Source organism: Aquabacterium sp. (assembly GCF_016234775.1).
Lineage (GTDB): Bacteria > Pseudomonadota > Gammaproteobacteria > Burkholderiales > Burkholderiaceae_C > Aquabacterium.
Window position 1 is genome coordinate 1 of record NZ_JACRAH010000036.1, and the last position, 57,454, is coordinate 57,454.

Consider the following 57,454-nt stretch of genomic DNA (forward strand, 5'->3'; position numbering starts at 1 on the left):
AAGTTGAAGCCTCCAAGGGCGTGTCCGGCATGGTCGGCGCTGAACTGATGGGCTTCGTCAAGGAAGGCTTCCAGGCTGCAGCCATGGCCAAGGTGGCAACTTCTGCCATCGAAGCGCGCAAGTTCGGCTACCTGCTGGACAGCGACATCGTTGTGCCCAACAAGGACGAAGTCCTGTACGTGGCCATCGCTCAAGCCAAGGCCATGTTCGAGTCCGGCTACCGCGCCCCTGCCAAGAAGCAGTTCGCTGTGGCTGGCCGCAACGTGAAGGCCACGCTGCAGTCGTCGCTGATCAACATGCGTGACGGTGGTTTCATCTCCGCCCACGACTACTACATCAGCTCGGCCATCGCCGATGTGCTGACCGGCGGCGACGTCGATGGCGGCACCCTGGTGAGCGAGGAATACCTGCACGCCCTGGAGCGCAAGCACTTCTGCGCGCTGTTGGACAACCCCAAGACGCAAGAGCGCATCATGGGCATGCTGTCGACTGGCAAGCCTGTCCGCAACTGATCGATCGGAGACAAACACATGTCTAAGCAACTCCGCGACGTTTACGTCGTTGCCGCCACCCGTACCCCGATCGGCAAGTCTGGCCGTGGCGTGTTCAAGAACACCCGCCCTGACGATCTGCTGGTCGCCACCATCAAGAACGCCCTGAGCCAGGTTCCTACGCTGGATCCGGCTGCCATCGAAGACGCCATCGTTGGCTGCGCGATGCCTGAAGGCGAACAAGGCATGAACGTGGCCAAGATCGCCGCGCTGCTGTCTGGCCTGCCCAAGACTGTGGCCGGTGCCACCGTGAACCGCTTCTGCGCGGCCGGTATCACTGCCGTGTCGATCGCAGCTGACCGCATCCGTGTGGGCGAAGCCGAAGTCATGATCGCCGGTGGCGTGGAATCGATGTCCATGGTCCCCATGGGCGGTTCCAAGCCTTCGTTCAACCCCGCTGTGGTGAACCTCGACGAAAACGTCGGTATCGCCTACGGCATGGGCATGACCGCCGAGAAGGTGGCCGAGCAGTGGAAGGTGACCCGCGAAGAGCAGGACGCTTTCGCCACCGAATCGCACCGCCGCGCCATCGCCGCTCAGCAAGCTGGCTTCTTCGACGCTGAAACCACGCCGATCGAAATCGAAGTGCGTACGCCCAACCTGGAAACAGGCGAAGTGACGATCACCAAGAAGACCATCAGCCGTGACGAAGGCGCTCGTCCTGACACGTCGGTGGAAGGTTTGGCCAAGCTGCGTCCCGTGTTCGCTGCCAAGGGTTCGGTCACGGCCGGTAACTCGTCGCAGACGTCCGACGGCGCTGGCTGCCTGATCCTGGCTTCGAAGGAAGCTTGCGAGAAGTATGGTCTGAAGCCTCTGGCCAAGTTCGTGGCTTTCGCCGTCAAGGGCGTGCCACCCGAAATCATGGGTATCGGCCCGATCGAAGCCATCCCCAAGGCTCTGGAATACGCCGGCCTGAAGGCTTCGGACATGGACTGGGTTGAGCTGAACGAAGCGTTCGCTGCGCAGTCGCTGGCTGTGCTGAAGGACCTGGACAGCAAGGGCCACGTGCTGGACCGCGCCAAGGTGAACCCGATGGGCGGCGCGATCGCCCTGGGCCACCCTCTGGGTGCAACCGGTGCCATCCGCGCTGCGACCGTGGTGCACGGTCTGCGTCGCACTGGCGGCAAGTACGGCATGGTGACGATGTGTATCGGTACCGGCCAAGGTGCTGCTGGCATCTTCGAGCGCGTTGACAGCCTGTGATGAGCTGCTTCAAATTGGCTGTTGATCAGGTGCTTGTACGGGCCTGATTGATGGTTGATTGAACTGCAAGAGCCCGCAATGGAGTGATCCTTGCGGGCTTTTTTACAGGCGATATTTCTGCCTTGCTTCTGTTGGACGTTTCATGGAAGCCCTGCATATCCTTACCGAAGATGGCCACATGCTGGCAGGCCGTTGTTTCAGGCCTCAAGGTGGCATCAACGTTCGCCGTGCGGTGATCGTGGCGTGCGCCTTGGGCGTGCCTCAAACCTTTTACGAACGCTACGCGAGCTGGCTGGTGCAGCAAGGTTGCGTCGTCTACACCTTTGACTGGCGCGGCATGGCTCAGTCAGCCCCGCCGAGCCTGGTCGGCTACAAGGCCCGGTTGGTGGACTGGGCACGTCACGATGCGCCAGCCGTGATGGAACTGGTGGCGCTGCGTCACCCCGGCTTGCCCATCACCTGGTTCGGCCACAGCATGGGTGGCATCCTGTTCGGCATGATGCCGCAGCACCCCCGCATCGACCGCGTGGCCACCTTGGGCAGTGGCAGTGGTTATCACGAGCATCTGGCGCGGCCGCTGCGTTATGTGATCGGTGCCTTCTGGCATGTCATCGTGCCTTTGAGCGTGGCGCGGCACGGCTACTTCGCCGGCCGCCGCATCCGTACGGTGGACGACCTGCCGCGTGGCGTGGTGGCGCAATGGAAGCGCTGGTGCGCCCATCCCGACTTCGTCGTCAGCGAGGGTGAAGAGGTCCGTCGGGCCTATGCCAACGTGAGGCTGCCCATCACGGCGGTCGTGTTCACGGATGACACCATGGCCAGCCCGCGTGGCGTCAAGGCGATGCATGCGCACTACACCGGCACGCAGGTTGATCTTCAGGTCCTGCGGCCCGAAAAGCATGGTCTTCGCACCGTGGGGCATTTCAACTTCTTCCATGCCCGGACCGGCCCGCGTGGCTGGGCCATGAGTCTGCCCTGGTTGGGCTTGGCCACGGCGATGTGACAGACGACGACCAACCCATCCGAAAGCCCGGAGCCACCAATGCCTGCAGAAACCGTTCAGATCAGCACGCGCGATGGCCATGCACTGGTGGCACGCGTGTATGCGCCTGCCGGCGTCGTTCAGCGCGCCGTGCTGATTGGCGCTGCCATGGGCGTGCCGCAACGGTTCTATGAAGCCTTTGCCACGTGGTTGTCCCACCAGGGCGTGGGGGTGATGACCTTTGACTGGCGCGGCACGGGCGAGTCTGCCCCTCGGCGCTTGCGTGGCTTCAAGGCCAGCATCACCGATTGGGCCTCGAAGGACCTGCCTGCCGTGGTCGACGCTTTTTGTGCGCGCTGGCCCGATGCGCCGAAGACCTATCTCGGGCACAGCCTGGGTGGCCAGTTGTTCGGCTGGCTGGATCAGCCCGAGCGTTTCGAGCGCGTGCTGACCGTGGCCAGTGGCAATGGCTACTGGCGGCTCAATGCGCCGCAGGTGCGCATGCAGGCGCCCTTGCTGTGGTGGGTGCTGGCCCCCGTGGGTATCGGCCTGGCTGGCTACTTCCCGGGCAAGAAGCTGGGGGCCGTGGGCGACCTGCCTGCCGCCGCCATGTGGCAGTGGCGCAAGTGGTGCCTGCATCCTGATTACCTCGGCTCCGAAGGGGCCGCTGTGCGGGCGCGTTACGCCAGCGTGCAAGTGCCCATCACCGCGGTGGTGCTCGAAGACGATGAGCTCGTGAGCCCTGCCGGTATCCGCAAGCTGTATCAGCTATATGCGAAGGCCCCGGTGCATTTCGAACACTTGCATCCGCATCAGATGGGCATGAAGCGCATCGGGCACTTCGGCCTGTTCAAGGCCAGCTCTGCCGAACGCCTGTGGCCCGTGGCCCTGGACTGGTTGCAGGGGGAGCCAGGCAAGGGATAACGCGAACCATCCCCCTGAACGGGCTATGACGTTAGCACCGATGCGGGGCGTTAATCGAATCGACAGAATGCAGAGCAATTCAATCTGACGCGACGCCCTGCCCAGACCTGTGTGTATGACGCTGGCGTGTCCACCACGGAGCCACTCATGCCACGCCTTGTCGTGCACCTGGGCCTGAGCGCCCTTGCCACCGTTATCGCTTCTTCCGCCTGGGCCGCCCCAGCCCCTTGGGTGCCCAACACCACAGGCAACGTTGGCCCTGCACCCACGACCTTCAACAAGTGGGAGGCCATCGAGGCCCCGGCGGCATCCGGCGCTAGCTGCGGCAATGGCTCCCCCTATCGCTTCTTCGTCAACCGCACCACCAAGGCGGCCAATGCGAAGAAGACGGTGATCATGTTCGAGGGCGGCGGCGCCTGCTGGGAGCAGAACGCCTGCCAGATGAAGGGCGGCCTGCTGGGCGCCACCAACTACAACGGCATCCCCACCAACTACATGAGCTCGGGCCTGGCGCTGGGCGGCCTGATCACGCCGTTTACCTCGCGCACCCACCCCTTGCAGAAGGTGCAGACGCAAAGCTGGAACATCGTCTACGTGCCCTACTGCACGGGTGACGTGCACACCGGCAACAAGGTGGCCACTTATGGCGATGCCGATCCGGCCAGCCCCATCACCTATTACCACCGCGGTTTCAAGAACGGCGAGGCCGTGGCCAACTGGGTGGGGCGCCATCTGCCCAAGCAGGACCAGTTGCTGGTCACGGGCTTCTCGGCTGGCGGCGTGGGGGCCACGGCCATGTACGGCTTGATCCGTCTGGCGGCGCAACCCAAGCAGTCGGCCATGCTGGCGGATTCCGGCCCGCTGTTCCAGGTGGACCGCAATGCATCGCCTGAAGACGCGCCTTCCGTGCTGTTGCACAACAAGATCCGTGTGGCCTGGGGCCTCGATGGCGACAACGGCCTGGCGTCGCGCATGATCGCGACCTTCCCGACGGCGGGCACGGTGGACAACCTCGGCAGCCTGACAACGGGCCTGGCCAAGGTCTTCCCGCAGGATCGCCTGGGTTATGCGGTGTTCCAGGCGGACGCCGTGTTCTCGTCCTTCTCGTACACCAAGTTCTATCCCGAGATCGCGGCCGTGCCGGCAGGCGCCAAGCGCGATGCCTTGCTCAAGGCCAAATGGGTCAAGGAGATCGGCACCTGGGTGGACGCCATGAAGCCTTACGCCAACACGGGCTACTACATCCCTTACGGTCGTGACTTCATCAAGTCCCACACGCTGACCACAGCCTCGTTTACCGGCACCGGCATCAAGGAGGCCAACCTGGCGGATGTGGGCGTGTTCGTGGACAACATCCTGGATCCGAGCCAGCCGCTGATCCGCGCTTACGAAACGCAGCGCACCACGCCCAACTCCAGTGGCATCGCCCTGATCAGCTGGATCAACACCGCGTTCTACGCACTTTTCGGCATCTGAAGTCACGATGCTTCGAGCGGGCCCGGCGATGCCGGGCCTTTGCACTTTTGTCGCCAAAGCTTGCATGCGGCTGTCGTGCAAACCACCCGAAAGTGGCGTCTAATTCAGGGTTCCCGAGAACTTGGAAGAACCTGGAGACATTGGGCCATGAGCGAGATCCTGCAGCATCGTGAAGCTGGTGTACTGACACTGACCTTCAACCGTCTGGACAAGAAAAACGCCATCACCACGGCGATGTACACCCGCCTGGCTGAAGAGCTGGAAGCTGCTACGGCGGATGACAGCGTTCGCGTGGCCGTCATTCAAGGCGCGGTCGAAATCTTCACCGCCGGCAACGACCTGGCTGACTTCCTCAACAACCCGCCCATCAGCAAGCCCGGTGGCGAGGTGCCACCCGTGGTGCGCTTTCTCAACGCCATCCGCGACTTCCCCAAGCCCATCGTGGCGGCTGTGGCCGGCCCGGCTGTGGGCATCGGCACCACGCTGCTGCTGCACTGCGACCTGGTCTACGCCGGTGACAACGCCGCGTTCAGCCTGCCCTTCGTGAACCTGGGCCTGTGCCCTGAAGCCGGCGCCAGCCTGCTGCTGCCGCAGATCATCGGCTACCCGAAGGCTGCTGAAAAGCTGATGCTGGGCGAGGCTTTCTACGCCGAAGAGGCGCTGGAGATGGGCCTGATCAACCGCATCGTGCCGCCGCATGAAGTCAACAGCTATGCGCAATCACAAGCCGCCAAGCTGGCCGCCAAGCCGGCCGCATCGCTGCGGGTGACCAAGTCGCTGATGAAGATGGCCCAGACGCAACTGGCGCCGGTGATGACCGAAGAGCTCAAGCACTTCGGCCAGTTGCTGCAAGGCCCGGCCGCCAAGGAAGCCATCAGCGCCGTGATGGAAAAGCGCAAGCCCGACTTTTCCAAGTGTTGATCTGATCCGGCGTGAGCGGGGGCGACAGACGGTCTTGCTCACGCGATAATGCTTTTCATACAGCTTTCAGGACACCAGCGTGCCTGAGAAGCAAAAAATGGGAAGCATTCGGATGTCAGTCTGTGAATCTGGGGTGTGGCGCGTGCTTGCTCGCGCATTGGCGTGCTTGCTGTGTCTGGGTCTGTCGGCCCATGCGCAGCAGGCCGCGCCTCAACGCATCACGGTTGTCGTGGATGACAACTACCCACCCTATGTGTTCCGTGATCACGCCGGGCGCCTGCAAGGCATACGCAAGGATGTCTGGGACCTGTGGGCGGCGCGCACGGGCGTCCAGGTTAATCTGGTTGGCCTGGATTGGGCCAAGGCCCAGGCGCAGATCCAGTCCGGGCAGGCCGATGTCATCGACATCATCTTCGAGACCGGGCCTCGCAAGAGCCTCTACGACTTCGGCCCCGCCTACAGCGACATTGAAGTCCCCATCTTCTTCCACGAGAGTGTGGCAGGCATTGCCAATGCCGATTCGCTCAAGGGCTTCACCATTGGCGTGAAGGACGGCGATGCCTGCGTGGACTACCTGCAAAGCCAGGGGCTGGATTCCTTCCGTCGTTACCCCAGTTATGAAGCCGTGATTGACGCGGCCGCCGTGGGGGAGGTGAGGGTGTTTTGCGAAGACAAGCCGCCTGCAAGCTACTTCCTGGTTCGCAAGCAGCTCGAGCACCAGTACCGTAGCTCGCCGCCGCTGTTCATCGGGCAGTTCCACTGGGCTGTGCGCAAGGGGGATGCCGCCACCTACAAACTGGTGCAAGACGGCTTCAGCCGCATTACCAACTCGGAGATGATGGCGGTGCGTGATCGATGGATGGGCTCAGCCGTGGAGGTGTCGGGCGTGCCGGCTTACCTCCGTTATGGAGGCTATACCTTGCTGGCTGTCGGTGCCCTCGTGTTGTTGCTGGGGGCCTGGAACATCGCCTTGCGGCGACGGGTGGTCTTGCGCACGCGTGAACTGTCGACCTCATTGAAACAGTTGACCGAGTCCAAGCAGGACGCTGAGCAGACACTCGCGCAACTCAACGCCACGTTGGAGGCCATACCTGACCTGATGTTCGAGGTGGATCTGGATGGCCGTTATGTGGATGTGAGGGCCAGTCGGGCAGACCTGCTGCTGCAGCCCCCTGAAAGCTTGTTGGGGCGCCGTGTCCAGGAGGTCATGTCTGTACAAGCGGCAGACGCTGTAATGCATGCCTTGCATGAAGCGGCGGCACATGGTTCGTCCTTCGGCACACAGGTCAGCCTGGACTTGCCCGTAGGGCTGCGCTGGTTCGAGCTGTCCGTGGCGCGCAAACGCACAGGCAGTGGTCAGCGCGATCATTTCATCGTGCTGTCGCGCGATGTGACTGACCGCAAACTGGTTGAACAGGCACTGGCGCGCCATGGCGACGAGCTGGAGAAGATCGTTCAGGAGCGCTCACGGCAATTGGTCGAAGCGCGCGATGCATCCGAAAGCGCCAGTCAGGCCAAGAGCGAGTTTCTCTCCCGCATGAGCCATGAGTTGCGCACGCCCATGAATGCGATCCTGGGCTTTGCACAGCTCATCGACATGGATGTGGGCAGCGCCAGTCGATCAAAGGCACATGTACAGGAGATCCTGCGTGCTGGCAAACATCTGCTGCATCTGATCAACGATGTCCTGGATCTGGAGCAGGTCGAAGCAGGGCGTTTGACCTTGCATCCAGAACGGGTCGAACTGAGTGCTTTGGGGCGCGAGGTGCTTGCTCTGATGCAGCCCTTGGCGGATCAGCAGCATGTCGCGTTGAGCATGGGCGGCATGAATGATCTGGCCGTGATGGCGGATGCGACGCGCGTTCGGCAAGTGGTGCTCAATCTGCTGTCCAACGCGGTCAAATACAACCGCCCTGGCGGCCAGGTGTGGCTGGAGGCTTGCGTGCATGGCGACGAGGTCATCCGCATCAGCGTGCGAGACACGGGGCCAGGCATCGCGGCGAAGTACCTCGATCAGCTGTTTCAACCGTTCAGCCGGCTGGGCGCGGAGTCAGGCCAGATCGAGGGTTCTGGCATCGGGCTGAGTCTGTGTCGACGCCTGGCCGAGTTGATGCAAGGCGCCATGGGCGTGCACAGTCAGGAAGGCGAGGGCAGCACCTTCTGGGTGGATTTGCCTCGGGCCATGCCGCAGCGAGCTTTGCAGGAAAACGTCATGAGGCCTGATGCGCAGTCAGCCATCGGGCCGACGGTGGCCGGCGGGCGCCCCTCGCCCCGGCTGGCTACTTTGTTGTATGTCGAGGACAATCCCGCTAACCTGCAACTCATGGAGCAGATTGTGGCGCGACACCAGGGCGTGGAACTTGTGACCGCCCCATTGGGGCAAGCTGGCCTGGCGCTGGCCAGAAGCAGTCGACCGGATCTCATCTTGTTGGACATCCATTTGCCCGATATCGATGGTTATGCAGTCCTGGGCCAGTTGCGCAGTGATCCGCAGACCCGTGCCACGCCCGTGATTGCGGTGACAGCCAATGCCATGCCCATGGACGTGCACCGCATTCGCGATGCCGGTTTTGACGACTATGTGTCCAAGCCCATCAAGGTCACGCACATCGACATGTTGATCCACGAGCGCCTTGGGAGCACCCTTGCCTGAGAGCGGCAGCTCCATCCACTCGGGCCTGAGCGAGACCGAAGCGCAGGCGAGGTGGCTGCAACATGGGCCCAATGAGTTGCCGCAGGCCAGCAAGCGCACGGCTTGGCGCATTGCGCTGGAGCTCGTGCGTGAGCCCATGCTGCAGTTGCTGCTGGTGGCGGGCGGCATTTACCTGGCCCTGGGGGATGTGGGGGAAGCCTGCATGCTGCTGGCCTTTGTGGCGCTGACCCTGGTGATTTCCTTTGTGCAGGAGGCCCGCACCGAGCGCGTGTTGGAGGCCTTGCGCGATCTCAGCAGCCCTCGTGCATTGGTGATCCGCAATGGCGAACGCAAGCGTATTCCCGGTCGGGAGGTGGTGCCGGGGGATCTCCTGTTGCTGGAGGAGGGTGACAGGGTGCCGGCCGATGCGCGCTTGTTGTCCGCCAATGACTTTCTGGCGGACGAATCCCTGTTGACGGGTGAGTCTGTGCCCGTGTGCAAGGTGCCCTGGCTGACGACGCATGGTGATGTTCGCAGGCCGGGTGGCGATGACCAGCCCTGGGTGTACTCGGGTTCGATGGTGGTGCGCGGGTTGGGCATGGCTGAAGTCACGGCCACCGGCCCGCACAGCGAGCTGGGTCGCATTGGTGTGGCCCTGCATCAGATCGAGCAGGCACCGCCCGCCTTGCAGCAGCAGACACGCGCCCTGGTGCGCACCTTTGCACTGGTCGGTATCAGCCTGAGTGTGCTGGTGGCGCTGCTTTATGTGTGGATGCGCGGCGATACCCTGGCGGCCGTGCTGGCAGGCATCACCTTGGCCATGTCGCTGTTGCCCCAGGAGTTCCCGCTGATCCTGACCGTGTTCATGGCCATGGGGGCCTGGCGGATCTCTCAACAGCGCGTGTTGGTGCGGCGCGCCAGTGCCATCGAAGCCCTGGGCACGGCCACCGTGCTGTGTACCGACAAGACCGGCACGCTCACGCTCAATCGAATGAGCATCGCCGCCATGCACGTGAGCGGGCAGACCTGGCGTGCACAAGAAACGTCGGCGCCCTTGCCGGAGTCCTTCCATGCCTTGCTCTTGCACGGCATCCTGGCCAGCGAACGCGATCCCTTCGACCCCATGGAAAAGGCCTTCTGGGTGCTGGGGCAGGCCCAGTTGCCTCAGCAGATCGCACGACATGCCCCATGGCAACTGGTGCATGAATACGGGCTGAGCCCCGAGATGCTGGCCATGTCCCATGTGTGGCGCGCGCCTCAGCAGGACGGGCACCTCATCGCCACCAAAGGCGCACCCGAGGCCATCGCCGATCTGTGCCATCTGAGTGATACGGCGCTGGCTGAAGTACGGCGTGCGGCTGACATGTTTGCCAGCCAGGGCATGCGCGTGCTGGGCGTGGCGAGGGCCCGGCACGATGGGCCTCAGCAAGGTGGTCAATGGCCCGCCATTCAGCATGACTTCGATTTCGAATTCATGGGGTTGGTCGCCCTGCAGGACCCTTTGCGCCCTGACGTGCCGCAAGCCGTGCAGGCCTGTCGAGGGGCCGGCATCAAAGTGGTCATGATCACGGGCGATCATCCCGTTACCGCGAAGGCCATGGCTGAGCAGGCTGGCCTGGATGTCAGCGCCGATGTGGTGCGCGGTGAAGATCTGCAAGGCCTGTCGGACGAGGCGTTCAAGGCCTGTGTGGCGAAGGTCTCGGTCTTTGCGCGCGTGATGCCGGAGCAGAAGTTGCGCATCGTGCAGGCGCTGCAGGCGGGCGGTCATGTGGTGGCCATGACGGGCGATGGTGTCAACGATGCGCCGTCGCTCAAGGCGGCCGACATCGGCGTGGCCATGGGCTCGCGTGGCACGGATGTGGCGCGTGAAGCCTCCGCCATGGTGCTGCTGGACGATGACTTCGGCGCCATCGTCAAAGCCGTTCAGTTGGGGCGCCGCATCGACGACAACCTGCGCAAGGCCATGGCCTTCGTGCTGGCCGTGCATGTGCCCATTGCAGGCCTGACCCTGCTGCCCTTGTTGATGGGCTGGCCGTTGCTGTTCATGCCCGTGCACATCGCCTTTCTGGAGTTGATCATTGACCCGGTCTGCTCCATCGTGTTCGAAGCCGAGCCTGATGAGCGCGACATCATGCGCAGGCCTCCACGCGAGATCGGCCGGCCCTTGCTGACCAGGTCGATGATGTTATATAGCCTGACGCAAGGCTTGCTGGCCCTGGGGGCGGTCGGTCTGGCGTATGCCTGGTTGTTGCAGCAAGGCCTGAGCGAGCCGCAGGCGCGGGCGGGTGGATTCATCGCACTTGTTGCCGTGAACATCCTGCTCATCGTCAACAACCGATCCTTGCATGGGCACGTGATGTCGGGCTTGTTGCGCCCCAATCCAGCCTTGTGGCGCATGCTGGCCTTGACCCTCTGCTTGTTGGGGGTGGTGTTTTTCGTGCCTGCCTTGAGTGGCCTGTTCAAGATGACCTTGCCGGGCGAATCGGGTGCCATCGCAGTGGGCGCCGCCATGTTCTGTACCCTGATTTCGCTTCAGATTCTGCGGTGGATTCGCGCGGGCAAAGCGTGAATACTGCATATGACATTTCGTATGTGACATTGATAATGTCGAACTCATTTTGACCATATCAGGACTGGTGAAGTGCTGTTTTCTCACTTGTTGCCGGACCTTGTCCAGTCTGTTCTGGATGCCCTTCCCACACCCGTGTTCTTCAAGGACAGAGCGGGCGTCTATCAAGGTTGCAACCGAGCTTTTGCTCGGTTGATCGGGCGGCGTCGGCGCGAGATCATCGGCATGACCGTGTTCGACATTTCGCCGCAGGAGTACGCCCAATCGCACTTCGACGCTGATGCAGTGTTGATGCAGTCAGGTGGAGAGCAACGCTACGAAGCCCAGATCAAGCGCTGCGATGGCGAGCGTCGCCATGTGGTCTTTCACAAGGCGGCACTGTATGGTGCGGACGGTGAGGTTGCCGGTATCGTGGGCACCATCCTTGACATCACCGAACGCAAGGCCCTGGAGGTCAAGCTGGCCGCCATGGCAGAGCGCGATGCCCTCACTGGTCTTTTCAACCGCCGGGCCATCTTGGCCCATCTTGAGGCCCTGCACAGGGATCGAAGGCAGGCTAGCCAGCCCTTGTGCCTGATGATGTGTGATGTTGATTACTTCAAGAGCATCAACGACCGCTACGGCCATGGCGTGGGTGACGAGGTTCTGCGCAAGGTGGCGCACACCCTGTGTCAGAACCTGCGAGATGGCGATCGCGTGGGGCGCATCGGTGGCGAGGAGTTCCTGATCGTGCTGGCAACAGCCGATGTGGACGATGCCCGGCAGGTGGCCGAACGCCTGCGGCATCTCATTGCCAGCATGGACGTGCATGGCGGCGAGGGTACCAGCCTGAGCGTGACCATCAGCATCGGCGTGGCCCAGAGCCTGCAGCACGATGAGGACTGGTCAGGCGCCGTCGCGCGCGCCGACGAAGGCCTGTATGCGGCCAAGCGAGCGGGCCGGGACAAGGTGGTGGTCACCGATGCGCAGACGCGCCTGGCACACCGCAAGGACTGGCATCAGCCCTGACGGCAGCGCCTTCAAGGTTGGAGTGATCACGGCAGACTGATACCCAACTTGATCCACCAGCGCCGACCTGCTTCGGGTACCTGCGCGGGCAGCTTGCTGCCCAGGTTGGCCCATGAGCCGTCACTGCTGTGGTTGAGGTGCTCCACATAGTAGCGATCGAACACATTGTCCACGCCTGCCGCTACCTGCACCTGCTTGTTGAACTTGTACTCGCCCTGGATGTCCCACACGCTGAAGCCTGGTGTGGCGGCCACATCCAGACCGTTGGTGCTGCCATGGTTGCGGTCAATGCGCTGCTGGCCATCGGCCATGCGCGTGATGAGCTTGAGGCCGATTGCATCCTGCTTCCATGCGGCATACAACCGGGCTTGTGTCGGAGGGGTCTGTGCGAGTGCCACATGATCGGTTTTGTTGGCGGCCCAGACCAGGCTCAGGTTGCCGCCCAGCGCAATGGTTGGGCTGGCTGCCCAGTTGAGCTCACCTTCAAAACCTCGGCGTATGGCATCCACACTTTTTGCGCTGGTGCCACTGGTGACCAGCATGAAATTGTCGATCAGGTTGATGAAACCGTTGACGCTGGCGCTGAGTTGGCCGGCGTTGTAGCGCAAGCCAGCATTGAGCTCCTTGTGTTGTTCCAGGGCCAGGTCATAGCCCTGCAAGCTGCCGATTTCGACATAGTCGGGCCCTCTCTCTGACTGGCCGATGGCCGCATGAGCCTGCCATTGCGCGTCCAGTCTGTGTTCTGCGCGGACGAAGGCACTGTGCAGGGTCATCTGGCGGCGGCTGCCCTGACCCTTGACGGGGGTGGCGTTGGCCGCGATGCCGCGCACATCCCCTGCGCGGGATTGCCTTGAGTCAATGCGCAGGCCCGAACTCACGGATGTCGAACCCAGCGTGGCCAGCCATTCGGCGTAGGCGCCGGTCTGCTGGATGCGGATGTCGTAGTAGGGGGCGATGCCAAGATCATCCGGGGGGAGGCAGGTGACCTCGCTGCCCAGGTCAAAACATACCGTGTTGATAAAGTGATTCTGTGCGTGGTAGCTGTCTAACCGGCCATCCAGGCCCAGCCGAATCACGTGGTCGTCTGCAATATCCAAGTCCACTCTCAGGCTGGCGGCACGGGAGCGATTGCGTTGCAGCATGATCTCGCGTGTGCGGTTGATGCCATCGGCCTGATAAGTGCCTTCCTCACCCCGCAGGGTGAAGTTGTCCATGGCGTGGTCCACACTTTGCCAGCGCACCTGGGCCTCGGCCTGCTTTACCCATGGCGACAGTCGTTGCGCACGCCACTGCAGCCCCAGGCTGTCCGACAGAAAGCGCGTGCCATCCATGTGATACGCGGGGTAGACGGCCCAGCCATCGCTGCGTGTCAGTTTGGCTGACAGCGTTTGCTCCTCGCTCAAACGCCAGCCCAGTTCCAGATCGTGGTTGTCGCGCAAGTAGCTTGACGGGATGCGTTGGCCGTGCCCGTCTCTTTCGTCGCCACTTTGCAGGTGTCGGTTGGTGACCCTCGCCCACATGGTTTCGCTGTTGACAAGGCCTTCTGCATGAGTCTGCTGTTTGCCGAAGGCGGCCAGCGTCTGGCTGAGTGTCAACGCCGAGGGCGCATCGGCAGACGGGGGCTTGCGTTCAAATACCAGGGCACCGGCCAGCACCCCCGCATAGCGCACGGTACTGGGCCCTTTGATCACCGTGCCCTGGTCAACCGCTTCCGGGTCGATGTAGGAGGTGGCCGGGTCCATGCCATGGTTGCAGGCGCCTTCCATGGCGATGCCATCGTTGAGCACGGGCAGGCGAGAGCCACCGAGGCCTCGCACCAGCACCGTGCCTGCGGTACCTGACTGTCGGTTGACCTGCACGCCGCCCACTTGCCTGAGCAACTGCGCCACATCGTCTTGCTCGTCGGTCTGCCCTTTGAGCTTCACCTTGCTTTGCGAGGCCTGCTGCCTGGGCCTGGCCTTGATCGACACCGTGGGCAACTGGTCCTTGTCTGCCGTGGTGTCGCTGGTTTGTGCCGTCGCGTCCAGCGTCAGCAGCAGGCTCAGGCAGGCCCATCCGATCGTCCGGTATCGCATCATCATCACTGTTGCTCGCGCTGTGGTGAACGACGAGCCTGGCGGCGACGTGCCACGGCACCCATGGCCAGCAAGCCCAGGCCCATCTTCGCCCAGGTCGAGGCCTCTGGGACGGCCGGGGTCTCGTGCAGGCTCAGGTGCAGGCCGATGGTGTCACGCACGGGGTCACCCATGCCGGGCATGGCATGGTGGTGGTACATCGACGCGTTCAGGTTGACATACACGTGGTCGGCATCAAAGGTCAGGGCCGTAGCCGGATCGAAGCCTTCCAGCAGATTGCCCTGCACATTGGGCACATACCTTGTGTTGCTCACCACCGCGCCTTCGATGGCGGCGATGCTGTTGCCGCTGTCGACAAGGCGAAAGCCCAGCTTGTCAGGCGAGCCGAAGTTCATGAAGTCGCCGCTGCCAACGTAGCTGAGCACCACGTCGGTGCCGCTGACGTCGATGTTCCACTGGATGGTGTTCTTGCTGTCGATCGACCAGTTGCTGACCTCCTGGCCTGCGCCCACGGTGAAGGTCCGGGACTTGATGGTCTGCCAACCTGCGCCGGCATCCAGACCGTATTCGATGGTCAGGGTGCTGCCATCGAGCGAGCCGTGGGCTTGTGCCTGGCCACTCAGGGTCAGCAGGGAAACAGCCAGCAGCGAAGCGCGGCGGACGAAGTGAGAGATGGTTTGCATGTGCGTTCCTCTTGTGTTGGTGGTGATCGATCAGCGCAGCTTGCGACGGCGTGCGCCCATCAGCAGGCCGGCCAGCCCCAGTGCGTACAAGCTCACGGTGGCGGGTTCCGGCACGCTGCTGACCTGGATGCCTACGCTCATGCCGTAGGCGGTGGCCAAGTTGGGGTTGCTGCCGAGTTGGGCTTCGTAGTCGGCTCCGCCGACGATGAGGGAGTAGGTGCCAGCGCCCAGCGCAAACGTTTTGCTGGTGATGCCGTCCAGCAGACCATCGCCTGTGCCGCCTTGAACTGCACCCACGCCATCAACCGAGTAGCCTTTGAAGCTCAGTGTGTTGATGGCGCCAAAGTCGTTGCCGATCTGAAAGTCACCCACGGCATGCCAGACGCCTTCAACGGGGAAGGGCAGGGAGGCCTTGTAGGCGGTGGATGCGGTGGATGTGTCATACGACAGATAGCTCACGGCGGCGTTGCTCGGATCCACGCTGGTGGGCGCAATGCCCTGGTAGATCGAGAAGCCGGGCAGCAATCCGCCAACCGATGTGCTGGTGGCGCCGGCATGGGCGCTGACGGTCAAGGCGACCAGCGCATCGCCCGTGAGCGTGAACTTGAACCACTTGCCTTTGTGGCTGTCGCCCCAGTCCGCATCGGCGGCATCGGCCCAGCCGTAGTTGCCGCTCACGGCCTGGTTGCTGATGGTGTTGCTGGTCGAACTGAGGCCATCGTAGGTGCCCAGATCGCGGCCAGTGTAAGAGACGTGTGCAAGGGCGGGCAGAGACAAGCTGGCCGCACTCAGGGCCAGGACGAAATGACGGGTCAACATGTGTGAAAAATCCTGATGCGCAGATCCTTGCTGTCGGCGATCGGCGTGATCTGGCTCGACAGGTCTGCGTGTGTGATGAACGTGTGTGTGGCAGCGCGGTCTGGCACGCCATGGCTGGCGCACAGAGATGGCCCGGGCATGGCGCCCGAGCCAGCTGATCACGTAAGGATCAGCGCGTTGTCAACAAAGGAGTGGGGGCAGGCCGATCAGGCCTGCGCAACAGGAGGGGCTCGGGCCTGGGCCGGCGCCCAGATGGGCATCGGCCCAGGCGCGTCCAGGAACAGGCGGGGGACTTCGTGCTGCAGCCCGGTGAGGGGCAGCGCCGCCATCTGCGCAGGCGGCATGCCTGCATGGTCACCTTGCATGACGCACAGTGGGCAGTGATCCAGCCAGGCGTGATGAGCTGGTTGCTCCTGCATGGGCTTGATCACGATGATGGAAGGCAAGCCTTCACGGCTCACGCACACCTCGGCAGACGGTACTGCAGATCCTTGAGTCAGGTGGTGGGTGGCCAGCCAGCGGGAAACCGCAGGGGCGATCGCACTCAGCAGGATGACCATGGCAGTCATCCAGACCATCCAGCGAAGATGGGGGCTGGTGCGTGAAATCATGTGTGGCAGTGTAAAGCACACTTTTGAGTGTCTCGCAAAGCCTGTTTTGTGCGGGGTCAATGCGTGGCGAGATGCATGACTGATTTAAAATGGGAACATCACACATTTCATTGGGTGGAATGCCCTGGTCCCCTTGATGCCTTCTTCTGCCGGTTCCCCGCAGCCCTCCGATCACGACGCGCTGGCTGATGCCATCCAGTCCGTTCTGGCGCCTTTGGCCGATCTGGCTGTGGCCAGAGGCCTGACGTACGCGGTTGTCGAAGAGTCTCTGAAACAGGCCTTCGTGCGCGCCGCGCAGGAGGCGCAGTTGGCGCAAGGGTTGCCCGCACATCGCCTGGTCAGCCGCATCAGCGCCGCCACGGGCATCAATCGCCGGGAGGTCACGCGTTTGACACAATCCGATCCGGGTGCCCCAAGTCCTGCCGGTGCGTCACTGGTGTCCCAGTTGTTCACGCGCTGGATCTCGGATCGCAAGTTGCGCGTCAAAGGCAAACCACGCGCCTTGCCACGTCAAGGTGACGCGCCCAGCTTTGAAGCACTCGCTCGCTCGATCACGCAAGATGTACACCCCCGAACCATGCTGGACGAACTCTGCCGCCTGGATCTGGCCCGTTGGGATGCCGAGACCGATACCGTCAGCCTGATTCAGGATGGCTTCACACCACGCGGGGATCTGCAGCGCATGGTCGAGTTCCTTGGCGACAACGTGGGTGACCACCTGCACGCTGCGGTCGAGAACGTGATCGGCGATGAGCCAACTCATTTCGAGCAGGCCGTTTTCGCGCAAGGCCTGTCAGCGGATTCGGTCGAACAGGTGCGTCATCTGGCGCGCAAGCACTGGAAGGCCCTGGTCACCGAGGCGGTGCCGCTGTTGGAGCAGCGTATAGACCTGGACGCGCAAACGCCTGATACCGCGACACAACGAGTGCGTCTGGGGCTGTTCACCTATCACCATGACTCGGCACGGACCGAGCCAGAAACGGGCAGTGCCGGCGTGGTGCCGCGCCGTATGCCCAGCGGGAAATGACATGCTGAGACACCTGAAATGGACCTTCCTGCTGAGCCTGGTGCTGGTGCTCAACGGGTGTGGCGGCGGTGGCCCTGGTGATACCCAGGCCAATGGCAGTGGGGTGGGAACAGGGGGCACGGGCTCTTACACCAATGGCCCGGTGTCAGGCCTGGGTTCGATCATCGTCAACAACGTGCGTTATGGGGTGGACTCGGCGCGCATCCGTCGCGATGACGATGTCGATGGCAGTGCCAGCCATGCTTCGTCAGAGCTGAAGCTGGGCATGATGGTCGAAGTGCAGGGGTCCGGCGTGACGCCGGCTGCGACGCCAGGTGCCACACCGGTTGCGATGGCCAGCACGGTGCGTTATGGCAGCGTGTTGGTGGGGCCTTCCGCCAATGTGGCAATCAATCTGGACGGCTCGCTGGCCTCCTTGACTGTGCACCAGCAGCGTGTGAATGCCAATGCCCGGACGGTCGTGGCGCGCATGCCGAGTTCAGGCGATTTCGTCGAGGTGCATGGCTTGCTGGATGCCTCAGGTGTGTACACGGCGACTCGCATTGACGTGTTGAGCAGCCCGCCAGCAACCTACAAGATGGTGGGTTACGTCTCGGCCGCTTCCGATCGATATGTTTACGTGGGACAGTCAACCGTAGTGCAGGCGATCGACTACAGAACGATGCTGGGCAGCTTGCCAGCTGGTGCGGGTGCCACGGCACGCATCCGAGTGTGGTTCAGTCCGACCCTCACTGCTGGTGCCTGGGTGGCCAGTCGCATCGTGGTGGATCAACCTCTGGTTGATGACGTGGATGAAGCCAGCGTGGAAGGCCTGGTTACCCAGTTGCCCGATGCATCAGGCCTGATGAAGGTGGATGGGCAACTCGTGAACGTGCGTGGCATCACGTCGGCGATGGCCTTGACCTTGGGTGAGAGGGTGCGCGTAGAAGGTCGCCTGCAAGCGGGCGTGCTGATTGCCTCAGAGCTGGAGAGCGACAGTGAACTGGAGCAAGAAGCGAGTGGCACCGAGCTGCATGGGCAGATCAGCCAGGTCACGGCGCAAACGTTGGTGGTGCGGGGCGTGACGGTGGCCTACACCTCAGGTGTCGTGCAAAACAACCGGACGCTCCATGACGGTGATTGCGTGGAAGTGCACGGCCAGGGCTACAACAGCGCAGCTCAGTTGATCGCGATCGAAATCGAGGTGGGCGACTCCTGCAATTGAGGCATCAGGCAGATTGTCGTCTAGCCTTGCCGTGCAAGTTACTGCACGGCACTCTTGATCTCGATGGTCACGTTCTGAGCGCCCGTTTTGATGGCGCCGGACTGACCAATCCAGTCTCCAGATTGGGGCATGGCATCGCCGCCTTTCGACACGCGCGCGGTGACGATCACATCGCTGAAGCCTGAGAGTTTGAACTGTGGCGCCATGGCCTGGGCATCGTTCAACTCGAATTGGTAGGGTAGATCTCGCACCTGTTTGCGGATGATGGCCAGTGGCATCTTGGGGCCTTGTGCGGCCTTGGCATAGATGAACACGGTGTCATCGGGAGACACCTTGCCTGCCAGTTGTGCGGACAGGGTCACGGTGCCGGTGATTTGCTTGTGGCCGACGCTGATCCCGGCGTCGCCTTGTGCTGCTTCTGGCTTCAGGACAGGCAGGCCCGCCCGCTGCCGCGCATCATCCAACGCAGCTCGCATCTGGCGAGCCAACGCTGGATTGTCCGCTGGGGCATGTTGCACGGCCCGCTCCCACAGCGATGCGGCCGTCTTGTAGTCCTGCTTGTCATAGGCGATGGTGCCGGACAGCGACAAGGCCTTGAAGTTGTTCGCGTCCAGGCTCAAGGCCTTGTCGATCAGCTTGATGGGCTCGCCCTCCAGCTTGCGGCCTTGTGTCACCGCCAGCGCGTCGGCGTAGTCGGCATACAACTGGGCCTCATCGGGGCGCTGCTCGATGGCCTTGCGATAGGCCGGCAACGATTCATCAAAGCGGCGCAGCGCGGCATAGGTGCGCGCCAGCATGGCCCAGCCTTCCGGGTTGTTGGGTTCAGCCTTGAGTTTGGCCACCAGGCTGTCGACCATGCCTTTGATCTGGTCTTCGTTCATGGCGTGTGGCGCACTGCTGCCTGACGCAGCACTGTTGCCGCTCGTGGCCTCACCATCGGCGGCAGCCGTGCTCACGGTAGTCCCACTGGGGCCAATCTGCCAAGCACTGGGCGTACCGACCAGGTAGTACCCCATGGCGCCTGTGGCCACGACAAAGGCGGCCATGCCCCACATCAGCTTGCGAGAGACGCGGGGTGGCGCTTCCGGTGCCGAGGACACCAGCTTAGCTGTGGCACTGGCTGCGCTTGCATGCACCTCGGCGCCGCTCATCACGGCATCGAGCAGTTGACGCTCCAGCTTGGCCTTGGCCTCCTGATAGGCGGTATCGGGCAGGGTGCCGCTGGCATGCAGATCGGCCAGTTGGCGCAACTGGGTCTTGAGGTGGTTGATGTCCAGGCTCATGGTGTCTCAAGGCTGCTCGGGCAGATCAGGGGTATCAGGATCGAAGGCATCGGCTTGCATGCGGGCGCGGCGGCGCAGCGTCCACCACAGGAAGGCCAGGCCTCCCACCGCCAGCAGGCCTGGGCCGAACCACAGCAGCGCCGTGCTGCGATCCACCGGCGGGCGGTAGAGGATGAAGTTGCCGTAGCGAGACGTCATGTAGTTGCGGATCTGTTGCTCGTTCTGCCCGCGTTGCAACTGTTCGCGGATCTCCTGGCGCAGGTCGACGGCCAGCCCGGAGTGCGAATCGGCCACCGTCTGGTTCTGGCAGACCAGGCAGCGCAGTTCGCCGGCAATGGCCATCATGCGGGCTTCCTGTTCGGGGTTCTCGGCCAGCAGGGCGGCTTCACCGGCCCAGGCGTTCGGTGATGTCACCGTGAGGTGCAGGCACAGCACCAGGCCACACCAGGCCAGCATACGCAGGGCTGGCCGGACCCATGAGTGTGCGTGTGGGACAGCAAGATCAGCCATTGAGTTGCCTCAGCAGGGGTTCGATTTCATTGACCAGCACGTCCGGCGTGATGGGGCCGATGTGCTTGTGGCGGATCACGCCCGCCTTGTCGATGATGAAGGTCTCGGGCACACCATAGACGCCGAAGTCGATGCCGATGCGGCCCTCATGATCGAACAAGGATTCAACATAAGGGTTGCCGCCATCACGCAGCCAGGCCAGGCCATCCGGGCGCTCGTCCTTGTAGTTCAGGCCATAGATGGGCACGACGTTGCGGCGCGCGAATTCAACCAGCACAGGGTGCTCCTGCCTGCAGGCGCCACACCACGATGCCCACACATTGAGCATCCAGACCTTGCCCAGCAGGTCTTCCTTACGCAGGCTGCGGCTGGTGTCGCTCAAGGCGGGCAGATTGAAGGCGGGCGCGGGCTTGCCGATCAGGGGGGAGGGGACTTCGCGCGGGTCACGTTTGAGGCCCAGGCCGAGGAACACGGCCAGCGTCAGGAAGATGCCCAGCGGCAAGAGGAAGCGTTTCATGCTGTGGCTCCTGTTGCTGTGGGTGTGGAGCGCTCAACCGGCTTGCGGACTCGGTAGCGTCGGTCACTGGCTGCCATCATGCCGCCGATGGCCATGATCAGGCAGCCTCCCCAGATCCAGTCCACAAAAGGCTTGTGATAGACGCGGATGATCCACTCGCCCGTCTCCAGTTGTTCACCCATCGACACATACAGGTCACGCGTGATGCCTGCATCAATGGCGGCTTCGGTCATGGGGTTGCTCTGCACCTTGTAGATGCGCTTTTCGGGGTAGAGGGTGCTCACCGTCTTGCCATTGCGTGTGATGCGCATCTCACCACGGGCTGCCACGAAGTTCGGGCCTTGCACCTCGCGCACATCCTGCAGCTGGAAGACATAGCCGCCCACCTCGGTGGTGTCGTGCAGCTTCATCTTCACATCGCGTTCTGTCTCGTAGGTGCGCACCATGCTGACGCCAAACGCAAAGGCAGCCACACCCAGGTGGGCCACGATCATGCCGGCCATGGCCAGAGGGATCTTGCGCCAGCCCTTTTCGTGCAGGTCCACCGCGATGGAGGCCACGATCCAGAAGGCCATCCACAAGCCGATGGAGGTGCCCAGCGAGATCTTGCCGGCCAGCCATTGCGTGGCCAGCGCCGCCACGATCGACACCGCCAGCGCCCAGCGCAGTCGCACGGCCAGATCAGGCAGCTCGGCTTGCTTCCAGCGTGCCAGCGGGCCCACCCCCATCAGGAAGACCAGTGGCGTCATCAGCGGCACGAACACCGTGTCGAAGTAGGGTGGTCCCACCGAGATCTTGCCCAGCCCCATGGCATCGAGGAACAGCGGGTAGAGCGTGCCCAGCAGCACCGAGCCCATGGCCACGATCAACAGCACGTTATTGGCCAGCAGCATGGATTCTTTGGAGACCAGGCCGAAGCGCTGGCCCAGGCCCACGGTGGGCGCACGCCAGGCATACAAAGTGAGTGATGCGCCGATCACCACCACCAGGAAGGTCAGGATGAACGCGCCTCGCAGTGGGTCGGTGGCAAAGGCATGGACGGACGACAGCACGCCCGAGCGGACCAGGAAGGTGCCCAGCAGCGACAGCGAGAACGCCGTGATGGCCAGCAGCACCGTCCAGTTCTTGAAGCTGCCGCGCTTCTCGGTCACGGCCAGCGAGTGCATCAAGGCCGTGCCAGCCAGCCAGGGCATGAAGGAGGCGTTTTCAACCGGATCCCAGAACCACCAGCCACCCCAGCCCAGCTCGTAATAGGCCCACACGCTGCCCAGCATGATGCCAATCGTCAGGCAGATCCAGGCGGCAATCGTCCAGGGGCGCGTCCAGCGGGCCCAGGTGGCATCGAGTTGGCCGCCCAACAGGGCCGCAATGGCGAAGGCGAAGGCCACGGAGAAGCCCACATAGCCCATGTACAGCATGGGCGGGTGCGCCACCATGCCGGGGTCCTGCAGCAGCGGGTTCAGGTCTCGGCCATCCAGCGCCATGGGCAGCAGGCGCTCGAACGGGTTGGAGGTTGCCAGCATGAACAGCAGGAAGCCGAAGCTGATCATGCCCATCACGGCCAGGATGCGGGCCAGCACGGCTTGCGGCAGGTGCTGGCTGAATTGCGCCACAGCCAGCATCCAGAAGGACAGCATCATCACCCACAGCAGCAGCGAGCCTTCGTGGCCACCCCAGACACCAGCGATGCGATAGGGCAGTGGCAGCGCGCTGTTGGAGTTGGAAGCCACGTACAGCACCGAAAAATCATGGCGGATGAAGCTGGCCATCAGGGCGATGAAGGCCGCGCCGATCAGCACGAAGAGCACGCGCGCCAGCGGTCGGGCCAGGCCCATCAGGGCGGCATCATCCTTGTAGGCGCCCCACAATGGCATGGCCGACAACAGCATGGAGACGGCGAGCGCCAGCACCAGCGCGATCTGGCCCAGTTCGGGAATCATTTGTGCTCCTTGTGTTGGCCGGCTTCGATGCGGGCGTTGGCGTCGGCCGCGCGCTTGAGGGCTTCGGCGGCTTCGGGCGGCATGTAGTTCTCATCGTGCTTGGCCAGCACCTCTTGCGCAACGAACACGCCGTCCGTGCCCAGCTTGCCTTGCGCCACCACGCCTTTGCCTTCCTTGAACAGGTCGGGCAGGATGCCCTGATAGCGCACGGGCACCTTGCGGAAGGTGTCGGTCACCACGAAGTTGACCATCACGCCGTCTCGCGTCACCGAGCCTTTTTCAACCAGACCACCAAGGCGGAAGGTGCGGTCCAGCGGGGCCTCCTTGGCCACGATCTGCGAGGGCGTGAAGAAGAACACCAGGTTCTTCTGAAAGGCGTTGAGGACCAGTGCGGCCGCGATGCCCAGGATGGCCAGGCCACCCAGGATGAGCATCAGGCGCTTCTTGCGGGGTGTCATCTTATGTATCCTCTTGTTCGCTGCGGCTGGCCAGCTGGGCATGGCGCCAGGCCTGGCGTCGGCGATGGGTGGCCATCAGCGGCTCGACCAGCATGCACAGCAAGGTGACGCCATAGGCGCCCCAGATGTACAGGCCGTAGCCGTCCATGGCGATGAAGTCGGAAAAGCTCTGCCATTGCGACATGGTTCATTCACTCCTGGCGACCGTTCTGATGACCATGGACGAGCGCTTGCACCCACTGGGTCTCGCTTTCGCGCTCCAGCACGATGGCCCGCGTGCGGGTGAAGACCACGGCAAAGGCGTAGGCCCAGAAGGCGATGGTCATGAGCAGCATGGCGGTGAGCATGGTCGAGGCCATGGTGGGGGCGGCCGTCATGCTGATGGACGCGCCCTGGTGCAAGGTATTCCACCAGCGCACCGAGAAATAGATGATGGGCACGTTGATGGCACCAACCAATGCAATCAGGGCGCCAGCGGCATCGGCACGGCGCGGGTCATCGATGGCTTCGACCAGGGCCATGTAGCCCAGGTACAGAAAGAGCAGGATCAGCTCGGAGGTGAGCCTGGCATCCCAGACCCACCAGGCGCCCCAGGTGGGTTTGCCCCAGAAAGCGCCGGTCCACAGCGCGATGAAGGTGAACAGGGCACCCGTGGGCGCAATCGCGCGGGCCAGCATGGAGGCCAGCCTCACCTTGAAGGCCCAGCCTGTGGCAGCCCAGAAGGCCATGGCCATGTACAGCACCATGGACATCCAGGCAGCAGGCACGTGGATGAAGATGATGCGGTAGGACTGACCTTGCTGAAAATCCGTCGGCGCGACGATGAAGCCCATGTACAGGCCTGCCGCGCTCATCAACAGGCAGACGGCCCATAACCAGGGCATGAGGGCCCCGGCCAGGCGTTCGAACTTCGAGGGCGCGGCGAAAGTGGTCCAGTTCAGCTTAGACATCCATCAATCCAGTGCAATCTTGAGCGCAGCGGCGGTCGCCCAGGGGGCGCCCAACAAGGTCAGTAGCAACAGCGCACCTAGCAGGGACAAGTGGCCTTCCGGCGAGAGCCCCGCAGAGACCGCCACCACGGCCCCCGCCCCGAAAATCAGCACGGGCACGGCCAGTGGCAGCACCAGCAGCACGATCAGCATGCCACCGCTGCGCAGGCCCAGCGTCAGGGCCGCGCCCACGCCACCCAGCAGGCTGAGGACCGGCGTGCCCAGCAGGAGGCTGAGCACGAGGGTGGCCAATTGTCCTCCTTGCAGGTCGAACAGCAGGCCCAGTACGGGCGATGCCAGCACCAGGGGCAGGCCATTGATGCTCCAGTGCGCCATGGCCTTGGCCAGGGTGAGGCCCGGCAGTGACTGGCCAGACAGCAGCATCTGCTCCAGGCTGCCATCTGCAAAGTCCGATCCATACAGGCTGCCCAGGGACAGCAGCGAGGCCAGCAGTGCACACACCCACACCACGCCAGGGGCGATGGTGCGCAGCGTCTGGGGTTCCGGTCCCACACCCAGGGGGAACAGGCTGGCCGCCACGATGAAGAACACCAGGGGCAGCAGGGCCTCCACCCGGCGGCGCATGGCCAGCTTCCAGTCTCGCAGGATCAAAGGCCACATGCTGCTCAACCCTTCCGCACCAGACTGAGGTCCAGCTCGATGGCCCCAGGCAGGGACAGCGCCTGGTGACTGGTCAGGATCACGGCGCCCCCGTTCTGACAGTGCTGCTGGATCAACTTGTTGAGCGTGGTGATGCCTTGATCGTCCAACGCGTCAAAAGGTTCGTCCAGGATCCAGAGCTTGCTGGAGGCAGACAGACACAGCCGAGCCAGGGCCACCCTGCGCTTCTGCCCCTGTGACAAGGTACGCACAGGCGAAAGCCGTTGCCTGTGCACACCCATGTGGGTCAGCGCCTCGGTGCAGGTCTGATCGTCAAAGGGCAGATCGTGCAGGCGCAGCAGGAAGCTCAGAGCTTCGATGGCGTTGAGGTCGTCCTTGAGCCCATGCTGGTGACCGATGTAGGCCAGGGGCACGGGGCGGTCGATCTGGCCGTCGGCGGCTTGTGACAAACCCGCCAGCAGCCGCAAGAGGCTGGTCTTGCCTTGCCCATTGGGCCCGCGCACCCACAGCAGCTGGCCAGGCATGACCGCCATGTGCAGATGTGCAAAAAGCAGCCGACCACCGCGCCGACAGGCCAGATCCTGGGCGTGCAGGTGCACCGGAGTGTGATCAGTAGTCGTAGCGGTAGCCAAGGAAGTAGGTGTAGCGGGTGCTTTGGTCGTTGTTGGCCACGCCTTCGGTGCGCGTGTAATCCACATTCAGGTTGGATTCCAGCGTGACGGAGGGCCGAGGCTTGAATGATGCCTTCAAACCGGGGCCCCATGCTACCGTGGTGATGTTCAGTCCCGTTGTGGTGTCCTGGCTGATGTTGCGTTGCCAGCGCAGACCGGGCTCCAGCTGCCAGGTATCTGTCAGTGGCGTCATGTTGTTGTAGTTGAGCATGTAGGTTTTGATCTGCTTACCCCGCATCAACGAAACGGTGAACACATTCGTGTCGCGTGCCGAGTACAGGTTGGAGCCGATGGCCAGCAGGCTCAAGGTCTTGGACAGACCGCTGGCGGCCTGCCCTTGCGGCAAGACGGCGTTGGGGGCGATGGCGCCTGTGCGATTGAAATCGAGTGTGGCACCGGTCTGCCATTGCGGCGAAACCGGCGTCGTGACGGACAGCATCGAGTGTGTCCAGTAAGACGTGTTGGCGCGTACCAGTTCCCTCAACTGATCGACGGTGTAGCCCCGGTTCTTCAGATCGGTGATGGTTTGAGGGATGATGCCCGCGTCCGTGAACTCCTGGTACTGGAAGAACAAGGTCTGGCTGAGCGATGCGGGCGCCAGGCTGCGGCGCTCATAGGTCGCCAGGACCGTCGTGTTGTCCTCCGCCGTGTAAGTGCCCTGCAGGCTCACCACGTTGATCTTCTTGAAGATGACGTCGTAGTCCGTGGAGGCCATCAATGACGAGCTCTGCGTGAAGTAACGCAGGTCGGCGCCCGTTGCGCGACGGTCCACCTCGCCATCGATGTTGCGCTGCAGGACGAACAGGGAGGCACCCATATTAGGCGTGAGCGCATCGGCGTCAATCGAGGTGCCGAAGAACTGCCGTTTGGCTGCACCCAGCTTGTCCGTCGGTTGGCCTGCCGCGGCCGATACCTTCCACTTGGGCCTGAAAGCGTAGCTGCCTGAGGCGCCGTCATAGCGGCCTTCGCCGCCCCACATGGCAGATTGGCGACCCAGTCTGCCACGCAAGCCATTCTTGAGCCCCTGGTAGTCGAAGTAGGCGGCGTTCAGTCGGTTGCGGTCGCGGGACTTGCCCTTGAGTTGGGCATCGCTGAGCATGTTGTAGTCGAACTGATCGCGGAACACCAGTTTGATGTCACGGTCAGCGTCGCGGGAGCGCCAGGTGGTGTCGACGTTGGTGGACAGCAGGCGCTGATCGGTCGTGCTGATGGGCGCCTTGCTCCGGTTGTTGATCTCGTCCGCTGACAGCAGCGTGCCATCCGTGTCTCGCACGGCTTGTGTGGCCGTGGTGGACTTGCCGCCGTAGTAGTACTGAGAGATAGAGCCCGTGGTGGTGATCGCGCCTTCCGGTGTCTTGATGGACTCGATGGTGGGCACCAGCTTCAGATCGGCAGGCTGTATCCCGGCCAACAAGCCTTTGACACGCTCTGCGCCAGGCCCGCTGGGGTATTGCTTGAGATAGGATTCGAACTCCGCCTGCGCCTTGGCCTGTTCGCCCTGAGACAGCCGCACCATGCCCAGCAACTCCTGCGCATCCGGCGTGACGGCGGTGGCCGGCAGATCGAGCAACTGGTTGAGCAACCTGATGGCTTCTTCCGGCTTCTGTTGTTCGTAGGCCTGGCGCGATTGATCCAGCAGGTCGCGGGCTTGCTGATCGGCGGTGGCAGCGGGCGCTGTCGCCTGGCCTGGCGCTGATGCTTTGCTGGCAGTGGCGTCGCCCAGCTTGACAATCACCGCGGCGGGAAAGCGCGACAGTTGTTTCATCGCCGCTTCCGCCTCTGCCAGGGTGCTGAAATAGCCCAGATCCATTTCGTGGACCTGTTTGCCGTCCACCACCCGGCGAGCCGTGAACACCTGGTAGTTCTGCAGTGATTGCGGGATGGGCGCATCGATTTCCAGCTTGGGGTCAGCCGAACGAGCCAGCGCGATCACGTAGCGCTGACTGGGCATCCGCTCTTCCTGTGCTTTACCGGTGATGGGCTTGACGGCCGAGCCCAGACCCTCGAGCACGACTTCGATGCTGCGGTCGCCCTTGCCGGCGCGCACCTTGAAGTTGCCGGCCTGGCTGAACGAGATCACCAGGCGGCGGTTGATGTCGTCGAGCTTGTCCGTGCGAACGGGCTCGTCGGAGATGGTGATGACAGGCAGACCATCCACCTTGACGATACGGCGCTCGCCTGCCACGAAGCCCGGGTCGATATCGGTCAGACGAAGTTGGTAGTAGGCCTGGGTCAGGTCCCGGGTTCGCGACGCGGTGGTGCGCAGGACGCTCACTGGCGTGCTCAGGCGGATCTGCACGACGGCATGGTTGCCCTCTCGGCGCAAATCAACCTCATCCAGCATTTCGGCGTGCAGCAGCGAACAGGCGGGGAGCGCAAGCAGGGTGGCCAGCCATCTGGCGCGGTGGGTGGACTTCATGGTCATACGGGATACGGGTATCAGTCCCAGTTGCGATAGGTGTTGCCTTTGTTGCCCAGAGGCCGATGGCAACCGGATTGAGAGCAATCGGTGACACCTGTTCTTTGCTGGTGTGTCAGCGACTTGCGTTCCATGGAGCCCTGGTAGGCGGTGCCGGCGTTATGGCAGGCATAGCACCAGCCCGAGCCACTGCCCATGCTGTTGTTGTGGTTCATCACGGCGGTGCCGAAACCGCCCGGGTTGGTGCTGGTGTGACACGCCTTGCAGTCCATGTTGACCCCGTTGAGCAACTGCGCTTCAGGGATGTGGTTGTTGGGCTTGGCGGTGGCACCCCAGCCCGCATGCGCTGGCGTGTGGCAGGTCTTGCAAGACTGCGCGCTCATGGCAGTGTGATTGGTGGTTACGCTGGTAGCCCAGGCTTGCTGGGACTTGTGGCAGCTGTCGCACTTCACGCCCCCGACCTGGAGGGGGATGTGGTTGCCGGGCTTGCCGGTAGCCGTGCTGCCGTTGTGGCAGTTGTCGCAGGTGCCCGTGCCCACGGCATTGGTCGGTGCGTGGGTGTAGACCACGTTGCTCCATGACGCGGTGGACTTGTGACAGGACTCGCAGCCGCTGCTGATGCCCGCATGCACGGCATTGTTGGGCTTGCTGGTCAGGCCATAGGCGGCGCTCAAGTGACAGGTCGAGCATTGGCCAACGATGCTGACGTTGGCGTGGAAGCGGCCCGGGCTCCAGCTGCTGTAGCCACTCTTGTGGCAGGTGTCGCAATTGGTGATGGCAGCGCCCGCCAGCGATTGGTAGGCGATGTGGTTGGATGGGCGGCCGTCTGCAGGTGGAAAGGCCCCGGAGTGGCAGGTCGAGCAGGCGTTCGTGACGGTGACCTGGGTGTGGTTCCACTTGGTAGGCGTCCAGCCGGTGGTGTTGTGGCAGCTGTAGCAGTTGGCGGTCACCGGGATGTGGCTGCCAGGCTTGCCCGTGGTTGCACTGCCGTTATGACAGCTAGCGCATTGCGTGGTCGAATTGAACAGGCTGTGGTTCACCTTGGCGCCTGCCCAGCGGCTGGTGTTGTGGCAGGACTCGCAGCCGCCGGTCACGGTGCTGTGCACGGCGTTGGCTGGCTTGCTGGTCAGTCCATAGACTGCTGTCAGGTGGCACGAAGCACATTGCCCGACGATGCTGACGTTGGCGTGGAAGCGGCCGGAGTTCCAGCTGCTGTAGCCACTCTTGTGGCAGGTGTCGCAGTTGGTGATGGCGGCACCCGCCAGCGATTGATAGGGGATGTGGTTGGAGGGGCGCCCGTCAGCCGGCGGGAAGGCACCCGAGTGGCAGGTCGAGCAGGCATTTGTGACGGTGACCTGCGTGTGGTTCCACTTGGTGGGCGTCCAGCCCGTGGTGTTGTGGCAGCTGTAGCAATTGGCGGTCACGGGGATGTGGCTGCCGGACTTGCCTGTGGCCGCACTGCCGTTGTGGCAGCTTGCACACTGTGTGCTCGCATTGAACAGGCTGTGGTTCACCTTGGCCCCAGCCCAGCCACTGGTTTTGTGGCAGGACTCGCAACCGCCTGTGACCGTGCTGTGCGTGGCCGTGTTGGGCTTGCTGGTCAGCCCATAGGCCGACGTCAGGTGGCACGATGCACATTGCCCGACGATGCTGACATTGGCGTGGAAGCGGCCCGGGTTCCAGCTGCTGTAGCCACCCTTGTGGCAGGTGTCGCAGTTGGTGATGGCGGCACCCGCCAGCGATTGATATGGGATGTGGTTGAACGGGCGGCCATTGGCTGGCGCGAACGAGCCGGAGTGGCAGGTCGAGCAGGTACCCGCGACCAGCGTTTGTGTGTGATTCCAGTTGGTGGGCTTCCAGCTGTTGACACTGTGGCAGCTGATGCAATTGGCCGTGACAGGGATGTGGTTGGCTGCCTTACCGCTGGCGGTCGCGCCGTTATGGCAGGACGCGCAGTTGGTGCTGCTGTTGAAGCCACGGTGATCGGGCCTGGCGCCGTTCCAGTTGCGGGTGTTGTGGCAGGAGTCGCAACTGGCGCGCGTGGCGATGTGGTTGCCGGATTTGCCTTGGGTGCGGACCCCATCGTGACAGGTTTGGCACGCCGTGCCGGGCGGGATGCCTGTGGTGTGACTGAAGCGCGGATTGCTGAAGGACTGCGTGCCGTGGCAGCTGTCGCAGCCCTGCATCGACGAGTTCGTCGGAATGTGGGTGGGCGGTATCACCACATTGGATCTGGCCTGACGCGAGCCCTGTGTGTGGCAGGTCTGGCAGTCTCTGGGGGTGCCTCTGAAGATGCCGTTGGTGTGGCAGCTTTCGCAGCGCTGGGTGGCGTGGGCGCCATTCAGCGGGAACCCGGTTTTGAAATGATCGAACTTGCTGTTGGCTGCGCTCTGGGCTTCAGCCCGCCCCGGCACCACGCCCAGCACCACGCACATGACCAGCAGCAGCAAGAACGCTGCCTCGCGGTACCAGGTGTGAGCGTGCGGGGAGGGTGTCATGAGTCAACGGCGGGGACGACCTACTTCTACTGCCAACTGCAAAATGTGAGAACTGCACATTTATTGTACGGTATCCGTCCTGCTGTAGCACCGAGTGTTTTTCAAGTTGTTTCCAGTCTTTTGTGCTGTGGCACTGCTCGCAGCGCCCGCCAAACTGGCCGTCATGGGTGTCGTCCTTCTGGTGGCAGTCGATGCAGCGTTGGCCTGTTTCGGCAACCGCCTTGCCGGCGGGGGCTGCCTGGGTGTGACACGCTTCACACTTCACGGTGCGGTGGGCGCCGGTTAGTGGGTAGTTTGTTTGCCGGGCATGGTTGAAGTCCCAGGATTTCCAGTGACGGGTGTTGTGGCAACTCTCGCAACGGGTACCCAAACGGGCCTTGTGCTGGTCGTCTTTTCGGTGGCAGGCGACGCATTCGCGCTGCGCGTCCTTGAAACGCTTTGTTACGTGGCAATCTTTGCATTCAACACGTCCATGGCTACCGGTTAAGGGGAACCGTGTCTTGCCGTGGTCGAACACGGTCGCCTTCCAGTCCTTGTCGCCATGGCATTGCTCACATTGCTGGCCCTGTGTGCCTTCGTGCTTGTCGTCCTTCTTGTGGCAGGCGAAGCAGCTCATCGCGGTGTTGCGGAAGGCTTTCAGGTCGCCCTTGTGGCAGTCGCTGCACCTGATCTGGCTGCGAGCGTGGGCATTGCGCAAGGCAAAGCGGGTCTTGTCGTGGTCGAAGCGGCCCGCCGTGGCGCGCCAGTCGCGTTCGGAGTGGCAATCCACGCAGGTCTTGCCCAGTGTGCCCTCGTGCTTGTCATCCTTTTTGTGGCACGAGAAGCAGTCCATGGGCGCCTCCTTGTACATGGCGCTCTTGTGGCAGTCCGAGCAGCTCGCCTTGCCGTGCTTGCCCAGCAGCGGGAAGCGCGTTTTGTCGTGGTCGAAACGAGGCGGGTCTTTCCAGCCGCTTTCGCTGTGGCAGGAGGCGCAGTCCTTGCCCAGACTTTCCTTGTGCTTGTCGTCCTGCCTGTGGCAATCCCAGCATGGCTCGGGCAGCTTCTGTTTGTACAGCGGGCCGGTGTGGCAGTCGGTGCAGGCGGTCTTGCGGTGCTTGCCGCGCAAGGCGTAAGAGGTGTCGGTGTCGTGGTTGAAGTCGATGGCCTTCCATAACTTGGCGCCGTGGCAGGTCTCGCACTTGCCGCCGAACTGGCCTTTGTGCTCGTCTTCCTTCTTGTGGCAAGCAACGCAGGTCTTGGGCGTGTCCTTGAAGCGGCCATTGGCGTGGCAGTCATCGCACTTGGCCTTGGTGGCGTGCTTGTCTTCCAGCGCGAAGTGGGTCTTCTTGCCGTGGTCGAAGTCGGTGGTTTTCCAGCCGATTTCGCTGTGGCAGTCCGAGCACTTGCCGCCAATGCCGCCTTTGTGTGCATCGTCTTTCTTGTGGCAGCTCAGGCATTCGCCGGCGGCTTGCCAGTACTTCTTGCTGCTGGTGTGGCACTTGTCGCAGGCCACATCCAGGTGTTTGGCCTTAAGCAGGTAATCCGTCTGTTTGTGGTCAAAGCGTTTGGTGTCGAGCGCCACGATACGGGCCTGGCGCCCCTTGTGGTCGGTGTGGCAGTTGCGGCAGGTGGCGTCGGGCTTCTGGCGGCCATGGAAGCCTGTACGGGCCTTCATGTCCTGGCCGACCTCCTTGTGGCAGACCACGCACTGGGCGTCCTGGCCCTTTGGGTTGAAGCGCACATGGCAGTTGGCGCATTCATGTTCGACCTTGGCGTGGCCGCTGATGACATCACCCGGCGCCAGCACCGATTCGATCGATTGCGCATGGGCGGGCCCGCCCAGTACCAGCAGGAGCAAGGCAAGCAGCAGCAGGCCCAGGTGCAGCCAGCGTTTTGGATTCCGGGGCATCACCAAGGCCTGATCAGGTCGAGCGGATCAATACGCATGCACCGCCACGACATGGAAGATCGCGCACAGCACCATGATCCACACGAAGGGCACATGCGCCACGTGCCACATGGAAAACAAGCGCTCGAAGGTCTGGAACTGGGCGGCACGCTGCACCGACAAGGCGTAGCTGTCGATCTGCTCGCAGCAGCTGCGGTAGCGGGTGAGCGCTTGTTGCTTGCTCCACTTCTTGTCGGCCACCGCCTGCTTGATCAACTGTTTGACGTCGGCCTTGCATTGCTGGGCCACGCGTTGGCGCTGGATGGGCAGCACGAACAAACGCCACAGGTGCCGGGCTCCCTGATTGGCGCCATCAACCAGGGTTTGCCGCTCGAAGGCCTGCATGGCCTGCAGCACGCCGGGCATGCTCTGGAACTGGGTGTCTGCGGCCTGTTGTTCCTGGCCCATGGCGCTACGCAGGCTGGCGAGGGTGGCTTTTTCGCCGCGCAGATCGGCATGCAGGCGAACATACAGGAAGCGCCCGATCACCCCGCTGAGTGCCACGATGATCATGGCAAACAGCGCCACGGCGGCGTTGGTGGAGCCAATGTGGAAGGTGGAGTGCAGCAGGATCAGCCAGGGCCCCAGGATGCCCAGCACCATGTGGGCCGCAAACCAGTACTTCGAGGCGCCCCAGCTGTAGGTGACGCGCCAGCGCTTGCGCAGGGGGTAGGTGAAAAGCAGCAGCATCGAGACACCGCCCGCCACGCCCAGCCAGTAGCCCGTTTGCGACCAGGAAGTGAACCAGCCTTGGGCCGAGATCCACCACGCCGCCAGCGTCAGCGCCGTGATGGACAGGTAGATGAGCAGGTCAGTGCGCAAGCGCGCCTGAACCTGCGGTGCCTGTTGCCCGAGCGTGCTGCGCCCAGGTGGTGTGGCGCCAGGGGTGACGGTGGAGGTTGTGGCGCTCATGGGGGCCCGATTTCACTGCTTGACGGCCCGTTCGGGCGGTGCAAAAAATTCTATCGACAGTGTATGGTTGAAAATGTGCAATTTGCACACGTTTAACATCGCTTACATGAAATCCGGTTGAAGCCATCATCCGGATCGAGTCTGCTTCGGTGTGTTGTTGCCTGCCTTGTTGTCCCATGTTGATTCCTGCTTACCTGACTTTGTATGGTGGTGTTGCTGCCCTGGCCGTGGGTGTGCACCTGGTGCTGAGGCAACGCCGTCGCAAGGCGGATGCGGCTGCGCTGGCGGAGGCCAGCCAGGCTGGCCTGAACCAGCCCGCCTCTCTGCACCCGGTGGTCGATCCCACTCGGTGTTTTGGCTCCGGCGCCTGCGTCAAGGCCTGCCCGGAGGAGGCGCTGGGCATCGTGGACGGCAAGGCCACACTGGTGAATGCGTCTGCGTGCATCGGGCATGGGGCCTGTGTCACGGCCTGCCCGAGTCAGGCCTTGTCACTGGTTTTTGGCACCTCGGAGCGCGGGGTCGAGATTCCCGTGCTGAGCAAGGAGTTCGAGACCAATGTGCGCGGCATCTTCATTGCTGGCGAACTGGGCGGCATGGGGCTGATCCGCAAGACCACGGAGCAAGGTCGCCAGGCCATGAACGGCGTGCGCCAGCGTGTGGCAGAAAGCCGCGCCGATGCGCCGCTGGATGTGGTCATCGTGGGCTCTGGCCCGGCCGGCATCTCGGCGGGCTTGAGCGCCTTGCAGCACAAGCTGCGCTACCGCATCCTGGAGCAGGAGGATTCGTTGGGGGGCACGGTGTACCACTACCCGCGCAAGAAGGTGGTGATGACGGCGCCAGCCAAACTGGACCTGGTGGGCAGCATGAGCCTGGGCACCGAGGTGGCCAAGGAGGCCTTGCTGAGCTTCTGGCACGACGTGGTCGGCAAGACCGGCCTGAGCTTCCAGTTCGGCGAGCGCCTGGAAGGGATCGACCCGCAAGCGGACGGCAGCTTCATCGTGCGCAGCAGCAAGGGCGAGCACCACACCAAAGCCGTGTTGCTTGCCTTGGGCCGACGGGGCTCGCCCCGCAAGCTGGATGTACCCGGTGAGGAGCGCAGCAAGGTGGTGTACCGCCTGATCGACGCCGAGCAATACCGTGGCCAGCGCATGCTGGTGGTGGGCGGGGGCGACAGCGCCATGGAGGCCGTCATCGACCTGGCGCAACAACCTGGCTCGCAGGTGACGCTGTCCTACCGCAGTCAGGCCTTTTCGCGCGTGAAGGAGAAAAATCGCCAGCAGCTCAAGCAGCTGCAGGACGAGGGCCGCATCCTGGTGTGGCTGCAATCACAGGTGCTGCGCATTGAAGACGATCACGTGGTGCTGCGCACCCAGGATGGCGAGCAGACCTTGCGCAATGACGGCGTGATCATTTGCGCAGGCGGCGTGCTGCCGACGCCTTTGTTGCAGGCCATCGGCATACGCATGGAGACCAAGTACGGCACCGCCTGAGCGGCTGGCCACTCAGGTTGGATCCTGAAACGCCTGCTGCCTGAAGGTCAGCACCAGCGTGTCGCGCCAACCGTGTTCGCCAATCGGCTGAATCGGCGTGGACTCGTGGATCACCCGCTCGTCATCGAGCAGCAGGGTGCTCCAGGGTTCGGTCAGCGTGAAGCGCACGCCATGCGGGCCATCGGCTTCGAACACGCGCGTTTCACCGCCTTTGACCTGGTGACGCTCCAGCATCAACACGGCCACGAAGTCCACGCCATCGCGGTGGGCGCCTTCGGGCGTGGGGCGGCCGATGCCGCCGGTCGTGTCCACGCGGAACTGGTGGGCTTCGATGAACCAGGTCGGCACAGGCTTGGTTTCGGCCAGCAAGCCGCCAAGGTGTTTGAGCAGGGCTTGCCACACGGGGTGGGCACAGATGGCTGGTTCGATGGCTTGGAACATGCGTTCGAAGCCACCGTGCAGGGCGTTGTAGGTCACCGGCTGCCAGTGCGCGCGGTGGGGCGTCTGGGTCAGTTCGCCTGTGGCGGTGTCCAGGCGGAAGCAGCTGTGACGGCGAAAGCGGTAATGGCCGCCATCACGCAGGTGTTGATCAGGTGGGAGGTCGTTCCAACTGGCATGCACGGCATTGGCGGTGGCCAGATCGGTGTGCAGCGCGGCAAGCAGGGTGGCGGCGTTGATCACGGCCCAGCCCTGCTTGCGCAGTGTGGCAGGGACCTGATCCAGCGAATTCGGGTTCAAGGCATCCATCCCGCAATCCTCGCATGAATGCGGCGCCCCGCCTGGTGGCAGGGCTTGAGGTCGGTCAACGGTCAACGGTCAAGCAGGACGAACAGGGCGTGGCTTGCCGTTCTGATCGATGGCCACATAGGTCAGGTTCGCTTCGGTGACCTTGACCAGGATGGGGTCCGACGGGCGGCGTTCGGCCCAGGCCTCGACGTGGACGGTGATCGACGTGTTGCCAATGCGGGTAACACGCGCATAAAGCGTCAGCAGGTCACCGACCGACATCGCATTGCGAAAAACGAACTCATTGACGGCGATGGTGGCGATTCGGCCGCGCGAGATGCGCCCGGGCAGCACGCAGCCTGCCAGGTCCACCTGGGACATGATCCAGCCGCCGAAGATATCGCCGTTGCCATTGGCGTCGGCGGGCATGGGCATGACGCGCATGACCAGTTCCATTTCCGGGTGCAAATCGGGCGGCGTCAGCAGGGTGTTCGGGGATGGGGATACGGTCATGGGCAATCCGGTCGACAATCGACCTCTACAACATCAGACAAAGCATTGTTCCTTAAATGCGCCGCTTCGCACACGCACCCGTTCCCGAAAACCCGAACTCCGGCACGAATAGCCCCCGTTCGGACCGTGACACCCTGGCCCGCCTGTGGCCCTATCTGTGGGCTTACAAGGGCCGCGTGGTGCTGGCGCTGGCTTTCATGATCGGCGCCAAGGTGGCCAATGTGGGCGTGCCCTTGCTGCTCAAGAACCTGGTGGACAAGCTGGCGCCCCATCCCAGTGCCGCCCAGGTCATGCTGGCCGTGCCGGTTGGCCTGCTGGTGGCCTACGGGCTGTTGCGGCTGTCGACCTCGCTGTTCACCGAGTTGCGAGAACTGGTGTTTGCCAAGGCCACCGAAGGTGCCGCGCGCAGCATATCGCTGCAGGTGTTTTCGCACCTGCATGCCTTGAGCCTGCGCTTTCACCTGGAGCGCCAGACCGGCGGCATGACCCGCGACATCGAGCGCGGCACGCGCGCCGTGCACTCACTGATCTCGTACTCGCTCTACAGCATCGTGCCCACGCTGATCGAGGTCACACTGGTGCTGACCCTGCTGGGTACGAAGTTCGACATGATGTTTGCCTGGATCACGCTGGCGGCATTGGTGGTCTACATCGCCTTCACGGTGACCGTCACGCAATGGCGCACGCGCTTTCGGCGTGAGATGAACGAGCTCGATTCCAAGGCGCATTCGCGTGCGATCGATTCGCTGCTCAATTACGAGACCGTCAAGTACTTCAACAACGAAGACTTCGAAACCCGCCGTTATGACGAAGCGCTGGAGCGTCTGCGCCAGGCTGGTGTGAAGACACAGCAGACCCTGTCTCTGCTCAATACGGGGCAGCAGACCATCATCGCCATCGGCCTGATCGCCATGCTGTGGCGCGCAACCGATGGCGTGGTCGAAGGTCGTATGACGGTGGGGGATCTGGTTATGGTCAATGCCTTCATGATCCAGCTCTACATTCCCTTGAACTTTCTGGGTGTGATCTACCGCGAGATCAAGCAAGCCCTGACGGATCTGGACAAGATGTTCACCTTGATGGAGCGTGATCGCGAAGTGGCCGATGCGCCTGATGCGAAACCCTTGCTGCTCAAGGACGGCCCCCATCACCCACCGTCCGTGCGTTTTGATCATGTCGAGTTCGCGTATGACCCGGCTCGCCCCATCCTGCATGACGTGAGCTTCGAGATCCCGGCCGGTCAGACGGTGGCGGTGGTGGGGCCTTCAGGATCGGGCAAGTCCACCCTTGCACGTTTGCTCTATCGCTTCTATGACGTGCAGGGGGGGCGCATCACGGTCAACGGCCATGACATCCAGCACCTCACACAAGACAGCCTGCGGCGCAACATCGGCATCGTGCCGCAGGACACCGTGCTGTTCAATGACACGGTGGCCTACAACATCGCCTATGGTCGCCCAGAGGCCACGCATGATGAAGTGATCGCGGCGGCGCAATCAGCGCGCATTCACGAGTTCATCAGCCACACGCCCAAGGGTTACGACACCATGGTGGGTGAACGGGGCCTGAAGCTATCGGGCGGCGAAAAGCAACGCGTGGCCATCGCCCGCACCTTGCTCAAGAACCCGCCCATCCTTGTGTTTGACGAGGCCACGTCGGCGCTGGATTCCGCCAACGAGCGGGCCATTCAGGCCGAGCTGTCTGCAGTGGCGCAAGGCAAGACCGTGCTGGTGATCGCGCACCGCCTGTCCACCATCGTGCATGCCCACGAGATCCTGGTGATGGAGCATGGCCGCATCGTCGAGCGGGGCACGCACCCCGCTTTGATGATCGCCAATGGCCAATACGCGCAGATGTGGCGTCTGCAGCAAGCAGGCGGTGAGCACACTACAGCCGGCTGATGGCCTCCAGGCAGGCTTGCTGAGCCGATTCGCTGCCGGATAGCAATGGAGACCGCACAGCTGGCGTGCCCAGGCCTTGTGCTGACAAGGCGACCTTGATCAACGCAGGATTGGGTTCGGCGAACAGCGCGCGAATCACCGGGCTGAGACGGTGATGCCATTGCCGACCCTCAACCAGTTGATCCGATTGGAGTGCCTTGAACATCGCCATGAAGGCCTGCGGGCACACCTGTGCCGCTGCCGTGATGGCGCCAGCGCCGCCCAGGCACAGGTTGTGAAAGATCTGCGCGTCCTCACCTGCCAGCACTTGCAGACGGCCATCAGCGATCAACTGCTGGGTCTTGTCCAGTGAGCCACCACAATCCTTGATACCGATGATGTGGGGGTGATCGGCCAGGGTCAGGATGGTGCGCAGGTCCATTGCCACACCGGTGCGGTAGGGGATGTCATACAGCACCAGTGGCGCGCGTGATCGATCCGCCAGATCGTTGAAATGCTGAACCAGTGCCGCTTGAGAGGGGCGCACGTAATAGGGGGCTGGGCTGAGCACGGCGTGCAAGGGCAGGGTGTTCAGATGGGTCAGCCGCGCATGCAAATGGCCCACGTGGTTGCCCGCCAGGCCGGCTATCACGGGCAGGCCTTGGGCCGCGTCCAGCACGGTGTTGAGCACGGCATCCTGTTCGGCATCGTCCAGCGCCGCGGCTTCGCCCGTGCTGCCCAGCGCGACCAGGCCGGTGACTTCCGCTTGCCGCAGGTGCTGAACCAGTCGGCGCAGCGCCGCGTGATCCACGCTGTGCGCAGCATCGTTGTGAAAGGGGGTGACGATGGCCACCCAGATCCCTGAAAGGTCAGACATGAATGAGATTCCCACGCGAAACAAACGACCGGTTTGAAGAACCGTCCGGATGGCGAGGGAGATGTCTGGTGGGGTGGGGCGCCAAAGCCCTGAACCGTTTGCAGGCTGTTTCCGTCGCTCATCTGACGGAAGCAGCTGCCCCGGTCAGACGAGCGGCTGTTTTTTGGCTTTGCTGGACACGCCTGCACCTTCGCTGGCGCGAAGGCAGTTGGAGGCGTTCAGGCGGATGTCCATGCCGTGCATTCTAGGGGAAAGTCTCAGTGCTTGCCATCCACCTGGATGAAGGGCACCGTGCCACCCGTCACGTTGGGCAGCTTGCCGTCCCACTTGCGAATGGCCTCGCGCTCGTTTTCGATGCGGCGCAGTGCCAGCAGGTCGGTGGTGATCTGCTGGCGTTGCAAGGCCAGGGCATCGGCTTCGGCGCGGGCGCTGGCCACCTTCTGCTTGGCCTCCACCTCGATGCGTTGCAGGTCGCGTTCGGCCTTGAGTTTCTCTTGCTCGGCCTTGACCTTGGCTTCGATGGCTTCCGCGAACGACTTGGAGAAGGCGAAGTTGACGATCGCGAACTCGTCGAGCAGCAGGCCGTGGCGCTGCATCTTTTCACGCAGCAAGGCGCCGATGGCATCGCGCACTTCCGTGCGACGCGACACCAGTTCTTCCGCTGTGAAGCGAGCTGTCACAGCCTTCACGGCTTCCTGTGCGGCGGGGATGATGATGCGGTCGGCCGCGATATCGGCGCTGGGGCCAATGTTGCGAAACACCGTGACCACTTCCTTGGGATCAAGGTGGTAGTTGATGGCAATGCGGGTGTGCACGGACTGCAGATCCTTGGAGGCCGCGTCACCTTCGCCTTCGCCCTTTTGCAGGCGCACGTCCATCATGTGCATGGATTGCGCCAGGGGGATGCGGAAGTGGATGCCCGGCGCGTAGACCTGATCTTCGGCGCGGCCGAAGGTGGTCATCACGCCCCGATCGCCCGCTGTGATCACGACGACAGGGCTCAGCAGGTACAGGCCGAACAAGACGAAGCCGGTTGCCGCTACCTTGCGGATCAGGCTCTGATTGTGGCTGGGGAAGTTATCAATAACGGGCATGAGGCCTCCTTCAATCTGTTTGCAGATGATTCTGGCACGGCCCAGGTTCGCGGATGAAACCCGTGATCATACCGATTGGCGTCAAATGAATTGCGATCAAGAATGCGGCTCATGCTGATCCGAACCTCGTCGCCACTTCATGCACCGCGCACGCTGCACGTGACGTATGCGCGCATGCTGCTGAGCCAGTTGCAGCAGGCCAGGCCAGATCTGTTGATGAACTTGAATCCGGATTGCTTGCGGCTGCTGGATGAAGTTGATCCCCTGGCGCGATGCACCTTGGCGGAGTGGCATGCCTTGATGGATCAGGTTGAGCACTTGCTGGAGATGCCCGATCTGGTGCCGCAACTGGCTGAGCAGTTCAAGCCCTGGCATGCCGGCTTGCTGGGTTTCACGTTGATGACCAGCGGCACGGTGGTCGAGATGGCCGCCTTGCTGCAGCGTTTTCACCACCTGCTCAACGATGTGTACCGGGTGGACCGAGGGCTGGACGGCGCCCGTTTTTATTTGCGTTTGAGTGCCACTTCCGGCGAGCGATCCAGGCGTCTGGCACGCTTGTCCTTGTCTGTCTGGGCCTTGCGCCTGCGCTGGTTGACGGGGCAGGCCACACTCAAGCTCGATGCCAGCTTTGAGGGGCCGGCGCCGGATGATGTGGCCCCGTATCGCCGTATCTTTGGTGGCGCCGTGCGCTTCGATCAGGAGCAGGACGCCATGTGGGGTGACGCCTCATGTGTCGACCTGCCCATCGTGTCGCGTGATACCTCCAGCCACAGCCTGCTGCAGAGCCAGGCCCTCAAGCAGCTGGAGCAACTGTCCAGACAGGAGGATCGTCTGGTCGACAAGGTGCAGTCCTTGATCCGCAGTCGGCTGGATTCGGGTGAGCTCAGCCTGGAAGACATCGCTGCGGCCTTGAAGATGCCCTCGCGGACCTTGCAGCGGCGGCTGGAAGAGGTGGGCGCCAACTTCAGGTTGATGGTCGATGAAGTCCGCAGGGCGCAGGCTGAGCACTACCTGAGCATGACCACGGTAACCCTGTCCGAACTGGCCGGGATGCTGGGCTTTGCCGATCACGCGAGTTTCAATCGGGCGTTCAAGCGCTGGACGGGTGTGTCGCCTGGTGCTTTCCGGCGCGCATCCCCGCTGCCCAAGGCCTGATCACGGTTTGTTGGTCCGCTGCGGCCGCTTCTGCCAGTCTTCCTGGGCTTGCTCGGCCTTTTCTTCCAGCGAGAGCTTGGGGTCGCTTTGTTTGCGCATCAATTCCAGCAACTCTTGCGCGGTCTTTTCTTCTTCGCCAAACAGGTTTTGAGCCAGTTCTTCGCCAAAGTACTGACGCCGCAAATCCTTGAGCCCATTGAACTGCCGGGTGGCATCGTCCAGTGCGCCTGTGTTTTGTTCAGGCGGGAAGGTCTGCGTGACGGCTTGCGCGTATTGCGCATATTTCTGGAACAGGTCCTTGAGTTCGCGTCGTGCCTGATCGGGCAGTTCGCTGGACTGGCTTTCCAGTTTGGCCCGGGCTTCGTCGCGGGGGAAGAGTGCATAGATGCGCTCGACATCCAGCCGTGTTTGCTGATCGATGGCGAGGCTGCCCTTGGCTGTGGCTCTGAATATGGGCAGGATCATGGTGTCCAGAGGAGTGGCCGGTTTGATGGCCTCTGTGCGTTGAAGGCCGGCGCTGGTCGCATCGGATGCGGGCTGAGCAGGCGTCGGGCTGCCGCGCCCGAACCAGGATGCGACGCCATCCAGGGTGCGGGGCGATTCACGGGGGGATGTGGTGGGGCTCAGGCTCCACAAGCCTGTTGCCATGAGGGCGGCGATCAGGGCTGATATCAGCCACCACTTCTTCTGTGACACCTTGAGAATCTCCTTGGCCACGCGCCATGAAAAAGGAGACCGGGGCAGTTGGGCGCCGGTCTCCAGCTTGCACCAGGTCAGGTGCTCAAGCCATCACAATCCCGTCAGAAGGGGCCGTTCGATACAAAGCTCGACAGGGCTGCATCCTGGCCATTGAGGAACGGGCTGTAGCGGGTGTCGCCATCGGCGAAGCGCTTGGTCCAGGAGATGTTGCTGTAGCTGGCCGGCTCGCTGGCCTTGGTGGGGAAGAAGTGATCAGCACCATTGATGACCGGCAGCATCTTGGGTGTGGTGGCCGGGATGGCGTCGTAGAACTTCTGCGAGTGACCGGAGACCGATGCCACCACATCAGAAGAACCGCCAATGATGGCCGCTGGCACCTTGTTGGCCTTCATCTTCGTGGTCGAGGTGTGCCACGGTGCGTAGGCCACGGCGGAGACAAGGCCCGGCGTCAAGCTTGCCGCTTCCAGCGTGCCGCCGCCACCCATGGACCACCCCGACACGCCCTGGCGCGAGGTGTCCATCTTGCCGGCTACGGGGCCGGTGGTCAGTGCCGTCGTTGTCTTGAGCGCGGCCAGCAGTTGCGTGGCGCGGCTGGATGGGAAGTCAAACAGGGTGTTGGTGGCAATGGTCACGACCACGAAGCCGTGCGTGGCCAGACGCTTGCTGATGGCCGTCATCGAACTTTCAGCCGAGACAAAGCCAGGGCACACGGCCACCACGGCGTACTTGCCGGGCGTGTTGGGTGAGTAAACGGTGCCCGCGCCGAAGCCATTGCCCTTGATTGTTTGCGAAGACACGGCATAAGGGCCATCGGCCTTCAGCGCATCCAGGGTGGGGGTGGGGCCGTTCTGAACGGCGTGGGCGGACAGGGCAACCAGGCTCAGGCCGATGGCACCAAGCGTGTGTTTCATGGACATCATCTTGTCTTCCTTTCAGTGATCAATAGAGGTCAGCGGAGGTGTCGCTCATTCCCAGGCGGGCTGAACGAGTGACCGCATTGTTCTGAAGGACAACAGATGATTCTTTACTTTGAGCGCGGCAGGCTTGTCTCTGCACGCCAAGTGCGGGTATCTCCTGCTGGGGGTATCGATATAGACCGAAAGGGTTGTATGCCTTGCCGATGAGGGCTCAGTTGACCTCTGTCGGCATGGTGCATTCCGCGTCGGCCGGGTTGATCTTGCAGCGGATGCGCTTGAGCAGCTTGAGGCCTTGCTTGTTGTAGATGCCCTGGTCGATCAGTTCAACACGGGTCTGCCTGAGGAACTCGGCGTACTTGGGCGTGTTCTCTGCTGACAGTTCCATCCAGACGGAGGCGGGCAGTTCGGCCTCGGCCTTGTTGACGCGCGCCAGAACCTCGTCAAAATGGCTCAGCCAGTACTGGCGGGAGGCTTCGGCAAAGCCAGGTGCAAAGCGTGTGCGGTCGATGATGAGCTGGTAGCTCACGATCATGTAGGGGAAGTGGCTGACTGCACCTTGGGGCCCCATGCCTTTGAGCAACTCCAGTGGCTTGAAGGCGATGGCCGGCGCGGCAGCCATATCGGCCATGCCGTTGTTGAACTTGTTGGCAAAGTTGGTGATGTCGGCGTTGACAGGTTGTGCCCCGGCCTTCTGAATCAAGGCGGCCTGGGCTTTGTCATGGTCAAAGGCGAGGATCTTCTTGCCCGCCATGGCCTCGGGGGTGTTCATGCGCCTGTCTCGCACGACGGCATACACCGCACCCACGTCGATGAGCCCGGCCAGTTCGTACTTGCCCTGCACCACATAGCTGGACGCGCCTGGTGAGTTGAAGATCTGGCTGGCGGTGCGGATCACCTCGTGGCCTGCGGCATGGTCCACCTTGCCTTGGCGCAGGATCAGCGCGGCGCCGAAGGAGTCGGTGGCTGCGGTGACCGGGTTGAAAGCGCGGGTGCGAAAGGCAGTGGCCAGCAAGGCGTCACACTGGCCGGTTCGGAAGTCATCGGCTGCCACGCGCTCATCCACATACGACTTCAACACCAGGGGGGGGGCTTTGGCCTGCATGGCCAGGGCGTAGTCCTTGGTGGCGTTGAACATGTCGCCACTGGCGCCTTGCAGGTCAAACACACAGAGCTTGGGCTCTGCGACCGGCGCGGCCCACGCTGCGTGCGCGCACAGGCCCGCAATCAGGGCAAGGCATGAGGTGGTCCGGCGCAACGATGATGGGGGGATGGCAGTCATGCTGCCACCCTAATGGAAGCGCAGAGGCACGTCGAGAGGAAAGCGACAAAAAGGGCCTTCGCGTCGCGAAAGCCCTTCCATGCGGCGCCAGATGTCGCCTTCCGGCGCCGCATGCCGCCTGGCCTCAATGCGCCATCAGCTGTGACGACGGCGCGTGACCAGTGCCATGCCGCCCAGTCCTGCCATCAACAAGGCCAGGCTCGATGGTTCAGGAACGGCGGTGACCGTGGCACTGCCGCTCACGTAGCTGATCGCCACCGGGTCCCCGAACTCGTTGCCGAAGGGGAAGGAGGGTGACTCGCTCAGCGTGATGGCCGAGGTGCCCGCGCCAATGGCCTTGAACGTCAAGCTCGCGGTCAGGAAATCACCTTTGATCGGCGCCACGAAGGTGTTGAAGTAGATGTCGCTGACGGTGCCTGATGCGGGGTCGAGCAGGCCGGTTGACTTGGCAAACTCCCACGATGCCGGGATGGTGATGGCATCGAGTTGCAGGATGCTGGGGTCGAACGCCAGGTTGTAGCCCCCGCCGAAGATCTTGTCGGGGAAGCCGGCGGCCTGGATGTCCACAGAGAAGCTGTCACCCAGGTTGACATCGGTGTGGATGGGGTTGACGGACACCGTCTGAGCTTGAGTGGCAAAGGCAGCGAGCAGGGCGATGGACGCCATCAGGGTGTGATGCATTTTCATGATGTTGAACTCCTGTTGAGGATGAGGGGTTTACTTGCGGGTGATGGTGTCGAGATGGAGGGCCGAGGGGCCAGGGGGCTTGCCGAACAACTTGGCGAACAGGCTGATGTCCAGCGAGTTGACGATGCCGTCACCGTTGAGATCGCCAGGGACGCTGCGCTTGCTGAACTGGTTGCGCATCGCGGACAGATCGAGCGAGTTGACGAAGCCATCGTTGTTCAGGTCGGCGTCGCAGGCATTGCCATAGCCATCACCATCGGTGTCGAGCTGCGTCTTGTTGGGCACGTACATGCAGTTGTCGCGGCTGTCAGGGGTGCCATCACCGTCGCCGTCTGTCTCTGTGGATGCCGCCTGTGTGGTCGCACCATCTGGTGAGCCCACACGGATCCACACGTTGTTGCCCTTGAAGTCACCCAGATCGATCGAGCCGTCGCCGTTGTCGTCGATCAAGCCACGTCCCACGGTGCCGCCGGTGATCGGGTCAATGGCGATGGCCGTGATCCATTCAGGCTTGGGCATATTGGGCGGGCAGGTCAGGCAACCAGGCTGGAAGGGCACCTTGATCTTCACCAGGTTCGACTCCAGTGCGATCAGGGGGAGGCTGAACTTCCACGGGGGCGAGACGCGCAGCTTGACGGTGGGGTCACCCAGCAGGTTGTAGATGTTGAGTTCCTGTCGCAGGTTGACGATGCCGGGTCGGACCTGGTTGGCGTTCAGTGGGTGCTGGTTGGTTTGCGAACCGTTGGCCACGTCATGCACATAGGTCTTGGCGTAGTTCAGCAGGTCACCCAGGCGTTGCACGGGGCTGTTGGTGCCGAAGCTGTTGATCAGGCCTGGGAACACACCATCAAACAAACCCAGGGTGAGCTGGTTGTTGTCAGTGGTGCTGCTCTGGCGTGTGTCGCCAATGACGGCCAGGGCGCCGTCGGCCTTGCGCAGGAAGCTCTCGGCCCAGTAGGTGCTGCTGGCCGATATGCCGTAACCCGTGCTCCAGATGTTGGCAGGCAGGTCCACCGTTTCGTTGTCGAACACACCGCTGGCGCAGTTGATGCTGAAGACAACCGGGAACTGGTTGTTGGTGACCGACACGAGCGACAGGTCACCGGTCAGGAAGGACGGATCCCCCCAGCCATCCCACCAGCCGTGGTCGCGGTGGTAGACCAGCGCCGAGCCTTTGTTGATGGCCGCTGCCATGCCGGCCTTGGAGCCGTTCCAGGCAAAGGCAGGCTTCTTCAGCTCATTGGGTATGGCATCACCGTTGTTGTAGAACAGCGGGTTGGCATCGGCGTCTGCCGTGTAGAAGCGGTTCACCTCGTATCCCTTGCCAATGGCGTGGTCACGCACGATCTCCGAAGTCTCCACGAACCAGCGGCGGTCTCGCGTCAGGCTGGTGCCGGTGCTGTCACGTACCTGGTAGAAAGAGCCGAAGGTCAGCCGGCTGTAGAAGTCCTGGCCAAACAGCGAGTTGAGCGGTGGCGCGTTCTCGAATGCGATCACCTTGGAGACGATGGTGTTGGCTTGTGCCAGCGTGTCCACCGGGAAGCGGCCGATGCCGAAGGGCGGGATCGTGGTGGGGCCATCACCAGCCTGGAACTGGCCGTACCACATGTCACCAGCGTTGCGCGCCATGTCCCAGATGTTCTTGTTGGCGTCGTAGTGTGTGGGCACGTATTCCGCGTCGCCCATGAACAGCACCCACTTCGGGCGCACCAGGTGCGAGGTGTAGTAGTTGCTGATCCAGTTGCGGATCTGGCTCTCGGTGGCGCTGGCGCCTGCCCCCGTGATCTCGGCCGTGGTCACCACGCGGGTCGAGATGCCCAAGGCTTCCTTGTGCGCCTTGAGTGCATCTGCGGCAGCCTTGAAGTTGGGGTGGGTGACGATCAGGTAGCGCGCACCCAGGAAGGCCGGGTTGATCGTGATGGGGGGCGCACAGGTCAGCTCGGCCACCAGGCCTTTGTTGAGCGCGAATTGCACGGCAGGCAGCGCCAGCCTTTCGATGCGTTGATCGATGCCATCAAAGCCGGCGCTTTGCGTGGTGCCGGTGACGCCCTTGAGCTTGAGCCGGTCATAGCGGAAGCAGGAGCCCGGGTGCTTGATGGTGATCAGGTAACTGGGGTAGTAGGTGATCAGCTGCTGGGCCGGGTCATAGCCATAGGGACTGAGCTGATAGCCCTGCACATTGGCATCGCCGTGGAAGACGCTGCGTTCGCCTTGCTTTTGCCCAGGTGTTTTGTAGCCCTTGGCCCATATGTCTGCGTTGAACTGAAACTTGGTGTCGTTGTCGGCACCCGTTCGTGATGACATGGGGGGCTGGATGGGGTAGAGACGGGCTGGCAGGCGCTGGATGCCGCCTTCGGGCACGATCTCGACCGTGCCGCCTTTGCCATCCACCGGCAGGGCCAGCGAGAAGCCGGCCACGGGCACTTCGGGCAGACCGACATCATTGCTGTCGCTGCTCACGGCACCGGTGCTGCCCTTTTGCGCAAAGCGCTGGAACAAGCCGCTGGTGGTCTCCACATTGGCCAGCAGGGGGGTGGGTACGGTCACGCGCAGCACGGTCTGGTCTGCGCTCATCGATACGGTGTCAACGCGCACACCGGGCGCAGTCTGCGCCAGCGAGGTCTGGCTCAGCGCCAACTGTGCCAGCAGCGCTAAGCCGCCTTGCGCACAGGCCCGAAGCCTGGGATTCATCAAGTTCATGGTCGCCTCCAAAAGCGGTCTCACAACAACACCGAACCCGGACTGGCTCGGTATGGGAGCGAAGACTAGGCAGTGGGGGTGGGCTCCACAAGACCATGCAGCGCGTGCTTCCCTAAGGGTGGGGGCCTGAAGCCTTCTGCAGACCTAGAACAGGGGCCCTAACTCAAGGGCGGGCACCCCCACCCTTAGGGAAAAAGCCAAAGGTCATGTCGGAAATGAGAAAATTCCTGTTTTCGCCCTTTTAGGGCTTCTCTCACCGCACGATCGCCATGACCGCCACCACATCCCCAACCCTGGTTCTGACCCGCCCTGATGACTGGCACTTGCACGTGCGTGATGGCGCAGCCATGGCGGCGGTGGTGCCCGCTACAGCGCGGCAATTTGCGCGGGCCATCGTCATGCCCAATCTGCGCCCGCCGGTGATCACGGCCGAGCAGGCCCAGGGCTACCGCGAGCGCATCCTGGCGGCCGTGCCTGCCGGCCTGAAGTTCGAGCCCTTGATGGTGCTCTACCTCACTGACAACACGCCCGCAGAAGAGGCCGCCAAGGCCAAGGCCATGGGGGCGGTGGCCTTCAAGCTCTACCCCGCCGGGGCCACCACCAACAGCGATGCTGGGGTGACCGATCTGCGCAAGACCTACAAGGTGCTGGAGGCCATGCAGCGCGAAGGCCTGGTGCTGTGCGTGCACGGCGAAGTGACCGACGGCGATGTGGACGTGTTCGATCGCGAGAAGGCCTTCATTGACGACAAGCTGATCCCGCTGCGCAAGGACTTTCCTGAGTTGAAGGTGGTGTTCGAGCACATCACGACCAAGGAAGCCGCACAGTATGTGAACGAGGCCGACCGCTTCGTGGGCGCCACCATCACGCCACAACACCTGCTGTACAACCGCAATGCCATCTTCATGGGGGGCGTGCGCCCGCACTACTACTGCTTGCCCATCCTCAAGCGCGAAGAGCACCGCGTGGCTCTGGTGCAAGCCGCCACCAGCGGCAGCCCCAAGTTCTTCCTGGGTACCGACAGCGCGCCGCATGCCTCGCACTTGAAGGAGCACGCATCAGGCTGTGCCGGCTGCTACACCGCACCGTGCGCCATCGAGTTGTATGCCGAAGCCTTCGAGGCAGCCGGCGCCCTCGACAAGCTCGAAGCTTTTGCCAGCTTCTACGGTGCCGATTACTACGGCCTGCCTCGCAACACCGACAAGATCACCTTGAAGCGCGAAGACTGGACTGTGCCCGAGGTGCTGCCTTTCGGCGAGGCCGAGATCAAGCCACTGCGTGGTGGCGAGACGCTGCACTGGCGCCTGGTCTGATCTCAGGCGTCGCTGGCGCGCCGGCCCTTTCGCGTACTGGGTGTGGCGCGTTTGCGTGAGGTCGATGACGCGGGTGTGGCTTGTGTGGCCACATGCTGCTCGCCCTTCTGCTTGTAGACCCCGTCCAGGCTGCGGAAGATCAGCATGTTGTGCGCCAGGATGTCGTCAAGCGAATACTTGAAGCCCGACTGCGTCCAGTTCTTGGCGATGTAGATGGTGGCCCCGGCCAGGCCTGAGACGATCACGTCCAGATCGATACCGTACTTGCCCATGTCGGGGTAGAGCATGCTCACGAAGGTGCGCAACATGCCCTTGAACTCGTTGATGGCAGCTTCGGCGCCGCGCATCCCGCTTTCACTCACGCTCACCGCATCGACCAGCATGATGCGGGCGCGGCGAGGGTCTTCATGCAAAAACGCGTACCAGGCTCGCAAGGAGCCTTCGCCCATGGCCAGTGGGTCAGGCTGCACCAGGCCCCGGGCCATGATGGCCGCCATCACCTTTTGCTGAACCTGGCCACGCAGTTCGGCATAAACAGCGTCGAACAACTCGCCCAGCGTTTTGAACGACTCGTAGAAGTAACGTTCAGTCAGCGCCGCCTGTGTGCAGATATCTCGCACGGTTGACAGGTGGTAGCCACGCCTGCCGAAGACCTCCAGGCCCGCCTCAATCAGCTTGCGCTGTCGCTCCCGACGGCGCTCGGCGGCATCGACACCGCCATAGCGGCGTGTGACGGTGGCGGCTCTCTTTTTCTTGGCTGGTCGATCAGACATGGGTTCAGCGAATCAGGCGCAGGGCATGGTCTGATTCTGCCGGAGCCTTGAATGCTTGACGGTGGATGTGCTGCCCCATGTCGTGGATGGACGGGCGAAACCCTGACGCGGGCTGGCCCTTGGGGCTAGTGATGCTCTGTGTCTGGCTGCTTTGGCCTGCTGCTGGTTGTTGGCGACACGGACGCCTGCTGTTGTTCTCGCTTGGCCGATTCGATGCTGAGTCGCAACTCGGCGATTTCATGCCGCACTTCCTTGAGTTGCATGTGCATGTCATGCAGGATTTCGCTTTCGACCTTGCGCTCTTGCGATCCCACGAACATGGCTGCGATGCTGGCCGTGACCAGGGACAGCAGACCATAGCCGAGCAGCACCACAAACACCGAGAAAATGCGTGAAGCGGTGTTACTGGGCACGATGTCCCCGTAACCCACTGTGGCGGCCGTCGAGAAGGCCAGCCACAGCCCGTCGTGCAAGGAGTTGACTTCCGGATCCAGCCAGTAAAAACCGATGCCGCACAGTGCCAGCACGGTCGCACCCATGGCCAGCAACCTGGCCAGGCCGGTTTCCGTGAACAGCGGCTTGCTGATCTTGAGCAGGCGATAGAGCATCAGCACCGCGATGATCAGTCGCCAGATCAGGGAGGGTTCGGATTCGTTGCTTTGGGGTAGCACCGCGTTGAGGAGCAAGGCCGCTCCCAGGAACCAGTCCAGCTTGAGCTCCAGCGGGTGGTGGCCCCAGGGGCGGGTCTTGCCTGTGTGCGCGGATCGCGTTCGCCCCTCCACCAGCCGTTGTACCCGCCACGCCGAAATCAGCACCACCGCCCCGCTCACCACGTACATCCACGTCGCCCAGGTGGCCGGCGTCGGCATCATCGAGTCGTAGAAGGCCGGCACGCTGGCGATCAAGGCGATCAGCATGGGCCAGGGGGAGGTGGCGGCGTCTAGAAAGTGTCGGCTTCGGTTGGGCATGGGCGAGGAAGGCGGGGCAAAGAGGCAGGTCAGGCCGGCAGGAAACCTTCCACCGACAGGTAGCGCTCGCCTGTGTCGTAGCAGAAACCCAGCACGCGGGCGCCATATGGCAAGTCTGGCAGCTTCTGGGCGATGGCGGCCAGGGTGGCGCCTGAGGAAATCCCTACCAGCATGCCTTCTTCTCGCGCGGCACGACGACCGAATTCGCGGGCGTCCTCCGCATCCACCTGGATCACGCCGTCCAGCAACTCGGTTTTCAGGTTGACGGGAATGAAGCCGGCGCCGATGCCCTGGATGGGGTGGGGAGCGGGTTGACCGCCGGAGATCACGGGGGAGGCCTTGGGCTCGACCGCGAACACCTTCAGATTGGGCCAGGCCGCCTTGAGGACCTTGGCGCAGCCGCTGAGGTGGCCGCCTGTGCCCACACCGGTGATCAGCGCATCCAGGCCTTCGGGGAAATCGGCCAGGATCTCCTGGGCCGTGGTCTGCTCGTGAATGGTGATGTTGGCAGGATTTTCGAACTGCTGGGGGATCCAGGCCAGCGGGGTTTCGGCGGCCAGTTCCTGGGCACGGGCGATGGCGCCCTTCATGCCCTTTTCTCGGGGTGTCAGGTCGAAAGTGGCGCCATAGGCCAGCATCAGCCGGCGGCGTTCGATGGACATGCTGTCGGGCATGACCAGAATCAGGCGGTAGCCCTTGACGGCGGCCACCATGGCCAGCCCTACGCCGGTGTTGCCCGATGTCGGCTCGATGATGGTGCCGCCGGGTTTGAGGGCGCCGCTGCGTTCAGCCTCTTCGACCATGGCCAGCGCAATGCGGTCCTTGATGGAGCCGCCCGGGTTGGCCCGCTCGGCCTTGATCCAGACCTCCGGGCCGGTGCCGAACAGCCGGTTCATGCGCACGTGCGGGGTCTTGCCGATGGTTTCGAGGATGGAGAGGGCTTTCATCTTGGGCTCCTTGACATGAGCAAAGCAAATGGACACATACCGAACAGGATAAGCCCAGCCCGGGCAGAATGTCGGCCATGAACGAGATCAAGTGGATTGTCGCGCCTTGGCGCGTGTTGTGGCTGATCCTGAGCATGTTCCTGATGCTCCTGGTGGGGCCTTTGCAGGCGCAAACCTTTCTACCGCCCGAGAAGGCTTTTCAGGCGCGGGTGAGCCAGAGCGGTCCGCACGCGCTGCAGGTGGATTTCACTTTGGCGCGTGGTGTGTACCTGTACCGTGAGCGTCTGGAAGCCCGTCTGGATGCGGGTTCCGGGGCATCGCCCATTCTGTTGAAGTGGGATCTGCCTCCCGGTCAATCCAAGCATGATCCGACCTTCGACAAGGTGCTGGAGGTCTATCACGGTGATGTTTCAGGGACCGTTTCGGTGCCCGACAGCCTGCATGGCGAGCATGAGTTGACCGTGGTTTATCAGGGCTGTGCGGACGCTGGCCTTTGTTATCCACCTCAGAAAAAACGGGTGCTGTTGAAGCTCAATGACCAGGGGCAAATCCAGGCGGTGGGGTCAACTTCTGCTGCCTCTGCGTCGGTATCTGCCGCTGTATCAGACAACACCGAGCCTGCTGCTGAGGATGATGGCGGTATCAGCCGTGCGCTGGCCTCGGGCCAATGGTGGACAGTGGTGCCCGTGTTCCTGCTGGCCGGTGTGCTGCTGTCCTTGACGCCGTGCGTGTTGCCCATGGTGCCCATCCTGTCGTCCATCATCGTCGGGCAGAAGGAGCACGTCAGCCGGGCGCGTGGTTTTGCCCTGGCCCTGAGCTACTCGCAAGGCATGGCCCTGGTTTACACCGCGCTGGGTGTCGCCGCCGGTCTGCTGGGGCAGGGGCTGGCGGCCTATCTGCAGCATCCCTGGGTGGTGCTGGTTTTTGCGGCCTTGATGGTGCTCCTGGCCTTGTCGATGTTCGGTCTGTATGAGTTGCAGTTGCCGGCTTCGGTGCAAAGCTGGCTGGGAGCGGGCTCCAGCCACCTGCCTGGCGGCAAGTTCATCAGCGTGTTTGCGATGGGCGTGGTGTCGGCCCTGGTGGTCAGCCCCTGCGTGTCCGCGCCGCTGGCGGGGGCTTTGCTCTACATTAGCCAGACGCACGATGTGGTGCTGGGCGGGGCGGCCTTGTACGCCATGGCCTGGGGCATGAGCGTGCCCCTGCTGCTTGTGGGTTTGTCTGCTGGCAGCCTGTTGCCGCGTACCGGCCCCTGGATGAAAGCCGTCAAGGCCTTGTTTGGTGTGCTGATGCTGGGCATGGCCGTGTGGGTGGCGCGGCCCGCGTGGCCTTATCTGCAATCCTTGGTGGGCGCAACGCCAGCGGCCTCGGCACACCACAGTGCCCTGCCGTTCGAGCGCGTGCGCACGGTGGCGGAACTCGACGCAGCACTGGCCCTGGCCAAGGCGCAAGGCAAGCCGGTGATGCTGGACTTCTATGCCGACTGGTGTACATCCTGCCTTGAGATGGAGCGCGAGACCTTCTCTGATCCGCAGGTTCAGGCGCACTTGAAGGGGGCGGTGGTGTTGCAGGCCGACGTGACCGTCAACACGGCGGACGACCGGGCCTTGCTTCAGCGCTTCAAGCTGTTCGGCCCGCCTGGCATCATCTTTTTTGACGCCCAGGGCCAGGAGCGCACGGCGGCCCAGGTGGTGGGCTTCCAGAAGCCGCAGGATTTCCTGCGCAGCCTGCAGCAAGCCGGTTTTTGATCCCCTGCGCCCGATATGGGGGGATAATCGCGCCCGTGAAGTCAGCCAGACCGCCGCTGGTGCAAGGATCGAAAGGTCGCACTGGAGGAAGGTCCGGACTGCACAGGGTAGCGTAGGAGGTAACACCTCTCCACCGCAAGGTGAGGATCAGAGCAACAGAGACGAGTCTCTGCGGCCTTGGGCGGGGCGAAAGCCACGTCAAAGGCCATTCGAAAGAATGGCCCGGGACGCAGAGGGTGAAACGGGCAATCTCTACGCGCAGCAACACCAAATAGGCACACATTGACCTGTCCCGGGGAGTGTGCGGGTAGGTGGCATCGAGCCGTTCTGGCGACAGGCGGCCCAGAGGAATGGCGGTCACAGCTCAGCGTCGCGAGACACGGGGCTGCACAGAATCCGGCCTATCGGCTGACTTCACACTTTTTTCACATCGCAGGCATTCAAGTTCGGCGTTTTACTGGCCGAAATCTCCGTCGTATTGCGGAGAGTCGATCATGATGGATGCGTTGCGTGTACGTTTGGCCCAAGTCTTCACACTGGCTGCCAGCATGGCCCTGGTCATGGGCGCCTATGCGGCAGACGGGCATGGGCATGGGGATGCGCCGGCCGACGGCGGGGATACCAAGGAGGCGAGCATCAAGCCCTCGCTCAAGCCCAATCTGAAAGCCGAAGCGCAGAACGCCGAAGGTCGCCGGGCTGAAGGTCGATCCGATGAGCGTGCATCCGAGCCCAGGGGTGAAACCTTACGCAAGGGCGAAGGGAAGGATGCTCGCCGCGAGGCCAGTGGCCGCAGTGAGGGTGCATCCGAAGCCCGCTCGAATGTCTCCATGGCCGAGTTGCGCGATCTGATCGATCAAAAGATTGCCGAAGTGCGCACAAAGCGGGAGCCAGCACCGGTTGTACGCTTGCGTCCCAAGCCGGTGGTGAAGGCCAAACCCGTTGCGAGCACGCACGATGCACATGGCGCGCTGCTCCCTGTCGACCCCCATGGTGGCCCTGCCAGCAAGCACGGAGGTGATGCGCGCTCACCCAATCCCCACGGCCACGATGTGCACTGGGCCTATAGCGGCGACACCGGCCCCGAGAGCTGGGGGCGGCTTAAGCCGGAGTTCCAGCAATGCATGCTGGGCAAGCGCCAGAGCCCCATCGACATCCGAGAAGGCATCCCCGTTCAACTGGACCCGATCCAGTTCGACTACCGCCCCTCCAACTTCCGCGTGATCGACAACGGCCACACCGTGCAGGTCAATGTGGAGCCGGGTAATGGCATCACCGTGATGGGGCGCCGCTACGAATTGCTGCAATTCCACTTCCATCGCCCCAGCGAGGAACGCATCAATGGCCGCCAATACGAAATGGTGGCGCACCTGGTGCACAAGGACATGGATGGCAAATTGGCCGTGGTAGCCGTGCTGATGGACCAAGGCAAGGCCCACCCGCTGGTGCAGCAAGTCTGGAACAACCTGCCGCTGGAGAAGAATTCGGAGCAAGGTGCGATGACCCAGATTGACCTGACGCACCTCTTGCCAGAGCAGCGCCAGTACTACACCTACATGGGCTCATTGACCACGCCGCCGTGCTCGGAGGGCGTACTGTGGATGGTGATGAAGCAGCCGGCAGGGATGTCGCGCGAGCAGATCGGCGTGTTCTCCAAGCTTTACCCGATGAACGCCCGCCCGGTGCAGTCGGCTGCCGGGCGCCTGATCAAGGACGGTCAGTAAACGCGCCCGCCCTTGATCTGGGCGTGCGTGCGGCGTGACAGGTCAGTCGCCTTGGCCATCTGTGCCATGGCGTGGCCCGCATGTGCGTGGCAGATGGCCAGGCCCAGCGCATCGGCCGCGTCGTTGTGAGGCTCACGCGGCAGGTTCAGCAGGCGCATGACCATGTGCCGGATCTGGGCCTTGGCCGCATGGCCATGCCCCACCACGGCCTTCTTCATCTGCAAGGCGGTGTATTCAGCGACGGCAGGTGATGCAGGGGTGGACAACAAGCCAGCGATGGCCGCGCCGCGTGCCTGGCCCAGCAGCAGCGTGGACTGCGGGTTCACGTTCACGAACACGATTTCGACCGAAGCCTGCTGGGGCTCATAGCGGCCCACCACTTCGCGCACACCCTCGAAGATCAGTTTGAGCCGGGTCGGCAGATCGCCTTGAGCGGCCTCTTTGGTCTTGATGGTGCCGCTGGCCACGTAGTGCAGGCGCGGGCCATCGGATTCGATGACGCCAAAGCCGGTGGTCTGCAGACCGGGGTCGATGCCGAGAATGATCATGAGGCCGACAGGATAAGCCCTGTCAGGCCTGGCCGCGCAGCGATGACGCGATCATGGGCCACAGCGCCTGGTGCGAGGCGCGGAACCAGTCGATGTGACCGATGGCCTTGAGCCCGTGGCTGGCCGGCTTGATCCGCATGGATTGCTTGTGAGCGGCCGGGAAGGTGCACAGCAGGTCGGCCACGGTGGCGGGGGTGGCGATGTCGTCGTCTTCGGCGTACAGCACCGTGATGGGCGTGCGCACCATTGGCCCCACTGGCGCGCCACGCCCGCGGGCAGGTCTTCACCCAGGCCGACGGCCGACGTCGGCCCATAGCCTTTGACCAGGGTGCCCAGGGGCACCAGGCAGCGCAGGCCCAGGCGGGCCTTGAGCCGAAAGCCCAGGCGCATGCGGTTGAACCAGCCCGTGGAGGCCGACACCCCCACCAGGCGCGCCACGCGGCGGTGGTTGGGCAGCAGGCCGATAACCTGGCCGCCCGCGCTGTGGCCCAGCATCAGCACCTGGTCGCGGCCGGTGCGTTGCAGCAGCCAGTCGAGCGCAGCCACCTGGTCCAGCTGGCCCCAATCGGCCAAGGTAGCCTTGTTGTGCTTGAGGTGGCCGTGGCGGGACAGGTGATGGTGACGCGCTCGGGCGTGGCGCTGTCCGGTGTCGGCGTGGGCTGGCTCATGAGGTGGCTTTCGGTGGGGTGGTGGCGTCCAGTTGCTGAACATGGGTCAGCCAGCGCGCCACCGTCTGCAACTCGGCTTCGGTGAAGCCGGCGGTGAGTTGTTCGTTGATGTGGGACAGGGTCTTGCGCAGCGGCGCCAACTGGGCGCGACCGCGCGCCTGCAGCCAGACGCGTTGCGTGCGCGCGTCTTCAGGGCAGGGGCGCCGTTGCACCCAGGCCAGGGCCTCCAGACGCTGGATCAGGCCTGACACGGCCGAGGGCGCGAGGTTCAGCTCGGTGGCCAACTGGCCCATGGTGGTGCCGTCCTGCCGCGCGAGCACGAACAGCACGCCGGCTTGCGCGGCCGTGGGCGCGGCCTGGCCTTCATGGGCGGTTTGCGCGTGCAGCGCGCCCATCCAGGCTTGCAGCCGCCGCTGGGCACTGTTGAGCAGGAAGACCAGGCGTGGGCGAGGGGTGCTGGAAGGGCGTGCTTCGGTCATGTTCAATTTATTTCGCATGCGAAATATGTAGGCAAACAAAAACCGACGTCGCAAGTCGGTTTTTGCGGCCGGCGTGAAGCCGGCTCGCGTGATGCAGCGTTTGCTGATCAGTGACGGAAGTGACGCGTGCCCGTGAACACCATGGCAATGCCACGCTCGTCGGCTGCGGCGATGACTTCATCGTCGCGCATCGAGCCACCGGGATGGATCACGCAGGTCGCGCCAGCGTCCACCACCACGTCCAGGCCATCGCGGAACGGGAAGAATGCGTCCGACGCCACGGCCGTGCCTTGCAGGGTCAAGCCAGCATGGCCAGCCTTGATCGAGGCGATGCGGGCCGAATCCAGGCGGCTCATCTGGCCAGCGCCCACACCCATGGTCATGCCGTCCTTGCAGAACACGATGGCGTTGCTCTTGACGAAGCGGGCCACGGTCCAGGCAAACAGCATGTCCTTGAGTTGCTGCTCGGTAGGTTGCAGCTTGGACACGACCTTGATGTCACCGACCAGGTCGATGTTGTCAGCCGATTGCAGCAGCATGCCGCCGCCCACGCGCTTGAAGTCCAAGGCGTTGGACAGGCCACGCGTGGCGTCAGTCAAGGGCACTTCCAGCAAGCGCACGTTCTGCTTCGACGCATAGGCCGCGCGGGCAGCGTCGGTGAACTTCGGCGCGATCACCACTTCCACGAACTGCTTGTTGGCGTTGATGGCTTCGATCACATCGACATCCACCGTGCGGTTGAAGGCCATGATGCCGCCGAAAGCCGAGGTCGGGTCGGTCTTCAGGGCCTTGGAATAAGCTTCCAGCGGGCCGGCACCGATGGCCACACCGCAGGGGTTGGCGTG

49 protein-coding genes, 1 other RNA gene and 1 pseudogene (1 of these 51 cut by a window edge) are annotated in these 57,454 nt (G+C 62.9%); 18 read left to right on the top strand and 33 right to left on the bottom strand.

Going from position 1 to position 57,454, the window contains the following annotated elements:
- The 9 genes and pseudogenes from HY836_RS10130 to HY836_RS10170 form a co-directional block, all read left to right on the top strand.
- Positions 1-512 (top strand): annotated as a pseudogene (locus tag HY836_RS10130) (3-hydroxyacyl-CoA dehydrogenase); the annotation flags it as partial.
- A gap of 18 nt (positions 513-530) precedes the next feature.
- A complete protein-coding gene (locus tag HY836_RS10135; protein WP_290676012.1) occupies positions 531-1,754 on the top strand; it encodes an acetyl-CoA C-acyltransferase in 1,224 nt (407 codons plus the stop codon).
- Positions 1,755-1,896: 142 nt separating this feature from the next.
- The gene (locus HY836_RS10140; RefSeq protein WP_290676014.1) at positions 1,897-2,757 is read left to right on the top strand and encodes an alpha/beta fold hydrolase; all 861 of its coding nucleotides are present in this window, start codon (positions 1,897-1,899) and stop codon (positions 2,755-2,757) included.
- A gap of 39 nt (positions 2,758-2,796) precedes the next feature.
- On the top strand, positions 2,797-3,660 hold the full coding sequence (locus HY836_RS10145; protein WP_290676015.1) for an alpha/beta fold hydrolase: 864 nt from the start codon (positions 2,797-2,799) through the stop codon (positions 3,658-3,660).
- 147 nt (positions 3,661-3,807) lie between these two features.
- Positions 3,808-5,136 carry a pectin acetylesterase-family hydrolase gene (locus HY836_RS10150; protein ID WP_290676016.1) on the top strand — a complete coding sequence of 443 codons (1,329 nt, stop codon included), beginning with the start codon at positions 3,808-3,810 and terminating at the stop codon, positions 5,134-5,136.
- 147 nt (positions 5,137-5,283) lie between these two features.
- On the top strand, positions 5,284-6,057 hold the full coding sequence (locus HY836_RS10155; protein WP_290676018.1) for an enoyl-CoA hydratase: 774 nt from the start codon (positions 5,284-5,286) through the stop codon (positions 6,055-6,057).
- Between the two features lie 142 nt (positions 6,058-6,199).
- Complete coding sequence (locus tag HY836_RS10160; protein WP_290676019.1) at positions 6,200-8,710, top strand: transporter substrate-binding domain-containing protein; 2,511 nt, start codon at positions 6,200-6,202, stop codon at positions 8,708-8,710.
- Complete coding sequence (locus HY836_RS10165; RefSeq protein WP_290676020.1) at positions 8,703-11,258, top strand: cation-translocating P-type ATPase; 2,556 nt, start codon at positions 8,703-8,705, stop codon at positions 11,256-11,258. Before HY836_RS10160 ends, HY836_RS10165 begins: the two co-directional genes overlap by 8 nt.
- 72 nt (positions 11,259-11,330) lie before the next feature.
- A complete protein-coding gene (locus HY836_RS10170; RefSeq protein ID WP_290676021.1) occupies positions 11,331-12,266 on the top strand; it encodes a GGDEF domain-containing protein in 936 nt (311 codons plus the stop codon).
- Between the two features lie 26 nt (positions 12,267-12,292).
- Here the strand turns inward: HY836_RS10170 and HY836_RS10175 are convergent, their stop codons facing one another.
- The 4 genes from HY836_RS10175 to HY836_RS10190 form a co-directional block, all read right to left on the bottom strand.
- The gene (locus HY836_RS10175; protein ID WP_290676022.1) at positions 12,293-14,341 is read right to left on the bottom strand and encodes a TonB-dependent receptor; all 2,049 of its coding nucleotides are present in this window, start codon (positions 14,339-14,341) and stop codon (positions 12,293-12,295) included.
- Positions 14,342-14,346: 5 nt separating this feature from the next.
- Positions 14,347-15,024, bottom strand: coding sequence for a hypothetical protein (locus tag HY836_RS10180; RefSeq protein WP_290676023.1), 678 nt, complete (start codon positions 15,022-15,024; stop codon positions 14,347-14,349).
- A 30-nt stretch (positions 15,025-15,054) separates the two neighbouring features.
- Positions 15,055-15,843, bottom strand: a complete 789-nt coding sequence (locus HY836_RS10185; RefSeq protein ID WP_290676025.1) for a PEP-CTERM sorting domain-containing protein — start codon at positions 15,841-15,843, stop codon at positions 15,055-15,057.
- Positions 15,844-16,049: 206 nt separating this feature from the next.
- Positions 16,050-16,454: a DUF2946 family protein gene (locus HY836_RS10190; RefSeq protein ID WP_290676027.1), complete on the bottom strand. Its 405-nt coding sequence runs from the start codon at positions 16,452-16,454 to the stop codon at positions 16,050-16,052.
- Between the two features lie 136 nt (positions 16,455-16,590).
- On the opposite strand from HY836_RS10190, the gene HY836_RS10195 reads away from it, so the two are divergent.
- Together HY836_RS10195 and HY836_RS10200 are read left to right on the top strand one after the other, a co-directional pair.
- Positions 16,591-17,481, top strand: a complete 891-nt coding sequence (locus HY836_RS10195; RefSeq protein WP_290676029.1) for a DUF6502 family protein — start codon at positions 16,591-16,593, stop codon at positions 17,479-17,481.
- A 1-nt stretch (position 17,482) separates the two neighbouring features.
- Positions 17,483-18,685, top strand: a complete 1,203-nt coding sequence (locus tag HY836_RS10200) for a DUF5666 domain-containing protein (RefSeq protein ID WP_290676031.1) — start codon at positions 17,483-17,485, stop codon at positions 18,683-18,685.
- 38 nt (positions 18,686-18,723) lie between these two features.
- Here the strand turns inward: HY836_RS10200 and HY836_RS10205 are convergent, their stop codons facing one another.
- From HY836_RS10205 to HY836_RS10265, 13 genes are read right to left on the bottom strand one after another with little or no spacing between them, the layout of a single operon-like run.
- A complete protein-coding gene (locus tag HY836_RS10205) occupies positions 18,724-19,968 on the bottom strand; it encodes a tetratricopeptide repeat protein (protein WP_290676033.1) in 1,245 nt (414 codons plus the stop codon).
- Positions 19,969-19,974: 6 nt separating this feature from the next.
- Positions 19,975-20,478, bottom strand: coding sequence for a cytochrome c-type biogenesis protein (locus HY836_RS10210; RefSeq protein ID WP_290676035.1), 504 nt, complete (start codon positions 20,476-20,478; stop codon positions 19,975-19,977).
- Positions 20,471-20,995, bottom strand: coding sequence for a DsbE family thiol:disulfide interchange protein (locus HY836_RS10215; protein WP_290676037.1), 525 nt, complete (start codon positions 20,993-20,995; stop codon positions 20,471-20,473). The genes HY836_RS10210 and HY836_RS10215 overlap by 8 nt, the downstream gene beginning before the upstream one ends.
- Positions 20,992-22,935: a heme lyase CcmF/NrfE family subunit gene (locus HY836_RS10220; protein WP_290676039.1), complete on the bottom strand. Its 1,944-nt coding sequence runs from the start codon at positions 22,933-22,935 to the stop codon at positions 20,992-20,994. Before HY836_RS10220 ends, HY836_RS10215 begins: the two co-directional genes overlap by 4 nt.
- Positions 22,932-23,393, bottom strand: coding sequence for a cytochrome c maturation protein CcmE (gene ccmE / locus HY836_RS10225; RefSeq protein WP_290676041.1), 462 nt, complete (start codon positions 23,391-23,393; stop codon positions 22,932-22,934). Before ccmE ends, HY836_RS10220 begins: the two co-directional genes overlap by 4 nt.
- 1 nt (position 23,394) lies before the next feature.
- Positions 23,395-23,577 carry a heme exporter protein CcmD gene (ccmD, locus tag HY836_RS10230; RefSeq protein ID WP_290676042.1) on the bottom strand — a complete coding sequence of 61 codons (183 nt, stop codon included), beginning with the start codon at positions 23,575-23,577 and terminating at the stop codon, positions 23,395-23,397.
- Positions 23,578-23,584: 7 nt separating this feature from the next.
- Positions 23,585-24,343, bottom strand: coding sequence for a heme ABC transporter permease CcmC (gene ccmC / locus HY836_RS10235; protein WP_290676043.1), 759 nt, complete (start codon positions 24,341-24,343; stop codon positions 23,585-23,587).
- A gap of 3 nt (positions 24,344-24,346) precedes the next feature.
- The gene (gene ccmB / locus HY836_RS10240; protein WP_290676044.1) at positions 24,347-25,003 is read right to left on the bottom strand and encodes a heme exporter protein CcmB; all 657 of its coding nucleotides are present in this window, start codon (positions 25,001-25,003) and stop codon (positions 24,347-24,349) included.
- Between the two features lie 5 nt (positions 25,004-25,008).
- Positions 25,009-25,602 carry a cytochrome c biogenesis heme-transporting ATPase CcmA gene (gene ccmA, locus HY836_RS10245; protein ID WP_290676046.1) on the bottom strand — a complete coding sequence of 198 codons (594 nt, stop codon included), beginning with the start codon at positions 25,600-25,602 and terminating at the stop codon, positions 25,009-25,011.
- 10 nt (positions 25,603-25,612) lie between these two features.
- Positions 25,613-28,093 (bottom strand): tetratricopeptide repeat protein, encoded by a 2,481-nt coding sequence (locus HY836_RS10250; protein ID WP_290676048.1) that lies wholly within the window; start codon positions 28,091-28,093, stop codon positions 25,613-25,615.
- A gap of 20 nt (positions 28,094-28,113) precedes the next feature.
- The gene (locus HY836_RS10255) at positions 28,114-30,591 is read right to left on the bottom strand and encodes a cytochrome c3 family protein (RefSeq protein ID WP_290676049.1); all 2,478 of its coding nucleotides are present in this window, start codon (positions 30,589-30,591) and stop codon (positions 28,114-28,116) included.
- Positions 30,491-32,479 carry a cytochrome c3 family protein gene (locus HY836_RS10260; protein ID WP_290676051.1) on the bottom strand — a complete coding sequence of 663 codons (1,989 nt, stop codon included), beginning with the start codon at positions 32,477-32,479 and terminating at the stop codon, positions 30,491-30,493. Before HY836_RS10260 ends, HY836_RS10255 begins: the two co-directional genes overlap by 101 nt.
- Before the next feature lie 27 nt (positions 32,480-32,506).
- Positions 32,507-33,430 carry a hypothetical protein gene (locus HY836_RS10265; RefSeq protein WP_290676052.1) on the bottom strand — a complete coding sequence of 308 codons (924 nt, stop codon included), beginning with the start codon at positions 33,428-33,430 and terminating at the stop codon, positions 32,507-32,509.
- Between the two features lie 176 nt (positions 33,431-33,606).
- Between HY836_RS10265 and HY836_RS10270 the strand changes: the two genes are divergently transcribed.
- Complete coding sequence (locus tag HY836_RS10270; protein ID WP_290676053.1) at positions 33,607-34,920, top strand: NAD(P)-binding domain-containing protein; 1,314 nt, start codon at positions 33,607-33,609, stop codon at positions 34,918-34,920.
- Positions 34,921-34,932: 12 nt separating this feature from the next.
- Here HY836_RS10270 and HY836_RS10275 read toward each other — a convergent pair whose 3' ends face one another.
- Together HY836_RS10275 and HY836_RS10280 are read right to left on the bottom strand one after the other, a co-directional pair.
- Positions 34,933-35,667 carry a 2OG-Fe dioxygenase family protein gene (locus HY836_RS10275; protein WP_290676054.1) on the bottom strand — a complete coding sequence of 245 codons (735 nt, stop codon included), beginning with the start codon at positions 35,665-35,667 and terminating at the stop codon, positions 34,933-34,935.
- Positions 35,668-35,736: 69 nt separating this feature from the next.
- Positions 35,737-36,159: an acyl-CoA thioesterase gene (locus HY836_RS10280; protein WP_290676055.1), complete on the bottom strand. Its 423-nt coding sequence runs from the start codon at positions 36,157-36,159 to the stop codon at positions 35,737-35,739.
- A gap of 56 nt (positions 36,160-36,215) precedes the next feature.
- Here HY836_RS10280 and HY836_RS10285 point away from each other — a divergent pair, with 56 nt between their 5' ends.
- Positions 36,216-38,060 carry an ABC transporter ATP-binding protein/permease gene (locus HY836_RS10285; protein ID WP_290676057.1) on the top strand — a complete coding sequence of 615 codons (1,845 nt, stop codon included), beginning with the start codon at positions 36,216-36,218 and terminating at the stop codon, positions 38,058-38,060.
- On the opposite strand, the gene dapA is transcribed toward HY836_RS10285, so the two are convergent.
- On the bottom strand, positions 38,047-38,916 hold the full coding sequence (gene dapA / locus HY836_RS10290; protein WP_290676059.1) for a 4-hydroxy-tetrahydrodipicolinate synthase: 870 nt from the start codon (positions 38,914-38,916) through the stop codon (positions 38,047-38,049). The genes HY836_RS10285 and dapA overlap by 14 nt on opposite strands.
- A gap of 257 nt (positions 38,917-39,173) precedes the next feature.
- The gene (locus HY836_RS10295) at positions 39,174-40,010 is read right to left on the bottom strand and encodes a prohibitin family protein (RefSeq protein WP_290676061.1); all 837 of its coding nucleotides are present in this window, start codon (positions 40,008-40,010) and stop codon (positions 39,174-39,176) included.
- Between the two features lie 111 nt (positions 40,011-40,121).
- Here HY836_RS10295 and HY836_RS10300 point away from each other — a divergent pair, with 111 nt between their 5' ends.
- Positions 40,122-41,165: an AraC family transcriptional regulator gene (locus tag HY836_RS10300; RefSeq protein ID WP_290676063.1), complete on the top strand. Its 1,044-nt coding sequence runs from the start codon at positions 40,122-40,124 to the stop codon at positions 41,163-41,165.
- On the opposite strand, the gene HY836_RS10305 is transcribed toward HY836_RS10300, so the two are convergent.
- The 5 genes from HY836_RS10305 to HY836_RS10325 form a co-directional block, all read right to left on the bottom strand.
- Positions 41,166-41,861, bottom strand: coding sequence for a lipase secretion chaperone (locus HY836_RS10305; protein WP_290676064.1), 696 nt, complete (start codon positions 41,859-41,861; stop codon positions 41,166-41,168).
- Between the two features lie 104 nt (positions 41,862-41,965).
- The gene (locus tag HY836_RS10310; RefSeq protein WP_290676065.1) at positions 41,966-42,781 is read right to left on the bottom strand and encodes a dienelactone hydrolase family protein; all 816 of its coding nucleotides are present in this window, start codon (positions 42,779-42,781) and stop codon (positions 41,966-41,968) included.
- A 211-nt stretch (positions 42,782-42,992) separates the two neighbouring features.
- Positions 42,993-44,060 carry a putative solute-binding protein gene (locus tag HY836_RS10315; protein WP_290676066.1) on the bottom strand — a complete coding sequence of 356 codons (1,068 nt, stop codon included), beginning with the start codon at positions 44,058-44,060 and terminating at the stop codon, positions 42,993-42,995.
- A 135-nt stretch (positions 44,061-44,195) separates the two neighbouring features.
- A complete protein-coding gene (locus tag HY836_RS10320; protein WP_290676067.1) occupies positions 44,196-44,747 on the bottom strand; it encodes a PEP-CTERM sorting domain-containing protein in 552 nt (183 codons plus the stop codon).
- Between the two features lie 30 nt (positions 44,748-44,777).
- Positions 44,778-47,447, bottom strand: coding sequence for a C25 family cysteine peptidase (locus HY836_RS10325; protein ID WP_290676068.1), 2,670 nt, complete (start codon positions 47,445-47,447; stop codon positions 44,778-44,780).
- A gap of 269 nt (positions 47,448-47,716) precedes the next feature.
- On the opposite strand from HY836_RS10325, the gene pyrC reads away from it, so the two are divergent.
- Positions 47,717-48,760, top strand: coding sequence for a dihydroorotase (gene pyrC, locus HY836_RS10330; RefSeq protein ID WP_290676069.1), 1,044 nt, complete (start codon positions 47,717-47,719; stop codon positions 48,758-48,760).
- A gap of 2 nt (positions 48,761-48,762) precedes the next feature.
- Here the strand turns inward: pyrC and HY836_RS10335 are convergent, their stop codons facing one another.
- The 3 genes from HY836_RS10335 to cysK form a co-directional block, all read right to left on the bottom strand.
- Positions 48,763-49,533 (bottom strand): TetR/AcrR family transcriptional regulator, encoded by a 771-nt coding sequence (locus HY836_RS10335; RefSeq protein WP_290676070.1) that lies wholly within the window; start codon positions 49,531-49,533, stop codon positions 48,763-48,765.
- Between the two features lie 125 nt (positions 49,534-49,658).
- The gene (locus tag HY836_RS10340) at positions 49,659-50,501 is read right to left on the bottom strand and encodes a potassium channel family protein (RefSeq protein ID WP_290676071.1); all 843 of its coding nucleotides are present in this window, start codon (positions 50,499-50,501) and stop codon (positions 49,659-49,661) included.
- 29 nt (positions 50,502-50,530) lie between these two features.
- Positions 50,531-51,448 (bottom strand): cysteine synthase A, encoded by a 918-nt coding sequence (gene cysK / locus HY836_RS10345; RefSeq protein WP_290676072.1) that lies wholly within the window; start codon positions 51,446-51,448, stop codon positions 50,531-50,533.
- 77 nt (positions 51,449-51,525) lie between these two features.
- On the opposite strand from cysK, the gene dsbD reads away from it, so the two are divergent.
- The 3 genes from dsbD to HY836_RS10360 all read left to right on the top strand — a co-directional run bounded on the left by dsbD (position 51,526) and on the right by HY836_RS10360 (position 54,914).
- Positions 51,526-53,193 (top strand): protein-disulfide reductase DsbD, encoded by a 1,668-nt coding sequence (gene dsbD / locus HY836_RS10350; RefSeq protein ID WP_290676073.1) that lies wholly within the window; start codon positions 51,526-51,528, stop codon positions 53,191-53,193.
- Between the two features lie 37 nt (positions 53,194-53,230).
- Positions 53,231-53,613: RNase P RNA component class A (gene rnpB / locus HY836_RS10355), an RNA gene on the top strand.
- 74 nt (positions 53,614-53,687) lie between these two features.
- Positions 53,688-54,914, top strand: coding sequence for a carbonic anhydrase family protein (locus HY836_RS10360; RefSeq protein WP_290676074.1), 1,227 nt, complete (start codon positions 53,688-53,690; stop codon positions 54,912-54,914).
- Here the strand turns inward: HY836_RS10360 and ruvC are convergent.
- The 4 genes from ruvC to purH all read right to left on the bottom strand — a co-directional run.
- Positions 54,908-55,462 (bottom strand): crossover junction endodeoxyribonuclease RuvC, encoded by a 555-nt coding sequence (gene ruvC / locus HY836_RS10365; protein ID WP_290676075.1) that lies wholly within the window; start codon positions 55,460-55,462, stop codon positions 54,908-54,910. The two genes, HY836_RS10360 and ruvC, sit on opposite strands and share 7 nt — an antisense overlap.
- Before the next feature lie 51 nt (positions 55,463-55,513).
- On the bottom strand, positions 55,514-56,173 hold the full coding sequence (locus HY836_RS18985; protein WP_367114677.1) for an alpha/beta fold hydrolase: 660 nt from the start codon (positions 56,171-56,173) through the stop codon (positions 55,514-55,516).
- Positions 56,127-56,609 (bottom strand): MarR family transcriptional regulator, encoded by a 483-nt coding sequence (locus tag HY836_RS10375; protein ID WP_290676077.1) that lies wholly within the window; start codon positions 56,607-56,609, stop codon positions 56,127-56,129. The genes HY836_RS18985 and HY836_RS10375 overlap by 47 nt, the downstream gene beginning before the upstream one ends.
- A 107-nt stretch (positions 56,610-56,716) precedes the next feature.
- Positions 56,717-57,454, bottom strand: the 3' portion of a protein-coding gene (purH, locus tag HY836_RS10380; protein ID WP_290676078.1) for a bifunctional phosphoribosylaminoimidazolecarboxamide formyltransferase/IMP cyclohydrolase. Its footprint extends 852 nt past the window's final position; only the last 738 of its 1,590 coding nucleotides appear in the window; its start codon lies off the right edge, out of view; the stop codon is at positions 56,717-56,719.

Bases quoted from the DNA above. Each gene is read 5' to 3' on its own strand.
- HY836_RS10280 (WP_290676055.1), bottom strand. From the start codon at position 36,159: ATGACCGTATCCCCATCCCCGAACACCCTGCTGACGCCGCCCGATTTG.
- ccmE (WP_290676041.1), bottom strand. From the start codon at position 23,393: ATGACACCCCGCAAGAAGCGCCTGATGCTCATCCTGGGTGGCCTGGCC.
- HY836_RS10220 (WP_290676039.1), bottom strand. From the start codon at position 22,935: ATGATTCCCGAACTGGGCCAGATCGCGCTGGTGCTGGCGCTCGCCGTC.
- HY836_RS10150 (WP_290676016.1), top strand. From the start codon at position 3,808: ATGCCACGCCTTGTCGTGCACCTGGGCCTGAGCGCCCTTGCCACCGTT.
- HY836_RS10340 (WP_290676071.1), bottom strand. From the start codon at position 50,501: ATGCCCAACCGAAGCCGACACTTTCTAGACGCCGCCACCTCCCCCTGG.
- HY836_RS10270 (WP_290676053.1), top strand. From the start codon at position 33,607: ATGTTGATTCCTGCTTACCTGACTTTGTATGGTGGTGTTGCTGCCCTG.
- HY836_RS10255 (WP_290676049.1), bottom strand. From the start codon at position 30,591: ATGACACCCTCCCCGCACGCTCACACCTGGTACCGCGAGGCAGCGTTC.
- HY836_RS10295 (WP_290676061.1), bottom strand. From the start codon at position 40,010: ATGCCCGTTATTGATAACTTCCCCAGCCACAATCAGAGCCTGATCCGC.
- ccmB (WP_290676044.1), bottom strand. From the start codon at position 25,003: ATGTGGCCTTTGATCCTGCGAGACTGGAAGCTGGCCATGCGCCGCCGG.
- HY836_RS10145 (WP_290676015.1), top strand. From the start codon at position 2,797: ATGCCTGCAGAAACCGTTCAGATCAGCACGCGCGATGGCCATGCACTG.
- HY836_RS10320 (WP_290676067.1), bottom strand. From the start codon at position 44,747: ATGAAAATGCATCACACCCTGATGGCGTCCATCGCCCTGCTCGCTGCC.
- HY836_RS10195 (WP_290676029.1), top strand. From the start codon at position 16,591: ATGCCTTCTTCTGCCGGTTCCCCGCAGCCCTCCGATCACGACGCGCTG.
- HY836_RS10180 (WP_290676023.1), bottom strand. From the start codon at position 15,024: ATGCAAACCATCTCTCACTTCGTCCGCCGCGCTTCGCTGCTGGCTGTT.
- ccmD (WP_290676042.1), bottom strand. From the start codon at position 23,577: ATGTCGCAATGGCAGAGCTTTTCCGACTTCATCGCCATGGACGGCTAC.
- HY836_RS10135 (WP_290676012.1), top strand. From the start codon at position 531: ATGTCTAAGCAACTCCGCGACGTTTACGTCGTTGCCGCCACCCGTACC.
- HY836_RS10215 (WP_290676037.1), bottom strand. From the start codon at position 20,995: ATGAAACGCTTCCTCTTGCCGCTGGGCATCTTCCTGACGCTGGCCGTG.
- HY836_RS10335 (WP_290676070.1), bottom strand. From the start codon at position 49,533: ATGTCTGATCGACCAGCCAAGAAAAAGAGAGCCGCCACCGTCACACGC.
- HY836_RS10210 (WP_290676035.1), bottom strand. From the start codon at position 20,478: ATGGCTGATCTTGCTGTCCCACACGCACACTCATGGGTCCGGCCAGCC.
- HY836_RS10360 (WP_290676074.1), top strand. From the start codon at position 53,688: ATGATGGATGCGTTGCGTGTACGTTTGGCCCAAGTCTTCACACTGGCT.
- dsbD (WP_290676073.1), top strand. From the start codon at position 51,526: ATGAACGAGATCAAGTGGATTGTCGCGCCTTGGCGCGTGTTGTGGCTG.
- HY836_RS10190 (WP_290676027.1), bottom strand. From the start codon at position 16,454: ATGATTTCACGCACCAGCCCCCATCTTCGCTGGATGGTCTGGATGACT.
- HY836_RS10185 (WP_290676025.1), bottom strand. From the start codon at position 15,843: ATGTTGACCCGTCATTTCGTCCTGGCCCTGAGTGCGGCCAGCTTGTCT.
- pyrC (WP_290676069.1), top strand. From the start codon at position 47,717: ATGACCGCCACCACATCCCCAACCCTGGTTCTGACCCGCCCTGATGAC.
- HY836_RS10285 (WP_290676057.1), top strand. From the start codon at position 36,216: ATGCGCCGCTTCGCACACGCACCCGTTCCCGAAAACCCGAACTCCGGC.
- HY836_RS10265 (WP_290676052.1), bottom strand. From the start codon at position 33,430: ATGAGCGCCACAACCTCCACCGTCACCCCTGGCGCCACACCACCTGGG.
- HY836_RS10325 (WP_290676068.1), bottom strand. From the start codon at position 47,447: ATGAACTTGATGAATCCCAGGCTTCGGGCCTGTGCGCAAGGCGGCTTA.
- HY836_RS10275 (WP_290676054.1), bottom strand. From the start codon at position 35,667: ATGGATGCCTTGAACCCGAATTCGCTGGATCAGGTCCCTGCCACACTG.
- HY836_RS10205 (WP_290676033.1), bottom strand. From the start codon at position 19,968: ATGAGCCTGGACATCAACCACCTCAAGACCCAGTTGCGCCAACTGGCC.
- cysK (WP_290676072.1), bottom strand. From the start codon at position 51,448: ATGAAAGCCCTCTCCATCCTCGAAACCATCGGCAAGACCCCGCACGTG.
- HY836_RS10260 (WP_290676051.1), bottom strand. From the start codon at position 32,479: ATGCCCCGGAATCCAAAACGCTGGCTGCACCTGGGCCTGCTGCTGCTT.
- HY836_RS10300 (WP_290676063.1), top strand. From the start codon at position 40,122: ATGCTGATCCGAACCTCGTCGCCACTTCATGCACCGCGCACGCTGCAC.
- HY836_RS10155 (WP_290676018.1), top strand. From the start codon at position 5,284: ATGAGCGAGATCCTGCAGCATCGTGAAGCTGGTGTACTGACACTGACC.
- HY836_RS10310 (WP_290676065.1), bottom strand. From the start codon at position 42,781: ATGTCCATGAAACACACGCTTGGTGCCATCGGCCTGAGCCTGGTTGCC.
- ccmC (WP_290676043.1), bottom strand. From the start codon at position 24,343: ATGTCTAAGCTGAACTGGACCACTTTCGCCGCGCCCTCGAAGTTCGAA.
- ruvC (WP_290676075.1), bottom strand. From the start codon at position 55,462: ATGATCATTCTCGGCATCGACCCCGGTCTGCAGACCACCGGCTTTGGC.
- HY836_RS18985 (WP_367114677.1), bottom strand. From the start codon at position 56,173: ATGTTCAGCAACTGGACGCCACCACCCCACCGAAAGCCACCTCATGAG.
- HY836_RS10200 (WP_290676031.1), top strand. From the start codon at position 17,483: ATGCTGAGACACCTGAAATGGACCTTCCTGCTGAGCCTGGTGCTGGTG.
- HY836_RS10175 (WP_290676022.1), bottom strand. From the start codon at position 14,341: ATGCGATACCGGACGATCGGATGGGCCTGCCTGAGCCTGCTGCTGACG.
- HY836_RS10250 (WP_290676048.1), bottom strand. From the start codon at position 28,093: ATGAAGTCCACCCACCGCGCCAGATGGCTGGCCACCCTGCTTGCGCTC.
- HY836_RS10140 (WP_290676014.1), top strand. From the start codon at position 1,897: ATGGAAGCCCTGCATATCCTTACCGAAGATGGCCACATGCTGGCAGGC.
- HY836_RS10375 (WP_290676077.1), bottom strand. From the start codon at position 56,609: ATGACCGAAGCACGCCCTTCCAGCACCCCTCGCCCACGCCTGGTCTTC.
- HY836_RS10315 (WP_290676066.1), bottom strand. From the start codon at position 44,060: ATGACTGCCATCCCCCCATCATCGTTGCGCCGGACCACCTCATGCCTT.
- dapA (WP_290676059.1), bottom strand. From the start codon at position 38,916: ATGTCTGACCTTTCAGGGATCTGGGTGGCCATCGTCACCCCCTTTCAC.